At 60.3% G+C, this 47,329-nt stretch carries 40 protein-coding genes and 2 rRNA genes (1 of these 42 running past the window's edge); 27 read left to right on the top strand and 15 right to left on the bottom strand.

All coding sequences use genetic code 11. The annotated features are described in order from the left end of the window. The first annotated feature begins 269 nt into the window (after window positions 1-269). Both VGU25_14235 and rrf read left to right on the top strand, forming a co-directional pair. Window positions 270-3,216: ribosomal RNA gene (locus tag VGU25_14235) — 23S ribosomal RNA — on the top strand. A 140-nt stretch (window positions 3,217-3,356) separates the two neighbouring features. After that, a 5S ribosomal RNA gene (rrf, locus tag VGU25_14230) occupies window positions 3,357-3,473 on the top strand. Between the two features lie 245 nt (window positions 3,474-3,718). Here the strand turns inward: rrf and VGU25_14225 are convergent. From VGU25_14225 to VGU25_14205, 5 genes are all read right to left on the bottom strand, one after another. Continuing rightward, on the bottom strand, window positions 3,719-5,491 hold the full coding sequence (locus tag VGU25_14225; protein HEV2578361.1) for a DUF4097 family beta strand repeat-containing protein: 1,773 nt from the start codon (window positions 5,489-5,491) through the stop codon (window positions 3,719-3,721). Window positions 5,492-5,493: 2 nt separating this feature from the next. After that, window positions 5,494-6,873 carry a hypothetical protein gene (locus VGU25_14220; protein HEV2578360.1) on the bottom strand — a complete coding sequence of 460 codons (1,380 nt, stop codon included), beginning with the start codon at window positions 6,871-6,873 and terminating at the stop codon, window positions 5,494-5,496. A gap of 85 nt (window positions 6,874-6,958) precedes the next feature. After that, on the bottom strand, window positions 6,959-7,765 hold the full coding sequence (locus tag VGU25_14215; GenBank protein HEV2578359.1) for a zf-HC2 domain-containing protein: 807 nt from the start codon (window positions 7,763-7,765) through the stop codon (window positions 6,959-6,961). Window positions 7,766-7,767: 2 nt separating this feature from the next. Beyond that, the gene (locus VGU25_14210; protein ID HEV2578358.1) at window positions 7,768-8,433 is read right to left on the bottom strand and encodes a sigma-70 family RNA polymerase sigma factor; all 666 of its coding nucleotides are present in this window, start codon (window positions 8,431-8,433) and stop codon (window positions 7,768-7,770) included. Between the two features lie 306 nt (window positions 8,434-8,739). Beyond that, the gene (locus VGU25_14205; protein ID HEV2578357.1) at window positions 8,740-9,291 is read right to left on the bottom strand and encodes a superoxide dismutase family protein; all 552 of its coding nucleotides are present in this window, start codon (window positions 9,289-9,291) and stop codon (window positions 8,740-8,742) included. A 143-nt stretch (window positions 9,292-9,434) separates the two neighbouring features. Here VGU25_14205 and VGU25_14200 point away from each other — a divergent pair, with 143 nt between their 5' ends. The 8 genes from VGU25_14200 (at window position 9,435) to VGU25_14165 (ending at window position 18,694) form a co-directional block, all read left to right on the top strand. Next, entirely contained in the window at window positions 9,435-10,061 is a 627-nt protein-coding gene (locus tag VGU25_14200) for a thymidine kinase (GenBank protein ID HEV2578356.1), read from the top strand. Between the two features lie 209 nt (window positions 10,062-10,270). Further along, window positions 10,271-11,773 carry a DUF1570 domain-containing protein gene (locus VGU25_14195; protein ID HEV2578355.1) on the top strand — a complete coding sequence of 501 codons (1,503 nt, stop codon included), beginning with the start codon at window positions 10,271-10,273 and terminating at the stop codon, window positions 11,771-11,773. Between the two features lie 61 nt (window positions 11,774-11,834). Then, entirely contained in the window at window positions 11,835-13,700 is a 1,866-nt protein-coding gene (locus VGU25_14190) for a tetratricopeptide repeat protein (GenBank protein ID HEV2578354.1), read from the top strand. Between the two features lie 309 nt (window positions 13,701-14,009). Continuing rightward, the gene (locus VGU25_14185; GenBank protein HEV2578353.1) at window positions 14,010-14,288 is read left to right on the top strand and encodes a hypothetical protein; all 279 of its coding nucleotides are present in this window, start codon (window positions 14,010-14,012) and stop codon (window positions 14,286-14,288) included. A gap of 393 nt (window positions 14,289-14,681) precedes the next feature. Further along, complete coding sequence (gene trpD, locus VGU25_14180; protein ID HEV2578352.1) at window positions 14,682-15,695, top strand: anthranilate phosphoribosyltransferase; 1,014 nt, start codon at window positions 14,682-14,684, stop codon at window positions 15,693-15,695. 195 nt (window positions 15,696-15,890) lie between these two features. Further along, on the top strand, window positions 15,891-17,069 hold the full coding sequence (gene sucC, locus VGU25_14175) for an ADP-forming succinate--CoA ligase subunit beta (protein HEV2578351.1): 1,179 nt from the start codon (window positions 15,891-15,893) through the stop codon (window positions 17,067-17,069). Next, window positions 17,069-17,959 (top strand): succinate--CoA ligase subunit alpha, encoded by an 891-nt coding sequence (gene sucD / locus VGU25_14170; GenBank protein ID HEV2578350.1) that lies wholly within the window; start codon window positions 17,069-17,071, stop codon window positions 17,957-17,959. Before sucC ends, sucD begins: the two co-directional genes overlap by 1 nt. 129 nt (window positions 17,960-18,088) lie before the next feature. Further along, window positions 18,089-18,694 carry a YceI family protein gene (locus VGU25_14165; GenBank protein ID HEV2578349.1) on the top strand — a complete coding sequence of 202 codons (606 nt, stop codon included), beginning with the start codon at window positions 18,089-18,091 and terminating at the stop codon, window positions 18,692-18,694. Window positions 18,695-18,743: 49 nt separating this feature from the next. Here the strand turns inward: VGU25_14165 and VGU25_14160 are convergent, their stop codons facing one another. Further along, the gene (locus VGU25_14160) at window positions 18,744-18,911 is read right to left on the bottom strand and encodes a hypothetical protein (protein ID HEV2578348.1); all 168 of its coding nucleotides are present in this window, start codon (window positions 18,909-18,911) and stop codon (window positions 18,744-18,746) included. Between the two features lie 56 nt (window positions 18,912-18,967). On the opposite strand from VGU25_14160, the gene VGU25_14155 reads away from it, so the two are divergent. Together VGU25_14155 and ndk are read left to right on the top strand one after the other, a co-directional pair. After that, entirely contained in the window at window positions 18,968-20,725 is a 1,758-nt protein-coding gene (locus VGU25_14155; GenBank protein ID HEV2578347.1) for a hypothetical protein, read from the top strand. A 79-nt stretch (window positions 20,726-20,804) separates the two neighbouring features. After that, window positions 20,805-21,221 carry a nucleoside-diphosphate kinase gene (gene ndk, locus VGU25_14150; GenBank protein HEV2578346.1) on the top strand — a complete coding sequence of 139 codons (417 nt, stop codon included), beginning with the start codon at window positions 20,805-20,807 and terminating at the stop codon, window positions 21,219-21,221. Window positions 21,222-21,289: 68 nt separating this feature from the next. On the opposite strand, the gene VGU25_14145 is transcribed toward ndk, so the two are convergent. Then, window positions 21,290-22,510, bottom strand: a complete 1,221-nt coding sequence (locus VGU25_14145) for an SGNH/GDSL hydrolase family protein (GenBank protein HEV2578345.1) — start codon at window positions 22,508-22,510, stop codon at window positions 21,290-21,292. Between the two features lie 67 nt (window positions 22,511-22,577). Between VGU25_14145 and VGU25_14140 the strand changes: the two genes are divergently transcribed. Next, window positions 22,578-23,687, top strand: a complete 1,110-nt coding sequence (locus VGU25_14140) for an aldose epimerase family protein (protein HEV2578344.1) — start codon at window positions 22,578-22,580, stop codon at window positions 23,685-23,687. Window positions 23,688-23,738: 51 nt separating this feature from the next. Here the strand turns inward: VGU25_14140 and VGU25_14135 are convergent, their stop codons facing one another. From VGU25_14135 to VGU25_14115, 5 genes are all read right to left on the bottom strand, one after another. After that, window positions 23,739-24,848, bottom strand: a complete 1,110-nt coding sequence (locus VGU25_14135) for an AI-2E family transporter (protein ID HEV2578343.1) — start codon at window positions 24,846-24,848, stop codon at window positions 23,739-23,741. Between the two features lie 79 nt (window positions 24,849-24,927). Then, the gene (locus tag VGU25_14130; GenBank protein HEV2578342.1) at window positions 24,928-25,524 is read right to left on the bottom strand and encodes a shikimate kinase; all 597 of its coding nucleotides are present in this window, start codon (window positions 25,522-25,524) and stop codon (window positions 24,928-24,930) included. A 35-nt stretch (window positions 25,525-25,559) separates the two neighbouring features. After that, window positions 25,560-25,862 (bottom strand): hypothetical protein, encoded by a 303-nt coding sequence (locus VGU25_14125; protein HEV2578341.1) that lies wholly within the window; start codon window positions 25,860-25,862, stop codon window positions 25,560-25,562. Beyond that, on the bottom strand, window positions 25,859-26,521 hold the full coding sequence (locus VGU25_14120) for an RNA polymerase sigma factor (GenBank protein ID HEV2578340.1): 663 nt from the start codon (window positions 26,519-26,521) through the stop codon (window positions 25,859-25,861). The genes VGU25_14125 and VGU25_14120 overlap by 4 nt, the downstream gene beginning before the upstream one ends. 141 nt (window positions 26,522-26,662) lie before the next feature. Then, window positions 26,663-27,781 (bottom strand): ThiF family adenylyltransferase, encoded by a 1,119-nt coding sequence (locus VGU25_14115; GenBank protein ID HEV2578339.1) that lies wholly within the window; start codon window positions 27,779-27,781, stop codon window positions 26,663-26,665. Between the two features lie 307 nt (window positions 27,782-28,088). Between VGU25_14115 and VGU25_14110 the strand changes: the two genes are divergently transcribed. The 5 genes from VGU25_14110 to VGU25_14090 all read left to right on the top strand — a co-directional run bounded on the left by VGU25_14110 (window position 28,089) and on the right by VGU25_14090 (window position 38,341). Then, window positions 28,089-31,379, top strand: coding sequence for a POTRA domain-containing protein (locus tag VGU25_14110; GenBank protein ID HEV2578338.1), 3,291 nt, complete (start codon window positions 28,089-28,091; stop codon window positions 31,377-31,379). Window positions 31,380-31,385: 6 nt separating this feature from the next. Continuing rightward, the gene (locus tag VGU25_14105) at window positions 31,386-32,219 is read left to right on the top strand and encodes a peptidylprolyl isomerase (GenBank protein HEV2578337.1); all 834 of its coding nucleotides are present in this window, start codon (window positions 31,386-31,388) and stop codon (window positions 32,217-32,219) included. Continuing rightward, window positions 32,216-36,571 carry a translocation/assembly module TamB domain-containing protein gene (locus VGU25_14100; GenBank protein ID HEV2578336.1) on the top strand — a complete coding sequence of 1,452 codons (4,356 nt, stop codon included), beginning with the start codon at window positions 32,216-32,218 and terminating at the stop codon, window positions 36,569-36,571. The genes VGU25_14105 and VGU25_14100 overlap by 4 nt, the downstream gene beginning before the upstream one ends. An 83-nt stretch (window positions 36,572-36,654) precedes the next feature. Then, on the top strand, window positions 36,655-37,416 hold the full coding sequence (locus tag VGU25_14095) for a BON domain-containing protein (GenBank protein HEV2578335.1): 762 nt from the start codon (window positions 36,655-36,657) through the stop codon (window positions 37,414-37,416). A 58-nt stretch (window positions 37,417-37,474) separates the two neighbouring features. Further along, entirely contained in the window at window positions 37,475-38,341 is an 867-nt protein-coding gene (locus VGU25_14090; GenBank protein HEV2578334.1) for a UbiA-like polyprenyltransferase, read from the top strand. Window positions 38,342-38,421: 80 nt separating this feature from the next. Here VGU25_14090 and VGU25_14085 read toward each other — a convergent pair whose 3' ends face one another. After that, window positions 38,422-38,727 carry a CsbD family protein gene (locus tag VGU25_14085; protein ID HEV2578333.1) on the bottom strand — a complete coding sequence of 102 codons (306 nt, stop codon included), beginning with the start codon at window positions 38,725-38,727 and terminating at the stop codon, window positions 38,422-38,424. 54 nt (window positions 38,728-38,781) lie between these two features. Then, window positions 38,782-38,931, bottom strand: a complete 150-nt coding sequence (locus tag VGU25_14080) for a lmo0937 family membrane protein (protein ID HEV2578332.1) — start codon at window positions 38,929-38,931, stop codon at window positions 38,782-38,784. Window positions 38,932-39,075: 144 nt separating this feature from the next. Between VGU25_14080 and VGU25_14075 the strand changes: the two genes are divergently transcribed. Further along, on the top strand, window positions 39,076-39,969 hold the full coding sequence (locus tag VGU25_14075) for a prephenate dehydratase domain-containing protein (protein HEV2578331.1): 894 nt from the start codon (window positions 39,076-39,078) through the stop codon (window positions 39,967-39,969). Between the two features lie 69 nt (window positions 39,970-40,038). Here the strand turns inward: VGU25_14075 and VGU25_14070 are convergent, their stop codons facing one another. After that, window positions 40,039-40,443 carry a hypothetical protein gene (locus tag VGU25_14070; protein HEV2578330.1) on the bottom strand — a complete coding sequence of 135 codons (405 nt, stop codon included), beginning with the start codon at window positions 40,441-40,443 and terminating at the stop codon, window positions 40,039-40,041. A 217-nt stretch (window positions 40,444-40,660) separates the two neighbouring features. Here VGU25_14070 and VGU25_14065 point away from each other — a divergent pair, with 217 nt between their 5' ends. The 8 genes from VGU25_14065 to VGU25_14030 form a co-directional block, all read left to right on the top strand. Further along, complete coding sequence (locus VGU25_14065; protein HEV2578329.1) at window positions 40,661-41,050, top strand: iron-sulfur cluster assembly accessory protein; 390 nt, start codon at window positions 40,661-40,663, stop codon at window positions 41,048-41,050. 160 nt (window positions 41,051-41,210) lie between these two features. Beyond that, a complete protein-coding gene (locus VGU25_14060) occupies window positions 41,211-42,404 on the top strand; it encodes a type II secretion system F family protein (GenBank protein ID HEV2578328.1) in 1,194 nt (397 codons plus the stop codon). Between the two features lie 33 nt (window positions 42,405-42,437). Continuing rightward, a complete protein-coding gene (locus VGU25_14055) occupies window positions 42,438-44,072 on the top strand; it encodes a GspE/PulE family protein (protein ID HEV2578327.1) in 1,635 nt (544 codons plus the stop codon). Between the two features lie 99 nt (window positions 44,073-44,171). Next, window positions 44,172-45,155, top strand: a complete 984-nt coding sequence (locus VGU25_14050; GenBank protein ID HEV2578326.1) for a hypothetical protein — start codon at window positions 44,172-44,174, stop codon at window positions 45,153-45,155. Between the two features lie 2 nt (window positions 45,156-45,157). Beyond that, entirely contained in the window at window positions 45,158-45,853 is a 696-nt protein-coding gene (locus VGU25_14045; protein ID HEV2578325.1) for a PilN domain-containing protein, read from the top strand. Continuing rightward, complete coding sequence (locus tag VGU25_14040) at window positions 45,850-46,530, top strand: hypothetical protein (protein HEV2578324.1); 681 nt, start codon at window positions 45,850-45,852, stop codon at window positions 46,528-46,530. The genes VGU25_14045 and VGU25_14040 overlap by 4 nt, the downstream gene beginning before the upstream one ends. Next, window positions 46,527-47,180: a hypothetical protein gene (locus tag VGU25_14035; protein HEV2578323.1), complete on the top strand. Its 654-nt coding sequence runs from the start codon at window positions 46,527-46,529 to the stop codon at window positions 47,178-47,180. The genes VGU25_14040 and VGU25_14035 overlap by 4 nt, the downstream gene beginning before the upstream one ends. Window positions 47,181-47,183: 3 nt before the next feature. Then, on the top strand, window positions 47,184-47,329 hold the 5' portion of the coding sequence (locus VGU25_14030; GenBank protein ID HEV2578322.1) for a type II secretion system protein. Its footprint extends 718 nt past the window's final position; only the first 146 of its 864 coding nucleotides appear in the window; the start codon lies at window positions 47,184-47,186; its stop codon lies off the right edge, out of view.

The following is a 47,329-nucleotide window of genomic DNA, read 5'->3' as shown; positions in this document are numbered from 1 at the left end:
CGCGGACGATTTTTGACAACTGAATAGATTGGGTAAGCAGTATTCCTCGCAAGGGAATGCTGTTAAATAACTACAAGGCTGAGCAGCATAGCTCACGGGTTGTTTCCGTGAAACGAGCATGCTGTCAATCAGTGTTGAGTGTCTTTAGATAATTTCGGGCAACCGCTAACTCCCTAATCCAGAGTTAGAAAAGGTGCCGAAGGCGGACTAATAAACGTAGATTGCTCTACGGTCGGGGTTTTCTCCCGATGCGTGCGAGTAAATTCTATGGTCAAGCTACTAAGGGCGCACGGTGGATGCCTTGGCAGAAACAGGCGATGAAGGACGTGGCAAGCTGCGATAAGCTTCGGGGAGCCGCACACAGGCTTTGATCCGGAGATTTCCGAATGGGGAAACCCACATACGCAAACCGTATGTATGTCTCACTGAATTCATAGGTGAGAACAAGCGAACGGAGGGAAGTGAACCATCTCAGTACCTCCAGGAAAATAAAGAAACCTCGATTCCGATAGTAGTGGCGAGCGAACTCGGAACAGCCCAAACCCGTAGCATCTAGGTGTTTCGGGGGTTGTAGGGCCTGCAACAGTAGAGTTACCAATCCGGTCTTTAGCCGAAGCCAGTGGAAACTGGCCCCACAGAGCGTGACAGGCGCGTAGACGAAAAAGATCCGGACTCGAAGCAGGTACCTGAGTAAGGCGGGGCACGAGAAACCCTGCTTGAATCCACGGGGACCATCCCGTAAGGCTAAATACTCGTTTCTGACCGATAGTGAACCAGTACCGTGAGGGAAAGGCGAAAAGAACCCCGAGAGGGGAGTGAAATAGTACCTGAAACCGTGTGCCTACAAGCAGTGGGAGGACTATGCCCGTAAGGGAATGTCTGACCGCGTGCCTATTGCATAATGAGCCGGCTAGTTATTCTTGTCAGCAAGGTTAAGCGTGAGCGAGCCGCAGCGAAAGCGAGTCTGAATAGGGCGTTCAGTTGGCAGGAATAGACGCGAAGCGGGATGATCTACCCTTGGCCAGGTTGAAGGTGAGGTAACACTCACTGGAGGACCGAACCGGTGTTTGTTGAAAAAAGCTCGGATGAGCTGAGGGTAGGGGTGAAAGGCTAATCAAATTCCGTGATAGCTCGTTCTCTCCGAAATAGCTTTAGGGCTAGCGTCGGGTGATTTGGATCGGTGGTAGAGACATGGATGGACTAGGGGGCTTTCCGGCTTACTGAATCCAACCAAACTTCGAATGCCGATCACAACCAGCCCGGCAGTCAGACTGTGGGGGCTAAGCTTCACAGTCGAGAGGAAAACAGTCCAGACCGCCTGCTAAGGTCCCCAAATTACAGTTAAGTGGGAAAGGAAGTCGGAACGCTCAGACAGCCAGGAGGTTGGCTTAGAAGCAGCCATCCTTTAAAGAAAGCGTAATAGCTCACTGGTCAAGCGGTCCGGTGCCGACAATACAACGGGGCTAAAACTGTATACCGAAGCAGCGGATGCACACATTAGTGTGCGTGGTAGGAGAGCATTCTCTAGTCATCGAAGCGTAACTGAGAAGATACGTGGAGGTTAGAGAAGAGACCCTGCCGGCATAAGTAGCGATAAGGAAGGTGCGAACCCTTCCCGCCGAAAGTCTAAGGTTTCCTGAGTAAAGTTAATCTGCTCAGGGTTAGGCGGTCCCTAAGCTGAGGCCGAAAGGCGTAAGCGATGGACATCCGGTTAATATTCCGGACCTCCCAGTATTTCGTTATTACGATGGGGTGACGCATAAGGATAGGCTGGTCGTCATATGGCTATGGCGGTCGATGCGCGTGAAGCTGGTTTCTCTAGGCAAATCCGGAGAGACTTAACAGTGAGGCGCAAAGCAAACCCGTATGGGTGTAAGCAGCTGATTTCATGGTGCCAAGAAAAACCTCTAAGGAGAAAGATTGGGAACCGTACCACAAACCGACACAGGTAGACGAGGACAATATCCAAAGGCGCTCGAGTGAAGGCTTGTTAAGGAACTCGGCAAATTAGACCCGTAACTTCGGGAGAAGGGTCGCCCTCCAGTGTTCATAGCACAGGAGGGCCGCAGTGAAACGCGTACGGCGACTGTTTAACAAAAACACAGGTCTCTGCAAAGTCGAAAACGACGTATAGGGGCTGACTCCTGCCCGGTGCCGGAAGGTTAAAGAGAGAGGTTAGCCGCAAGGCGAAGCTTTGAACTGAAGCCCCGGTGAACGGCGGCCGTAACTATAACGGTCCTAAGGTAGCGAAATTCCTTGTCGGGTAAGTTCCGACCTGCACGAATGGAGTAACGATCGTACGACTGTCTTAACGAGTTGCTCGGCGAACTTGTAGTACCGGTGAAGATGCCGGTTACCCGCAGCTAGACGAAAAGACCCCGTGCACCTTTACTATACTTTTACAGTGGGTTACGGCAATTGCTGCGCAGGATAGGTGGGAGGCTTTGAGGCCAGGTTCTCGGACTTGGCGGAGCCAACGGTGAGATACCACCCTGCGATTGTTGTGATCCTAACCTCCACCCATTATCTGGGTGAGGGACACTGTAAGACGGGTAGTTTGACTGGGGCGGTCGCCTCCTAAATTGTAACGGAGGCGCGCGAAGCTACACTCAGGTCGTTTGGAAATCGACCGTCGAGTGCAAAGGCATAAGTGTGGTTAACTGCAAGACCTACAAGTCGAGCAGATGCGAAAGCAGGCCTTAGTGATCCGGTGGTTCTGTATGGAAGGGCCATCGCTCAACGGATAAAAGGTACGCCGGGGATAACAGGCTGATCATTGCCAAGAGTTCATATCGACGCAATGGTTTGGCACCTCGATGTCGGCTCATCGCATCCTGGAGCTGTAGAAGGTTCCAAGGGTTAGGCTGTTCGCCTATTAAAGCGGTACGTGAGCTGGGTTCAGAACGTCGCGAGACAGTTCGGTCTCTATCTGCTGTGGGCGTAGGAGATTTGAAGAGGGCTGTCCTTAGTACGAGAGGACCGGGATGGACGAACCTCTTGTGTTCCAGTTGTCCTGCCAAGGGCACGGCTGGGTAGCGAAGTTCGGTTGTGATAACCGCTGAATGCATATAAGCGGGAAGCACGCTCTGAGATGAGATCTCCCAACCCGTAAGGGTAATGAAGGGCCCAGGAAGACCACCTGGTTGATAGGCTGGATGTTGAAGCGCAGTAATGCGTGTAGCTTACCAGTACTAATCGCCCGTTCGGCTTGTCCATAGAATTTACTCTGCGCAAAATTAGTCCAATTTTCGCTGGAGACATTCAACACAAGCCTCGTAGTTATAGGTTTCTACTAATTAGAAAAACCTCCCAATCTATTCAGTTGTGAACGATCGCGCCGCGATCTTCGACAATTTGCCGGTGAGTTTACCGCGAGGGTCCCACCCGTTCCCATCCCGAACACGGAAGTTAAGCCTCGTTGGGCCGATGGTACTGCACGCGCAAGTGTGTGGGAGATTAGGTGATCGCCGGCATTAATTACGAAAAGCCCACCCTCTAGGTGGGCTTTTCTGTTTTTGAAATTCATCCGCAGGCTCGCAGCGTTCGGCACTTCTGCCAGACCTTAATCGTCGCCATCGATCCCGGCGCACCACCACCAGCTGGCAGCCAGGCAAGGCAGCTTCGCGCACAATATTCCTAATCCCTGAAATCTTCCGCAATTGCCCCCGCGGGTGATACAGGTGTCCAGACCCCACGGACCTCCTGCCTGCGCAGCTTCTTAAAGCAGATCCGCAGTCCGGCGATGCGAACGCCGTGCAGCCGACGTTGTCTTCGGCACCGCCGGTGGAGCGGGAGTTGCCACCGGCGTTTGGTCCGTCTGCGGAGCCGCCTTTGCATGCCGCTTCGGAATCTCCTGAACCTTCGGCGCTGGCGGGACCGCCGGCGTCTCCGGCGCAGTGCTCAGCTTTGGCGGAGCAGGCGGTGTCGGCGGCAATGGCGCGGCAACAGCCTTGCGAATCGTCACGTCTCCGTCGGTCGTCTCGACCCGGATCTGCGGTCCGCCGCTGCCTACCTTCCCATTGAGGCGATGCATATCGCCTTCACCCTGCGAGTCCAGCCCGAAGTCGTTCTCCAGATCGCCGTTTCGTGTCTGCGCATTCAGCACGAACCCGGCGTGCTCCGGCAGGCCTAGGTCCACTGACCCGTGCTCGTTTGTGATCGTGACCGGTGCCACGGGAGCCGCATTTGTCACCGCGACCGCGCCATTCCGGTTCGACACCGTCACCGGCCCCGACACATCATCCAGCTCAATCGTGCGATTCCGCGTCGTCAGCGTCACCGGCCCGAGCAGCTTATTTCCCTGCAGGTTCCCGCTCTCAATCTCCAGCTCGCCGTCCACCCGAGCCGTCGCGAACTTCGTCCTGCTCGTCTCGAACCGCAGCGGCCCATTGATCTGCTCCGCGTGCGTCGTGCCAAAAAAATCGCCCTGCAGCATCACCGCGCCGTCGATATTCGACAGCGAGATGTCGCCGGCGCGGCCCTGCACCGTAAACGCCCCAGTCACACTCTTTGCGCTCACGCTCGAGTCATCATCGTTCACCTGCGCCAGCACGGTGCCGTCGATCCCCGTCAGGTCAACATCGCCCTTACGAGCCGTAATCGTCACGCCGCCGCGCAACTCGCTCACCCGCACGTCGCCGTGGTCTGAACTGACCGAGACACCCGCGCCATGCGGCATTTCGATCGTAAGATCCGCCTGCCCCTGGTCCACATGCGGCACATCGACCACCAGGTTGTTTCCCTGTGTCGAGAACGTCGGCTGCATCTGGCGCGCCCGCTCATCGGCATCGCTGTCGCGCCATGCGTACACCTGTTTGTGCACACTCACATGCACCTGGCCGTCCTCGCTGGACCCGGTCACGGCAATATCGCCCCACGGGTTATGCACCACCAGCATGCCGCCCTGCGGCATCGCCTGGCTTAGCGAGTCATCCGACTCATGCGCCTCGCCGAACACCCGATCCAGGCCGCCAAAATCATGTCCCAGCCAATAGTGCTCATGCCACGCCGTACTGTTCTCGGCCCAGCGCGCCCATATCCCGCAACATGCCAGGACGATGAGCAGAAAAACCGCGCCCCCGCTCAGCACATGACTCGGCACCTGCTGGCCGCTGTCCTCCATGCGCTGCAGGTCGAAGAACCATTCGACCAGCAAAATCAGGCCTGCCACAATCAGCACAGCCGGCCACCAGCGCGCATACCAGTCAAAACTGTGCGCCCATGAGAGCCGCCCTGTCTGTTCCAGTAGAAAGATGATTCCCAGCGTCACCAGCACCAGCGGGCCGACGATCGATCTCCGCCTCAGATACCGCTGCTGCATCCTATATTGGTCACGCATCCAGCGCGCCTGTAGCTTGGCTGCTCGCCGCTGCGCCTTCCACGCTCGCCGGTCGTAGGCTGACCCTGCTCCGTAGTTGCCTCCGGATCCGTAGCCCGGTCCCGAGCCATAGCCCTGCGGTGGCGGGGGCGGTGGCGGTGGATAGCTTGCCATCTCTACTGCCCGCCCTTTCGCGTGTCAGCGGCGGGCGTGTGCGGAGGCAGTGGCCCACCCAATCCATACGACGAACCCATCGTGCGCTCCAGGATCAGCAGCGCCCCGAATGCGATTAGCAGCACGCCCCAGGTCTGGCCCAGCGTTCGGATCCCTGCCGCCTGCAGCGCAAACAGCAGCGCAAGCACAAGAAGCATCACCGGTCCCCGAATCTGGCACATCAGCCTCGGTCCCACCCCCGCGGCCAGCGGATCCGTCTCGCCCACCATCTTGCTCCATCCGTGCACCATCTCGATCCGCCGGAACAGCAGATACGTCCCCAGCGCCGCCAGGCAGATCGCCGCAATCCACGATCCGCCCAGCCGCCACGAAGCATTCAGGTTCGCGAGCAGGAAGATCAATCCCAACGCAATCAGCCACGCCGCGCCAACAGGGAAGCGTCGAGAAGGTGGCATGGGCGGCATCGGTGGAATCGGTCCCACCGGCCCACCGGCAGAACTATGCCACGGCTCACCAGCGTACGTGCTCGTATACGGAGGCTGCGTCCAGGTGCCTGAGCTCCCACTCGCCGGCCCGGCGTACGCAGTTGGCTGCACCGGAGGCGGCGGTGGTGGCGCCGTCGTTGCCGTGGCAAAGTTCGTCGGCGGCACATAGCCTGCCCAGTTCGGTCCGCCTGCTGGTCCCTGGCTCGCGCTCGCGGTTCCCGCCGGCGCTGTTGTTGCACTCGCCCATCCCGCCGTCGTCGAGCTCGTCACCGGCCGCGCTGCACTCCCTGGCCAGTTCCGCCCAAATCCAAGGCGATCGCCGATTTCGTTCAACGCAAACGCATTCGGCAGCGGTGTGCCGTCTTTGCGGGCCTTCGCCGTCTGGTACGCATCCACCGCTTGGTACACAATCCAGGCGAGTACCAGCAGGCTGAAAACGCCGTTGACATTGTTCGACAGCGAGTCCAGGACCACGAAGATCACCAGATGAGCGAGCCCCTTCGCATACTGTCCGTTGTACGCCGCGCCCACACCCGGAATCAGGCCTAGAAGCGCAGCCAGCCACGGGCTCGGCTCATTGCCCGTTGGCGCTCCCGGCGGCACCCCAGCGGGGCCATTCACCGGCGTCCAGCCAGTAGCGCTCGCGCCGCTGCCCGGAATTCCCGCTGATCCGCCCGCCGGTGCTCCGGAACCCGCAACAGGACTTGCTCCTTCCAGTCGTGCCACAAGGCAGGGTTCGCAATAGACCGCCGAGCCCGCTCGCCGAACCGTCTCGTTCGTCAATCCTTTGCCGCACTGCTGGCAGAACGCTACGCGCTCGCCCGCCTCTGCCGCCTGTCCTTCAGGCGCGGCGTTCCGTTCGCCTGGTCCTGATGTTTCAAAAATCCCGTCGCTCATTTCGCTCACCCTCCCTTCTCGGTCCTCTGTTCTGCGGGGACCGGTAACTTGCACTGCTGGATCCCATCAACTTCCGAAGCCCTTCTTACAAGCCCTTCTTGTGCGGAGCCGGCGCGGCCTGCTGCTCGGGCTGTTGCTGCGTCGTGCTGCCCGGCTGCGTTGTGGTGCTCGGCTGTACCGTAAAATTCGTATCCTCGCGTTCGGCCAGCGGACCTTCGCCGCGCAGCTCGCTCACGCGCGACTCCACCTGGTACACCACCCGCATGTTCTGGAAGTTCCTCGCCGCCGTCGCGCTCGCCTCGGCCACATTGCGCCGAATCCCGGAAGGCGTAAAGTCTGACGCCCGCAGGTTCTTCAGCCGCACGCCCGTCAGGTTCAGCGTCAGCGCAATCGAAACAAACGCCATCGCTGCCGTCATTGCAATCCGCGGCTGGAAGGTCGCCCGCCTGGTCTCGATCCGGAAGACATCAACTACCTTCCGCATCACCGAGCTCAGCGCCCACGCCGGTGCAGGCTCGCGCACCGGCACAACGGGCAGGGAAGCAACGTCGGGATCAACGACACCCTGGGTGCCCCATTCATGCGCATCGCGCATGGGTGGGGTTGCAAACGCCTGGTTCTCTTCGGCTCCCGTCGTCTCCGCCAGAATCTTCGCCAGCAACGCCGCCGGAGGCTCCGGTGTATGGCCCTTCAGCATGCCCAGCCACGCCGCTCCGCGCTGTGCCTCTTCGTACTCCTTCGCGCACGACGCGCAGTGCTTCACATGCAGATCAAACACCCGGCGGTCGGCCTCAGTAAGCGTGCCGTCCACCGCATCCGGGCACATCGCCTCGCATACCACGCATTCCGTCGGCTTCTCATTCATCTCATCGAATTTGCGCCAATCTGTCACGCCTACATCACCTTCCCTTCCATGCCCTTCAACAGCCGCGCCAGCTCACTGCGGCCGCGGCTGATCCTGCTCTTTACCGTTCCCTGCGGAATTCCCAAAATTTCCGCTATCTCCTTGTAATCCATATCTTCCAGATCGCGAAGGATAACAGCCTCGCGCAGCTCCGGCGAAACCTTTGCCAGTGCATGCTGAATCTGCGCTTTCAGCTCGAGCCCGGCCACGTGGTGATCCTGGCCGGGTCTCGAGTCCGCCAGTCGTTCCAGCTTGCTCGGGCCATCGTCCTCCCCGTCCAGCGACTCATCCAGCGAATCGCTCGCCCGGTCCATTCTGCTGCGACGGTAGTTGTCCACCAGCAGATTACGGGTCAGCGTCGTCAGCCACGTCCCAAAGCTTCCGCGCGCCGGATCGAAGTTCCCAAGGTTGCGGAACATCTTCAGGAAAACCTCTTGCGTCAGGTCCTCCGCCTCGGTCGCCGACCCGGTAAACCGGTAGCAGAGCCCATACACCTTCCGATGCTGTGTCCGGGCCAACTGCTCCCACGCGGCCGCGTCGCCCGCCAGGCACCGAGCCGCCAGCTCTGCCAGCGCAGCCTGTTCGGCGGTCACGGCCGCCCGTTCCAACCCAGCCTGAGAATCCGGCTCTTCTGGCGCGAGCCGCGTCTCTCTCACAGCCCTCTCCTCGCTCGACCGTCCCCGCGCATCCCCCATCGGGGCCTCGCGTCGGATCGGCCTTCCCGCTGGCTCGCGCCTGGCCAGCCTGGTTCCCCATCCCGCAGTTCCACTGCGATCAATCAATGCCGGGATTGTTGCCGCCGTCATGGTCTCTCTTACGCAACCCCGGCCTGGAAAGTTCCCTTATCCTTCGCCGTCCGACGAACCTAAATCCTGTCCCGGACGGCTTTTCCGCCGCTCCCGCCCCGGACCCGCACGCCGCGCTTTATTCACTACTCACTATTCACTATTCACTTGCTTCCCTCACTCCTTCACCACCCCGCAAGCAATCCTGTTCCCCGAGTTCCCACTCGGGTCCGTCTTCTGATCGTCGCCATGCTCATGCACCACAACGCTCGTCCCGCCATTCGCAAAGATCGAGTTCGGCAGATTCGGGTCCATCGACACATCCTTCAGCACAAAACTCGCCTCGCCCCGATGATTCTCGCCAACCGACACATTCGCCGGCAGATCCCCGGCGTGATGCCCCTCCGGGTTCTCAAACCCATGATGCTTCCCCAGCGGGTTGAAGTGCCCGCCCGCGGCATGAAAATCCGGCGCGTCACACACCGCATGCTCATGAATATGCACCGCATGCTCCCCAAACGGCACATTCTCCAGCTTCACCGTCATCTTCACGCCCTGCTTCACCTGCCTGAACGTCACCGTCCCCGCGGGCTGCCCCTGCGAGCCGATCAGCTTCACCTTCACCTCATTCGTTGTCCTCTTCGCCGTCTGGTCGGTCTGCGCTCCGGCCGCACCGACCCCCATCGCCAACCCCACGCCGCACGCCAAAATCAGCATTCCTCGCCGCATACCTTCACCTCACAAAAACCGCTGAGAAAGGAACACCGCCAGCATACTCGCCTTCGCCCTTCACTAACCACTAACGACTAACCACTAACCACTCATTCCCGCACCACATATCCACCGCGCCTCCCGATACCCTATCCCCAACCATGTCCACCGCTCCCGGCGTGCTCGAAGTCATCACCGGCCCCATGTTCTCCGGCAAATCCGAGGAACTCATCCGCCGCCTCAAGCGCGCCCGCATCGCCCGCCAACGCGTCGCCTGCTACAAGCCCGACATCGATCTCCGCTATCACCGCACCTCCATCGCCTCGCACTCCTCGCAAACCCACGACGCCGTCCCCATCGCCTCCGTCGAAGAGCTCCGCTCCATCCTCCACCCGCAGCTCGACTCCATCGAAGTCGTCGGCATCGACGAAGTCCAGTTCCTCTCGCCCGAAATCATCCCCTTCGCCCTCGAGCTCATCGCCCTCGGCAAGCGCGTCATCTTCGCCGGCCTCGACACCACCTTCGCCAACGAGCCCTTCGGGCCCGTCCCCAACCTCATGGCGCTCGCCGACAAGGTCACCAAGCTCTCCGCCGTCTGCATGGTCTGCGGCCAGCCCGCCATCCACACCCAGCGCCTCGGCCAGTCTCAGGAGCTCGTCGTCGTCGGCGCCACCGGCCTCTACGAAGCCCGCTGCCGCGCCCACTTCACCCCGCACCTCGACGCCGCCGGCTCCGAACAACTCGAACTCCCCGCGCAGCCCGAACTCCCCGCCACCGTCACCACCTGAGCCTCTCGCCGAGCTCGACGTTAAGCAACATTCCCGTCATCCTGAGCGAAGTTTGACGCGCAGCGTCGAACGGAGTCGAAGGACCCCGAGGACGTTCGCCCCACCGATACCCCCGAACCTTTTCTACCGACGACCCCATCCTTCACGAGCCTTCCCCCCAAAATCGCATAGCCATCGCCACCCATTTGCGCTACGCTTTCCCCGAAACCATGCGCATCCGTCTGCTCGCGATCCTTGCCTTCGGGCTCCTCTGTCTTCCCGCGTCTGCCGCCTCCCATTGGGTCGAAATCCGCAGCCCTCACTTCGTCGTCCTCACCGACGCCGACGAGGCCACCGGTCGCCGCACCGCCGGTCAGCTCGAACGCATGCGTGCCTTCTTTCAAAGCGTGCTGCCCAACGCCTCCAACGACGCCGACCTGCCCATCACCGTCCTCGCGCTCCAGGACGAAAACAGTTTCAAGTCCGTCATCCCAGCCGCATATCTCGCCAAGGGTCAGGCACGTCTCGCCGGCTTCTTCTCCCCCATGGGCGACCGCAACTACATCACCCTCGAGACCGACCTTCCCCTTGCCCATCCCTACTCCGTCATCTACCACGAGTACACCCACTTCATCCTGCGCAAGGACTACTGGCTTCCGCTCTGGCTGAACGAAGGCATGGCGCAGTACTTCGAGAACACCGACATCAACAACTCGCAAATCTCCTTCGGTCAGCCTGACTTCAATCAGGTCCGCTATCTCAATCAGCGCATGCAACTGCTCCCGCTGCCCGTTCTCTTCAAGGTCGACCACCGCTCGCCCTACTATCATGAAGAGGACAAGATCTCCGTCTTCTACATCGAGTCCTGGGCGCTCACCCACATGCTTGAGACCGAAGACTTTCAGAACAAAACTCAAAGGATTCCCGAATACAACCGCCGCATCGCCGGTGGCGAAGATCCGGTCAGCGCTGCTCAGCACGCCTTCGGCGATCTGGACGCGCTTCAGAAGCAGCTCACCGCCTACGTCGCTCAGATCGGCTTTCAGGGCATTCGTCTCCGCATGAACTTCAACATCGACGACAGCACGTTCAAGGCGTCGCCAATCTCCACCGATCAGGCCGATGTCGTTCGTGCCGACGTCCTCATCCACGACGGCCGCGCCGCGGAAGCCAAAGCGCTCGTCCAGCCCATCCTCCAGCGTGACCCGAACAACGAGCTTGCCCTCCGCGACATGGCATTCATCACCGCCGCCGAGCACGATCAGAAGGGCGCGCGCAAATGGCTCGAGCAGGCCGCCGACCTCGACCCGCAGGACTGCACCGCAAACTATTACGCGGCAGCCTTCGAGTACGGCGATTCGGCCGCATCGGCCACCAGAGAAACTCACCTCCGCCGCTGCGTCAAGTTCGCGCCCAGCTTTGCACCCGCCTACAACGACCTCGCCGACCTCCTCATCACTCAGAACCGCAATCTCGACGAAGCGCACATGCTCTCGATTCAGGCTGTCCAGCTGGACCCCTCGAGCCTCACCTTCCGCTACGCCGCGGCCGAGGCCCTTGAGGCCCAGCACAACCCCGATTCCGCCCTTATGGTGCTCACAGAAGCCAAGGCCCGCGTCGCCAGGACACCCGCCCAGCTCGCCGAGATCGACAAGCGCATCGCCCGCCTCCAGCAAGCCCAGCCAGCCGCGCCCAATCCACAACCCTCTGCCAGCGTCGCGGCTTCTCATTGAACCGCCACGCATGAAATTTTCTGGCGTTCTCCCGAGGCCTGCGTTACGCTTGCGCCCAACCATGCGCATACGTCTTGTTGCGATCTCTATCATTGCGCTGCTCTGCGTCCAGGCGCACGCCGAATCTACTCCCACTTGGCTCCAGGTCAGCACGCCGCACTTCACCGTCATCAGCGATGCCAACGAGAAACAGGCCCGCCACGTCGCCGATCAGTTCGAGCGCATGCAGGCCGTCTTTCACAGAATCCTGCCGGGTGCAAAGTCGGATCTAGCCTCTCCAATCTTCGTCCTTGCGGCTAAGAATCGGCGTGACTTCCAGGCGCTCCTTCCTGCCGATCGAATCGGCAAGGGAAGCCTCGACCTCGCCGGCTTGTTCATGCAGGGCTCTGACCGCAATTACATACTGCTCCGGCTCGATGCTGAAGGCGAGCATCCGTTCTCCACCGTCTACCACGAGTACACGCACTACATCACCCGTGAAGCCAGGCTGCCCGTCTGGCTCAACGAAGGCATCGCCGAGTTCTACCAGAACACTGATATCGACGCCCACGAGATTCGTTTCGGCCAACCCAGCGCAGCTGACCTTGAACTGCTGCGCTCGAAGACTTTGGTTCCTCTCCCCACGATCTTCGACGTGGGCTACGACTCTCCTTACTACCACGATGAGGAGAAGGGCTCGATGTTCTACTCCGAGTCGTGGGCGCTCACCTACATGCTGTACTTAAGCGACTTCACTAAAAAGACCACCTTTGTCTCGAATTATCTGAAGGCCCTCGACGCCGGCCAGACGTCGCTTACCGCGGCAGTCTCGGCCTTCGGCGATCTCGGTAAGCTCCAGAACGCGCTTAAGGACGAACTCAATCAGAGCAGCTTTAAATATCTGAGTCTGAAAATGGACACGCCCAACAACGAGGCGTCGTACAAGGTCGAAGCGCTCACTCCCGCTGACGCGAACGCTTACCGGGCGGACATTCTCGTCTGTAACAACCGCATGGACGACGCGCAGAAGGTCATCGACTCCGTTCTCGCCGCCAATCCCAACAGCGCTCTGGCCTACGAAAGCGAAGGCCTGCTGCATCTTCGCCAGAACGATATTGAAGGCGCGCGCAAAGCCTACGCCCAGTCCGCGGCCCTGCACTCCACCAGCTTCCTCGCCTGGTATTACGCAGGTGTTCTCAACATGCGTCACAGCATCAACGAAAACCCGGAGATCGAGGCCGACCTCCAGCAGTCGTTGAAGTTGAACCCGAACTTCGCCCCAGCCAACGACGCGCTTGCCGGCTACTACACCGCCACGCACAAGAATCTCGACGACGCACTCCGCCTCAGCCTCACCGCCGTCAGCGCTGAGCCGGACAACTTCCATTACCGGCTCAATAACGCGAACCTTCACATGGTCCGCAACGAAATCCCCTCGGCTCTCTCCGTCCTTGAGGCCGCCCGCCCTCTGGCCCACAACCCCGCCGAGATCGCAGAGCTCAACGCCCGCATCGAGGACATTCATCGCTTTGAAGACCGAGCCTCTGCCGCATCCGCCGTCCCGTCCGGCTCCGTCTCGACCGTTTCGTTCTCCACCCACAACGCTGATGGCAAACCCTCAGCCGTCCTTCCCGTGAACGCCGCCACCGATGACCCGCATTACCCAGACGGCCCACCCTCCGGCGCTCACCACACCGCCAGGGGCGTTCTCCACAACGTCCAGTGTTCCTATCCCACCGTCCTCACCCTGACCGTGGACGGCGGCAAACACCCAGTCGCGCTCTACACCAACAATATGTACAAGATCAGCTACACGGCGGGGAACTTCGTCCCGAAGGACGCCCTGAACCCCTGCAAACTGGACGGAATGAAGGCCGCCGTGAGCTACACCGAAGTAACCGATCCGCGGGTTGCGGGCCAGATCGTCGCGATTGAAGTAGACAAATAACGCCGCAATTTATCGCTTTTAAGAGATAAAAGTGGCTCTTTCGAAACCATCGTCTTGCGATAATCTTTCGTAACACCTCGCCCCGGCAACCTCACCCGACCGGCGTGCTATCGTACCACCAAGGTTGCAATTGAATGCACACGGTGGAAAGAGTTTTCCCTTTCCTTGGGCATGAGGGCAAACCGCAAAAGGGCACCTCACATCCAAGCCCTTTATATTGCCAACTTAGCTTCTCCATTGATTGGCATGGCAGTTGCTTCTTAGGTAAGCGAACGACAACTGCGATCAGCAGTGAGGAGACTGACACACATGGCAGCCACGCCTTTATTCACCTGCACCTGCGGAGTCCAGAAGAAGACGAGCAACCATTGGATCCTCGCCATAACCTCGGCCCACGACGTACGCTTCATGCCTTGGGACGCGAACCTCGCCCTTGAAGACAACGTCATCGTCCTCTGCGGTGAGCGCTGCGCCGCCGCTTTGCTCAGCCGTTGCCTGGGCGATTGGAAGGCCTCGGAATACACCGTAGCGGCTCCGGCAGCTGTAGTCCGCGCCGCGGCAACTCCGGCCGCTTCCGCCGCCGCGTAGCCGCGACGTCCTGCTCAGCGGCCCCGTAAAGCCGCTGAGCCCGTGCAATCCCGGCGAGACACGCCGGTGCTCGATAACCCAGGTTTCGGCCGGGGTAGACAGAGCCCGTCACACGATCCGCGCGCCGGCAGCTGGCCCGTTAGGCTCTCAAGTTCCTGTAAGCATTGACAATAATCCTTGCTACGCGCAGCTCGCCGCGACCAGTACCCCTGTTAGAATCAAGGCCCTTTAGAATCAAGACTTTGCAAATTAAAGTACAAGCCTAAGTCTTGTGTTCTGAAGACTTTGCGCAAAAGCAGGGGGGAGGGGGGTACCCACCCGTTGCCTCCCCGATTCCTCCGCCCAATTTTTCCTTCTTGCCCATCGGCTAAGTCCTGATAGCCTTGATTTTTGATGTCAATCCGAACGGAGTTGCGCCGAATTGTCGAGGATCGCGCGACGTTGAGCCGAGGTGAGGCGACAACGCTCATGCAGCGTATCCTCGCGAGCGACGTTCCCGAGATGGAACTCGCCGCGCTCCTCGGTGCAATGGCTGGGCGCGGCGAAACCGCCGCCGAGATCGCCGGCTTCGCCCAGACCCTCCGCGCACTCGCCACACCACTTCCCCTCACCGACGAAGAGCGAACCCAGATCGTCGACACCTGCGGCACTGGTGGCGACGGCAGCGGCACCTTCAACATCTCCACCGCGGCGGCGCTGGTGGCGGCCGCCGCGGGCGCCAAGGTCGCCAAGCACGGCAACCGTGCGATCACCTCACGCTGTGGCTCCGCGGACGTCCTGGACGCCCTCGGTATCCCGACAGAACACTCTCCGGACGCAGCGGCGGAGGCCCTGCGGAAGACCGGATTCTGCTTCCTGCTGGCGCCAGCGCACCATCCGGCCATGAAGGCCCTGATGCCGATCCGGCGCGCACTCGGGGTGCGCACCATCCTGCACGTGCTGGGTCCGCTGCTGAACCCCGCCGGCGCGAAGCGACAGGTGATGGGCGTCTACGCCGGCCGCCTGGTGGCCCCCGTCGCGCAAGCCATGGTGCTGCTGGGCACCACACACGGAATTGTGGTGCATGGTCATCAGGGACTCGATGAATTGTCGCTGAGCGGGCCGAGCGACGTGGCAGTCGTTCACGACGAATCGGTGCGCCTGGATACGGTTGCACCGGACGCGCTTCAACTGGGAAGAGCGCCGATCGCGGCGCTTGCCGGCGGAGATGCGCAGGCGAATGCCGCGATTCTTCGCGCGGTCTTTACCGGAGAGCGTGGACCGCGCCGCGACGTTGTTCTGCTGAACGCCGCTGCAGTTCTGGTTGTTGCGGGGCTGGCGAAGAACCTGCCGGACGGCATAGCCCGCGCAGCGGAGACAATTGACTCCGGCTCGGTCGTGCGGTTGATCGTGCGCCTGCAGCGATAGAACGAAAGACCGAAACCTCGAAAAATCCCAACATCGAAATACCGGTCAAGCGAAGAGCGGATTACCGAGATATCGAACATCGGTGCCGATAATCGCCTGACGTACTTGCTCCTCGTTTCTGCGGGTCGCTACCATGACTGGGTCACGTCACGGCACCTCTTCGGTGACATCTCAGTTAGCAATCCTGGAGCGCGCATGAAGATTCACGAGTATCAGGCCAAGGAGATTCTGCGGAAGTACGGCGTTGCCGTTCCCGCAGGTGAGATGGCCACCACGCAGGAAGAGGCTGACGCTGCGGCCAAGCAGCTCTTCTCGGCCGGCAACGCGGTTGTCGTCGTCAAGGCGCAGATCCATGCAGGTGGGCGCGGCAAAGGCGGCGGCGTCAAGCTGGCGAAGTCCATCGAGCAGGCCGACGAGTACTCGAAGGCGATCCTCGGCATGCAGCTTGTGACCCACCAGACCGGGGCGCAGGGCCAGAAGGTGCAGCGGTTGCTGATCGAGGCCGGCTCTGCCATTGCACGCGAGCTTTACCTCGGCATCGTGCTCGACCGCGCGAGCTCGCAGGTAGTCTTCATGGCGTCGCAGGCCGGCGGCATGGAGATCGAGGAGGTCGCGCACGACACGCCCGAAGCGATCTACAAGGAGTACATCGATCCGGCGATCGGATTTCAGCCGTACCAGGCCCGGCGTCTCGCATTCAAGTTGGGCCTGGAGGCCGCGCAGGTTGGTGAGGCCGTGAAGTTCATGATGGGCCTCTACCGCGCGTTCATCGAGACTGACAGCTCGCTGATGGAGATCAACCCGTTCATCACGACGAAGGACGGCAAGCTGATGGCGCTCGACTGCAAGATCAACTTCGACGACAACGCGCTCTTCCGGCATAAGGACCTGAAGGAGCTGCGTGATCTAAGCGAGGAAGATCCGCTCGAGGTCGAGGCTTCGAAGTTTGCGCTGAACTACATCAAGCTCGACGGCAACATTGCGTGCATGGTGAACGGCGCAGGGCTTGCGATGGCGACGATGGACATCATCCAATACGCCGGCGGATCGCCTGCAAACTTCCTCGACGTTGGTGGTGGAGCGAACCAGGAGCAGATTGAGAATGCGTTCGGGATTCTGCTTTCGGACAAGAACGTGAAGGCAATCTTCATCAATATTTTCGGCGGAATTCTGCGGGTTGATGTGCTGGCAACTGCCGTTGTGGCAGCAGCCAAGAAGCTGAATGTCAAACTTCCGATAGTTCTTCGTCTCGAAGGCACAAATGTCGAAGAAGGAAGAAAGATTATTGAGGAGTCGGGCTTGAAGTTCCAAGTTGGGGCCACGATGAAGGAAGCAGCAGATTTGGTGGTTGCAGCCGCGAAGGGAGTGAAGTAATGAGCGTTCTCGTAGACAAGAACACGCGGCTGATTGTGCAGGGAATCACCGGGCGCGAAGGCACGTTTCATGCGAAGGGTTGCTCGGAGTATTCGAAGCAGTTCGGCGTGGACATCGTTGTAGGCGGAGTGACGCCGGGCAAGGGTGGAACGACGCATGAGGGTTGGCCGGTCTTCAACACCGTCGAAGAGGCGGTGAAGGCGACCGGGGCGAACGCGACCATGATCTTCGTTCCGCCACCGGCCGCGGCGGACGGCATCCTCGAAGCGGCCGATGCCGGGCTGCCGCTGGTGGTGTGCATTACCGAGGGCATTCCGGTGCTGGACATGGTGAAGGTCTGGGAGGTGGTGAAGCATTCGAAGTCGCGCCTCATCGGACCGAACTGCCCGGGTGTGATTTCGCCGGGCAAGGCGAAGATCGGCATCATGCCAGGGCGCATTCACAAAGAGGGAAGCGTCGGGATCGTTTCGCGCTCCGGCACGCTGACGTATGAGGCTGTGTATCAGCTGACGACGCGTGGCATCGGGCAGTCGACAGCGATTGGGATTGGCGGCGATCCGATCGTCGGGACGACGCACATCGATGCGCTGAAGCTGCTGAACGACGATCCGGGAACGGAAGCGATCATCATGATCGGGGAGATCGGCGGAACGAACGAGGAGAAGGCTGCGGAGTTCATCAAGGCCAACGTTAAAAAGCCTGTGGTGGGATTCATTGCCGGGCAGACGGCGCCTCCGGGCCGGCGCATGGGCCATGCGGGCGCGATTATCTCGGGCGGTGAGGGGACGGCCGAGAGCAAGATGGAAGCCATGGCGAATGCGGGCATTCATGTTGTGAAGTCGCCGGCGGAGATTGGCGAGACGATGGCGAAGGTGCTGGGCAAGGCATAGCCTCCAAGCTTAGGATTCGCGAGGAACGCTTTTGCATCCAGAGGGGTGTGCCGCACTCCTGGTTGCACGTACAGTTTTCAAGGTAGGTGGATTCGCGCCGTTGGCAAGGCGACGAAAGGACACTTCGATATGCGTCTAAGCAATTCCAGCTTGTTCTCCACAGTAATTCTGGCCGGTGCGCTTGTGAGCGGTGTGAGCGCGCTCGCCCAGAAGACCACCTACGAGATCGATCCGGCGCATTCCGCGATCACATTCGGGATCAAACACATGGCTATCTCGACCGTGCATGGCCGATTTGCGATCAAGGATGGCGTGATCGAGATGGACCCGAAGAACCTGGCCGACTCGTCTGTACAGGCGACGATTGACGTAGCGAGTGTGGACACAGGGGTTTCCGCAAGGGACACGGACCTGAAGAGCCCGCACTTTTTCGATGCGGAGAAGTATCCCACGGCGACCTTCAGGAGCACGAAGGTGGTCGCTGCAGGCGACGGATATGACGTCATCGGCGACCTGAACCTGCATGGTGTGACAAAGACGGTCACGCTGCATCTCGATCCGCCGAGCAAGGAACAGATGGGACCGGGCAAAAAGCCGCGGCGCGGATTCACGGCGACGACCACGATACGCCGGCAGGATTTCGGGCTCAACTGGAATGGAACACTTCCGTCCGGCGATGCGATGCTCGGCGACGACGTGAAGATGGAGTTCGATATCGAAGCGGCGCAGAAGTAGGTCCGCTGACACTGTGAGGGCCCGGCGAGCGTGCCGGGCCTTTGTTATCTCAACGCGGCTGACTGCGATAGAAGAGCCACGCAATTCCGAAGACGATCGCAAGAAGGAACGCTAGTTCGGCGTGCGTGGTGGCGTGCAGAGCGAGGCTGACGGCTGCATCGAAAGTCCACGCGATGCAGCCGGCGAGCCAGATCCACGCAGTTTTGCGCATGAGCATTGGACGGAACAGATCATACGCCGGATGCGGCGGACGCGTGGATTACACTTTCTGGCATGCGAAAAGTGAGTGGATTGGCAGCGGCACTGCTGTGCCTGGTGAGCATCGGTGTTTCGGCGCAGGTATTTATCGTGAGTTTTCCGGCCGATCGCTCGTCGAAACAGCTGGATGGGCGCGTGCTCCTGTTGCTGTCGAATGATCCGAGTGAAGAGCCGCGGATGCAGATCGATATCTCGCCGAAGTCGCAGCAGGTATTTGGCGTGACGGTGGATGGGCTAAGGCCGGGCGAGGCTGTCGCGTTTGGCGGACAGACGACGAATGGGCCGAGGGTGGTTTCAGCGATTGCGGGTTACCCGCACCGGTCGATTGCAGAGATGCCGGCGGGCGACTACACGGTGCAGGCCGTGCTGAACGTGTATGAGACGTTTCATCGGAGCGACGGCAAGACGGTGAAGCTGCCGCCGGACATGGGCGAGGGCCAGCACTGGAACATCAAGCCGGGGAATCTGTATTCGAAGCCGATAAAGGTGCATTTTGTGCCCGGCTCCAGCCAGAGTGTGCACCTTGAGCTGTCGGAGGTGATTCCTCCGATCAAGCCGGAGGCGGACACGAAGTACATTCGCCATCTGCGGATTCAGTCGAAGCTGCTGAGCGATTTCTGGGGAACGCCGATGTACCTGAGTGCGGTGGTGATGGTGCCGCAGGGGTTCGACGAGCACCCGAACGTACACTATCCGCTGATCGTGTTTGAGGATCATTTTGAGGCGGAGTTCATGGACTTTCGCGAGACGCCGCCGGATCCGAATCTGAAGCCGGATTATTCAGAGCGGTTTCATCTGAAGGGCTACAACCGCATCGTGCAGGAGGAGGGTTACAAGAATTATCAGGACTGGATCAAGCCAAATCAGCCGCGGTTTGTGATCGTGAAGATCAATCATGCGAATCCGTACTACGACGACAGCTATGCGGTGAATTCGGCGAACCTGGGACCGTATGGCGACGCGATTGAGACGGAGTTGATTCCAGCGATCGAGAAGCAGTTTCGCGGCATCGGGCAGGGTTGGGCGCGATTTGTTTATGGCGGGTCGACGGGCGGATGGGAGTCGCTGGCCGTGCAGATGTTTTATCCGGAGCATTACAACGGGGCGTTTGTCGCGTGCCCGGACCCCGTGGATTTTCACGCATACATGACGGCCGATTTGTACGACCAGAAGAACGTTTTCTGGACGGAGGGTGCGCAGAGAAATATCGTGCAGCCGGCGATGAGGAATTACCTGGGGCAGACGTTGATCTCGATGCCGGACAACGTGGCGTATGAGGCGGCGTTGGGAGACCGCGGGCGGTCAGGGGAGCAGTTCGATATCTGGCAGGCGGTGTTTTCGCCGGTGGCAAGCGACGGATATCCGCAGCCGATTTTCGATAAGCAGACGGGCGTGATCGACCACAAAACCGCGGCGTACTGGCACGATCACTACGATCTGGATGCCATGCTGCAGCGCGATTGGGGGACGCTGGGGCCGAAGCTGCAGGGCAAGCTGCACATTTATGTCGGCTATGACGATTCGTATTTCCTGAACAATGCGGTGTACCTGATGGAGAATTTTCTGAAGCAGACGGGAACGCCGGGGCATGGCGTGCCGTATGAGGGTGAGGTGAAGTACGGGCCGAAGGCGGAGCACTGCTGGAATGGCGACTTCGATCATCCGAACTGGTACAGCCGACTGCATTACAACCAGATGTATGTGCCGCAGATTCTGGAGCGGATTCAGAAGACCGCGCCGCCGGGAGCGGACCTGACGAGCTGGCGCTACTAAGTCCTTAGAAGCTGAGCGAACAGGTACACTGGAAGAGCCAACATTTACGAGGCAAATAGAGCAGCAACAGGAGATTTCTGTGTCACAGCGCACCTTCAGCATCATCAAGCCGGACGCGGTCCGCAAGGGCTACACGGCGGCCATTCTCGCGGAGATTGAGAAGGCAGGATTCAAGATTGTCGGCATCAAGAAGATTGGACTTACCAAGGAGCAGGCAGAGGGCTTCTACTACGTGCATGCAGCGCGGCCGTTCTTCGGTGAGCTGACCACGTTCATGAGCTCGGGCACGATTGTGCCGATGGTGCTCGAGAAGGAGAATGCGATTGCCGACCTGCGCACGCTGATGGGTGCGACGGACCCGGCGAAGGCGGACGCGGGGACGATTCGCAAGAAGTATGCGTCGTCGATCGGCGAGAATGCGATCCATGGTTCGGACGCAGAGGATACGGCTGCGTTCGAGATCGGCTACTTCTTTGCGGGTTATGAACTGAAGTAGTTCTGGTTCGCTAGCGAAAGCAAACGCCCTGCTCTATGCGAGCGGGGCGTTTTCTTTGGGTGTAGTGCTTATCTGAAAAGCTTGAGGTCGATTGAGTCGCCCATTGTTTGATAGCCGGAATCGCCGGGATGCAGGTTGTCGGTGCTGCCCGCGCTGGCGGCGAAGTGTGTGGGGTCGGCTGAGTCGGCGGTGGCTTTGGCGAAGTCGATGACGCCGTCGAACTTGCCGCTGTGCAGGATGAAGTCGTTCTCGGCTTCGCGGACCTTCTCGCCTTGTGGAGACTGATACTTCGCACCGACGTAGGGTGTCAGTGTGGCGCCGATGACCTTGATGCCGTGCGCGTGAGCGCGGTCGACGAGTTGCGAGAGGGCCATCTGAAGCTGTTCGGCGGTGACGACGTCGTACGGCTTTTCCGGGTCGTATGCGTGGCCGATATCGTTGATGCCTTCGAGGATGATCAGGTACTTCACGCCGCTCTGGTCGAGGACGTCGCGGTCGAATCGCTCGAGTGCATTGGGCCCTGTGACATCGTGCAGCAGGCGATTGCCGCCGATGCCTTCGTTGAGCACGCCGAGGCGGGCGGTCTTCTTGTCGGCCTGCAGGCGACGTGCGAGCACGTCGGGCCAGCGCATGTTTTTATCAGGCGTGCTGTGAGCGCCGTCGGTGATGCTGTCGCCGAAGCAGACGATCGCGCCGGCATCGCGCGGAGCGAGGACCTCGACGGCCTTGAGGAAGGGCCAGGAGCGCACGGTTGTGGCGCCGGAGAAGTCCGCTGAAGTGAGCTGGTTGCCGGCGAGCTCGTAGTTGGTGTCGTCGGCGAAGCTGTGCTGGGTGATGGTGCTCACGGTCTGGCCGGGGACGAAGATCGTGATGGCGAGATCGCCGAGCGGAGGCAGATTGAGCGCAATGGGATCGCTGACGACCTCAGCGCCAGCGGGGATGTCGACGGCGGGCTGCCCGTGGAAGAGGGCGGGAACAGAGGCGCCCTTGACGGTGTTGCCGGGGCCGGTGAGCGCGACGGCGGCGCCACCGATCTTCAGGGTGTCGGTACCGAACGCGTTGCTGAGCACGATACGCACGGACGACCCTCCTATTGACACGTGCACGATCTCGCGCAGCGTCGTGTCGTCGGAGAAGCGGCTGTTGCTGTTACTCGAGGAAACGGGGGCGGTCGACCAGGTACCGACCCAGTGATCCTGCGCGCCGGCGCTCGCAGTGATCGCGAATGAGGCAATTAGCAGTAGGGAAGCGAGGAATTGCGATGGCGAGCGGCGAATCGTCAGAGTCATCTCGGGTCAAGTATATTGGCGGTGGTTGTTTGCCGCATCCTCACAACAACATCTGGAGCATTCCGCTTTGAACAAGCTGCTTCGCGTTATTCTGCTGACCATGACCTCGTTTACTGCCGCATCAGCCGCCACTACAGTTCAGCACAGCGTTTTCGGCCACATGCCTGATGGCCAGCCGGTGGAGATTTACACACTGAAGAGCCCGGCCGTGCAGTTGCAGGTGATCACGTACGGCGCGCGCGTCGTGAATCTGGAAACGAAGGACCGCAACGGCAAGATGGAAAACATCGTGCTCGGTTATGGAGTCTTCGATAAATACCTGCAGGGCAAGAACGGGTATATGGGCTCCGTGCCCGGGCGCTATGCAAACCGGATTGCGAACGGCCGGTTCACGCTCCAAGGCAAGCCGTATCAGATCACGACCAACGAGGGTACAACCGCGCTGCACGGTGGCAAGGAGGGCTTCGATTCCCGGAACTGGACATCGAAGGAAATTCCTTCGGGTGTCGAGTTCACTCTTGTGAGCCCGGACGGCGATCAGGGATTTCCTGGCACGCTGACGGCGCATGTGCGCTATACGCTGCACGATAACAAGGTGGCTATCGATTACAGCGCGACGACTGATAAGCCGACTGTGCTGAATCTCACCAATCACACGTATTTCAACCTGAGTGGTGATGGCAGCGGGTCGATTCTGAACGAGGTAATGAAGATCGATGCCGACAAGTTCACGCCGATCAATTCGACGTTTATCCCGACGGGACAGCTGGCGCCTGTGGCCGGAACTCCGCTCGACTTCACGAATCCGCACGTGATCGGGGAGCGCATCAACACGGATAACGAGCAGTTGAAGCTCGCGCATGGATACGATCACAACTTTGTGCTGCGTGGAAAAATGGGCGAGCTGCATCCGGCGGCGCAGGTCTACGACCCGGCGAGCGGACGCGTGCTGACGGTGGATACGACGCAGCCAGGCGTGCAGTTCTACTCCGGAAATATGCTCAATGGCAGCTTAACCAGCCGTACCGGTGCGAAGTACGAGAGCCGCACGGGCTTTTGCCTGGAGACGCAGCACTTCCCGGACTCGCCGAACCATCCGGACTTTCCGAGCACGGAGCTGAAGCCGGGGCAGACGTTCCACAGCGAAACGACGTGGACGTTTACGACGAAGAGTTAAGAGCATTTCTCCTGATGGACTCCGCCTTGACGACACCTTCAGGAGAATGCTCTAGGCGGAGCTGGCGTCTGCAGCGGCGACCTTCGCGTTGGCGTCCGCATCCTTCTGCACGAAGTATTCGTCCATGAGCACGGCGACAAGTGCCGCAGACGGAACAGCAACCAGTGCCCCGACGACCCCCGCGAGTTCTGAGCCGGCGAGCAATGCAATCAAAACGGAAAGGCCCATCAGGTTCACGCTGGTGCGCATGATGCGCGGCGTCAGGAAGGCGTTCTCTATCTGCAGATAGATGACGTAGAAGATAAAGACGCCTGCCATCTTGGACCATGAATCCATCGCCGCAACCGCTGCGGCGAGCAGGATCGTGATGAGTCCGCCGATGACCGGGACGATGTTGAATAGCCCCATCAGCACGCCCAGCAGGACGGAGTAGCGGACGTGCAGGCCATGGAAGACGGCCGTGCTCGTCACACCGAGAATCAACATCAGCGCAAATTGTCCGATGAGCCATTTGCTCATACGTCCTTCGGCTGCCGTCAATGTCCGTGCAAGACGCTCGCGTGATTCAAGCGGGATGAGCGCGAGAAAGTAGAAATAGGCAAACTCGCCCTCGAGCATGAAGTAGACGCACAGGATTCCCGTTGTGATGACGTCCAGTACGCGGACGATCCACTTGGGCGCGGACGCGACCACATACGATGCGGCGGTCGTGGCGAGATGCTGGGCCTTTGCACTCAGACTGTCCAGCCCAAGATGATCCGCGAAAGGAAGACTGCGCAACCTGGCCGCCATTGCAGGGAGGCGTTCCGGGAGATCACTAGTGAAGTGTTGGACATCATGAATGACGGGTGGAAACGCGAAGACGGCGAAGGTAATGAGAAGCAGGAATACCAGGATGACAAGGCCGAGCACAGCTACGGTTCTGGAGGGCTGCTTGCCGAAGATGCGCAGCTTCATGACCTGTTGCACGATCGGGGACAGCACCACGGCGAAGAGCGCGCTGACGTAGACGATCTCGAGTACGCTGCGAAGTTTCCAGAGCACGGCGAGCAGCACCGCCATGGCGAAAAAGAAGAGGATGTAACCCCGGATAGTGCGCTGCTGGTGCTCCTGCGGCGTGAGTGGAACGGGCGGGCTGGAAGGATGCAGGATAAGTGGCACGGTTCCTCAAGATAACAGCAAACGAGGTTCTCGTCGGTGTGATGCGCCTACGGGCGGTGACGTCGATGTTGGGTGAACTCTAGAGGATACTCGCGAGGATTGTGAGCAACGCTTCGACGCTCTGCTCAGGCAGTTGGCCTGTGGTGTCGAGGATGACGTCGGCCGCCTCGCGATAGATCGGCTCGCGCCGGGCGAGACGCGCTGCGGCGGCTTCGCGATCACCAAGCAGCGGGCGAATGGGCAGGGCAGCGGTAGCGGCGCTGGTGATCTGTTGCTGACAACGGTCAAATAGCGTGTCGAATTCGGCACTGAGGAGGACGACGCACGTCCTCGACGCAGTGGAGAGTGCGTGGCGATTGGCAGGCGTTTCCAGCGCGCCTCCGCCAAGCGCCACTATGATGCGTGACTCATGAAGAGATGTGGCGAGTGCTTCGGTCTCTTTGGCGCGAAAAGCCGGTTCGCCACTCTCGGCAAAGATGCGAGCCACGGTGCGGCCGTCGCGCTCTTCGATGAGGTGGTCGAGATCGACGAAGCGCCAGCCGAGGCGCTCGGCCAGGTGCCGGCCGATGGTGCTCTTGCCGGAGCCCATGAATCCGGTGAGCACGAGGCGCTCGATCGATGACGCGCGCGCGTGTGCGTCGTCGGAGTGGTGGCTCTTTGGGACGATTGGAGGCATGAGGGTCTGAGATGTCTCAGACCCCATGGTAGCCGTTACTCGGAGAGATCGACCGGCTCGTCGCCGTCGCCTTCCTGCTGCTGGAGCTTGCTGGCGATGTTCGACCAGACGGAATCGCTGGGTTCCTGCTCGGAGACGAGGAGATTCTTGGCAGTGTCGGCGATGGTTTCGAGGTCGCGAACAAGCGCAGCGCAATCGGGGTTGGCCGAGAGAAAAGTTTCGAGACGAGGGTCTTCGCTGAGCTTGCCGCCTTCTCCGCTGGCAAAGAGCTCCGGCAGATACTGTTCAAACTCGGCCGGGGTCATCGAATCGAAGTCGAGGTTAGAGATATCACTCACTGCACGACCTCCCGCGAGCTCTCCAGTTCGGGTAACTGATCTGGGTGACGAAGAAGTTCGCGGAGCTTCAGGCGCGCTTTGTGGAGTTGTGATTTGCTGTTGCCGGTGGAGCACTCCAGCATCGTAGCAATCTCATTGTGCTCGAACCCCTCAACATCGTGGAGGACGAACACCATTCGATACCCCGGAGGCAAGGAAGCGACGGCGCGCTCCAAGGTGACGCGATCGACCGATCCGGCGAGCTGCGTGTCACGCGAGCCGAAATCGCGCTTCGGTGCGTCCTCTTCGGATGGGTTGATGGTCTCTTCCAAAGAGACAAGCTGAAGGCCCTTCTTGCGCAAATGCATCAGGACCAGGTTCACGGTCAGCCGGTGCAGCCAGGTCGAGAAGGCGCTCTCTCCGCGGAAGCTGCCGAGCTTGCGGAAGAGGTGAAGGAAGGCCTCCTGGGTCATGTCCTCGGCTTCAGACACATTGCCGAGCATGCGAAGGCACAGTGTATAGACGCGCCGCTTATGCAGCGAGTACAGCTTGGAGAAAGCGTCAGGATCGCCGTTTTTGGCCCGCTCGATCGCCTCGGCCTCACCGGCTATCGGAGGGTTCCGCTTAAACAAGCCGGCGTTTGGTTTTGTCTGCATCGTTTGCAAGCCTTGAAGTCCCATAAGCGAGGTCTCCGGTCAGTACGTTCGTTCATGCCGGCTCTTCGCCTGCTTTCAGCGTAACGCACCTGTTCTCGGAAAGGTATCAATGGCTTGGATAGAAACTCCGGTGCCGGGGTTGTCCCGGCGCGGGAGATGTCGTGTCTAAGCTCCGACGTATCTGGCGTATAAGGACCTGGCTCGACCGACGTCCGTCGTTCCCTGGATCAAGGCGCGGCCGTCCGCGAACACCGTAATTGTGTGTGTAGACGCACGGAAACGCAGCAGCATGCCATTCGCACGGACTTCGCCAAGCGGTTCCAGCCTGCGCGCCAGCGCGGCCAAATCAACCGGGCGGGCATGTTCATGGATCTGGACTGCATTGCGGCCGCAGAGAGTAATCGGAGCGCGACCCTGGCCATCCAGAGCCGCGAACGTTCGCTGGCCGCATACCTCGCAGTCCGGACGCGGCTTGCCGGCGGAGACTTCGGAGCGCTCGCCCGTCCAGAGATCGTAGGCCAGAAGCGTACGGCGCATGCGGTCAGGTTGTCCGGTGAGCAGCTTCAAGGTCTCGGTGACCTGGAGCGAGGCTGCGAAGTTGACTGCGGTCGAGAGAATACCCGCCGTGTCGCAGGTCTCGACATTTCCGGTCGGGCTCGACGGGAAGATGCAGGCGAGGCAGGCGGTCGGATCGAAGCCGGGATCGCGCTCGCCGGCCGCGCGGGGCAGGATATTCATGGTCGCGGCGTAGGATCCGACCCCAGCGGCATATATCCACGGCCGGGCATCTCGCACACAGAGGTCGTTGATGAGGTAGCGCGTCTCGAAGTTATCGGTGCAATCGAGGATGATGTCCGCGTTGCCGGCCAATGTCTCGGCATTGCTTGGTGTGAAATCCGCGATGTGGGCGGTGATTTCTACAGCAGAGTTGACGCGCGCCAGGTGCCGCCGAGCGGCCTCGGCTTTGGGCAGGCAGTGACGGGCGTCGTCCTCTTCGAAGAGCATCTGGCGCTGCAGATTGGAGGGCTCGACGAAATCGCGATCGACGAGCGTAAGGCGACCCACACCAGCGCGGGCGAGCAGGCCGGCCGTTGCGGCTCCCGTGGCTCCCACGCCTACGATGACAGCGTGCGCGGTCCTGAGACGCTGCTGACCCTGATGCCCGATGGGCGCAAAGAGAATCTGGCGGGAGTAGCGTTCGCGCTCGTCTATCGGGTCCTGAGAATGGCTGCGAGTGGGGCTCTCACTCGGCTGCTCATGCTCGCTTTTGACCGCGAAAGACATTGAGGGTCAGTATACGAGCGCGTCCGAACCTCTTTGGCGGTGAACCCCGCGTTCGAAATAAGCATCTCTACGAGAAATAACCGTGTGCTGCAGCGGGTCCGGAGGATTGGTCCTGATAATCCGAGTGCTAAGGATCTGAGGACACAACGGTTACAGCTCGCATTATGCGCGAGAATAGAGCGTGGAGGGTCCTGAGGTGTCTGGCCGGAGCAGGCTATCGAACTCAGTCGAGAGCCGGCTCGCGAAACCTGCCTCAGGAGCGCGAGCGCGTCACTTGCGATACGCACAGCGTTTCATCGGAAGGGTATTGCTGGCTGGCACGCTCCTCGCATCGGGGTGGGTGGTGGCGCCCGCGCAAAGCCCCGCCACGATCAACTCTCAAGCCGCAGGACAGGCGCCGCAGCCGCAGACCACGAATCCCAGCGCCCCGGAGGGAACCCCGCAGGCCAGCAAGATGCCTTCCGCGCAATCGTCCACCGGCTCTGAGGCCGCCTCGGCTACGGTGACCAACCCGCTTGCGCCGCTGCCTACCAGCATCTGGACGAAAGCCGGAGTACCGGTTACCGCGGTTCGTTTTGAGGGCGTGACCTTTGGTCCGCATGACGCGATCGTGACCGAGTTGGAGCAGACGGCCGGCGAGAGGCTCGATCCGCAGAAGGTAAGAGCGGACATTCGCCGGCTGTACGCGAGTGGTCTCTATCGCGACATCAGCGTCTCAGGCGAGACGAACGCCAACGGCCTGACTCTCATTTACGGCGGCGTGCCTCGCTACTACGTCGGTCGCGTAGAGATCAACGGCATCGTGCAGGAGAGGCTTGCATCGCTGCTGCAGTTTGCGACGAAGCTCGATCCGGGTACCCCGTTCAGTGAGCCGGAGATTCCCGCCGCTCTTGCAAGCGTGCGCCAGTCGCTCGAGCAGAATGGCTATTTCGAGGCGAACATTCAGATCGCAACCACGCATGACGATGTAAATCACCAGGTGAACGTAACCTTCACCATCAAGCAAGGGCCGCAGGCGCGCGTCGGAAACGTGGCGCTTCAGGGCAAGGATCCTGGCATCGATGTTGACGACTTTCGCAAGAAGGGCAAGCTCGATTGCGGGTGGCTCGCGACCGCGTTTGACAGGATGATCCTGCGGAAATGCCAGGTGAAGGTGACTCGCGACACCACCAGCAACGCACTGAACGGCGTGCGCAAGTACTACCAGAAGCAGGACCGACTAGAAGGCACGATCAGTCAGCAGAGCGATACGTACGCACCGCCGCGCAAGCAGCTCGACTATCAGTTCCAGGCGAACCAGGGGCCGCTCGTTCACATCACGATCGACGGAACGAAGATCTCGAAATCACGCAAGAAACTGCTGGTTCCAATCTACGAAGAGTCAGCAGTGGACCGGGACCTCGTGAACGAAGGCGGCTTCAACATTCGCGATTTTATGCAGCGCAAGGGCTACTTCGACGCAGAAGACTCTGTGAAGCTGCTGGGGCGCGGAACGAATACAGTCACGGTGCAGTACACGGTTACTCCGGGTAAGCGGCACAAGGTTCGCTCCGTGAAGCTCGAGGGGAACAAGTACTTCAGCGACGCGCTCATCAAACAGCAGTTGCGTGTAAAGCCCGCGGATCTGTACGTGCGCAGCGGCACCTACAGCGCACAGCTTGTTGAAGATGACCGCAGCTCGATCGAGGCGCTGTATCGGGCGAGCGGATTCACGCACGTCAAGGTAAAGTCCAGCGTGAAGGACACAGACAAGACCGCCTCCGGAGAGGGGCTGAAGGTCGCCTACATCGATGTGACCTACATCATCGAGGAGGGAACGCAGCAGAAGTTCGGCGAGGTGGATCTCTCCGGAGTCGGAGCATCGAGACAGAATGCGATCAAAGCTCTGCTCAGTGCCGAGACAGGTCAGCCGTTTTCGCTGATCACACTCTCCAATGACCGCGACGCGGTGTTGAGCTACTACCTTGCGCACGGGTTCGATCTGGCGGAGGTTGAGATTCAGCAGCAGCCCGACCCGGAAAATAAGGATCTGATCAACGTAACGCTCGCGGTATCCGAAGGGCACCAGGTCACGATTGATCACGTGCTGCTCTCAGGACTCGCACACACCAAGCCGGCGGTGGTCCAGCAGCAGATTCTCGTGCACCCAGAAGATCCGCTGGATCAGGCGGCGCTCCTGCAAACGCAGCGCAACCTATACAACCTGGCGCTGTTTAACGAAGTAAATACGGCGGTTCAGAATCCCAGGGGAGATGCTCCGCAGAAGAACGTTCTCGTGCAGCTCACCGAGGCGAAACGTTGGGACGTAACTTATGGCTTCGGCTTCGAAGCACAGACGGGGACGCCGTCTCTCGGGCCTGGATTGGTGCAAGGGCAGACCGCGGCGCAGAACGGAAAGGCCGGCGTGAGCCCGCGCGTGGCGCTCGATGTTTCGCGGATCAACTTCCGCGGGACGCAGCAGTCCCTCACGCTCCACACAACCTTTGGCCTGCTCGAGCGCGTGGCTACACTTACGTTCAACAATCCTCAATTTTTGGGCAAGCCCTTCCTCACGGCGGCCGTTTCGGGCGGCTACTCGAACGTACAGAACATCACAACGTTTCAGGCCTCTACGCTGCAGGGAGATTTTCGAGTCTCGCAGAAGTACAAAAAGGCGGACACGTTTATCTATGACTTCCTCTACCGTCGCGTCTCGGTGAATCCTGCCAGCCTCGAGATCACGCCGAACCTGGTCAGCCAGTTGTCGCAACCTGTGACCGTCGGCGGTCCCGGCGTGACCTACTTCCATGACACGCGCGACCCCAGTCCCATCGATGCCCAGCGTGGCCTCTACTACTCGGTCCAGGAGTTCGTCTCATCGTCCCACTTCGGGGCGGAGACCTCGTTCAATCGGTTGGACGCATCGTTCTCCTCGTACTACACATTCGGAACCAAGAAGTACGTTTTTGCGCGCAACACGCGGGTTGGGTTCGAGAACACGTTCGGGCAGACAACCGCGAACTCCAACTCGCTAGGCGTTTCGAACTGCGCCGGCGAGCTGCTGATGACGAATGCCACGTGCAATCCAATTCCTCTGCCAGAGCGGATGTATGCCGGCGGCGCTACGTCACATCGCGGCTTCGGCATCAACGACGCCGGGCCCCGCGATCTGACCACCGGATATCCGGTCGGCGGCTCGGGTGTGGTGGTCAATAGTTTCGAGTTGCGGCTTCCACCGCCGACGCTTCCGCTAGTCGGCAACAATGTATCGTTCGTCATCTTTCACGACATGGGGAACGTCTTCCGGTATCCCAGCGACATGTTCACAAGCATCAAGAACTTTCACCAGCCGAACCAGTCCACCTGCCGCGATCTGACGGTTCCACCAGGCACAACGGACAACTCTACGGTGAGCGGAACGTGCAATTTCAACTACTACTCGCACGCAGTCGGAATCGGCGCGCGCTACAAGACTCCTGTTGGTCCTATCCGTGTTGATTTCAGCTGGAACCTCAATCCGCCGGTCTATCCAGTCTTTTATGACTACACCGGCAAGCCCCCGTACGTAGGACAGGCGCCGCACTTCAACTTCTTCTTCAGCATCGGACAGGCGTTCTAGGCTGCAATGAACAGAGCGATCAAACTCGGGAAGGCGCGAATGGATGGCTGGCTCATCCTCGCGGCGGCGCTCTGCATCTTCGCGCCATCGGCGTTTGCGCAGGTGCCGAACGCATCGAGCACCAAGCCGCCCGGATTGACCGACCAACCGCAGGTTCCACCGCCTGCAAGTGCACCGATTCCCGCTCCGCCGGCGACGCCTTCGATGATGCCGAGTGTTCCAGGAACGGAGCTCGACCGAGTCGTTGCAGTCGTCAACGACGACCTTATCCTCGACAGCGATGTGAACGAGGAACTTCGGCTGCAGGCATTCGATCCCTACCACACGTCGTCGGAGAAGCTGTCCAGCGACCGTGCTCTCGAGCGGCTCATCAACCGTGCGCTCATCGTTCAGCAACTCAAACTGCAGCCTGAAGACGAGCCCAGCGATGCTGATGTGAATAAGCAGATCGATCAGTTGCGCAGGGACATACCTGCCTGCGCGCAGTATCACTGCCAGACCAAAGAAGGGTGGGACCGGTTCCTCGCAGATAACGGCTTCACGGAAGCTTCGTTCTTCAGCCGCTGGAAGGAGCGCGTGGCCGTGCTCTCCTTTATCGAAGATCGCTTTCAGATGGGTATCAACATCACGGCGCAGCAGATTCAGGACTACTATGACAAAACTCTGCTGCCGGAGTACGCGCGCCAGCATGCGGCCGCGCCCAAGCTGAACACGATCACGAATCAGATCCGCGAGGTGCTGTTGCAGCAGCAGATCAGCAACTTGCTGCAGGATTGGCTGAAGAGTTTGCGTGCGCAGGGAAGCGTTGTCGTGCTGCATCCCGGGGAGGAGGCGCCATGAGTCTCACCTCCAAGGGCGCGCCTGCCTCTCCGCCGAAACCCGCGCGGCGCTATCGCGTGGGGCGAATTCTCGGCTGGATTGGCACATCGATTCTGATTCTGCTCACAGTGCTAATCGTCGGCCTGTCCTGGTACACCACGACTGCGGATTTTCAGCGCCGTGTAAAGGACCAGGTCGTCAATGTGCTCGAAAGTTCGACCGGCGGACGTGTGGAGCTCGGCCACATCTCGTTCAATCTGTGGCACCTAGCAATCGAAGCCGACAATCTCGTCATTCACGGCACAGAAGGTCCAGGCGAAATGCCTTACCTTTCGGCTGCAAAGATCTTCCTTCACTTGCGTCTCAACACGTTTATCTCGCACACGGTTGGCAAAGGCGCGCAGTCGCACATTGGGCTCAACTATCTGCGCGTTGAGCAGCCGCACCTTCATCTGATCATCGACAAGAACGGCAACACTAACCAGCCTGTGCCCAAGCATCCCACGACGAGCACAGAGCCGGTACAGGATACGCTGCTTGATCTCCAGGCCAAGGATGTTGAGCTCGCGAATGGGCTCGCCGTGATTAATGATCGCGCGATTCCGTTCGATGCCGCAGCCAACAATCTCAATGCCAACGTGCATTACATCAGTTCGACCGACCGTTATGGCATCTCCATCGATCTCGCCGATCTGCGCACGCGAATGGCGAAAGAGCCGGAGATGCAGTCGAAGCTGCACATGGACCTTCAGATCGGCCGCGATATGGCGCAGCTCACCAGCTTCGATTTCGAAACCGGCATGAACTCGCACCTTAGCGCGACGGCGCTGATCGAGCACTTCGCTCATCCGGAGTGGCAGGCGACGGTCAACGGTGAGCTTGCACTGAAGCAGATCAGCTATCTAGCCGGAGTGGACGGGCTCGAGAACGGAACACTCGCGCTCGACATTAATGGGCGCAACTGCACAGTGAGTCCGCAGGTCGCGCAGAAGAATCCGCACTTTTGGCAGCGCCACACGCACCCGCACGTCCCTCCTGCAGCCAAAATGCTGCCGCCCAGTCCCGACTGCAGTGCAGGGTATCTGCTGGTCGGCGACATCAAATTGCGCAACGCGGCGTATCGTGACGAATCCGTCCGCGTCGCCGGTGTTGATGCGAATGCGCAGTTACATGTCACACCTACTGAGCTCCTTTTTTCGGCACTCACAGGAACGCTGCCTGGTGGCGGCCACATCGACGGCGAGCTGAAGATCGAGAACTGGCTCGGAGAGGTTCCAGCGAGCGCACCCGCGGCTTCCGCCACAACGGTTGCGGCGGCGAAGACCGCAAACGCTGCCGCGAAAGGTGTGAATGCAAAGCCACCGGTGCAGTCGATGACGCTCACTCCCGTGCAGCGGGCGCATGCGTATCTGACCGTGATCGTGAAGGGCATCACGCTGCGTACGATCATGGATGCCACCGCACCGGAACACTACGGCGATCTTGGTCTGGACACCGCGATCAATGGCCCGGTCAAGGTGGAGTGGGGCGGTCCGGCGAAGGATATCCCCAGCTCTGTGCAAGTTGACGCGGACCTCAAGCTCTCGCCGACGGGCGTCGCTCGCAGGGGAGCGAAGGCGAATATTCCTGTCTCGGGTGTCGTGAACGCACATTACGACGGACGATCTCAAGTTGTGAACATCAAGACCGTCAACGTTCAGACACCGGGAACCACGCTTCTCGTCAGCGGCGTGCTTGGCGTGAATAACGGCGATCCGCTTACCAATCTGCAGGTGAACCTGCAGGCCCGCAATCTTGCGGAGTTTGACCAGACCCTGCAGACACTGGGGTTTGAGGCCAACGGAAAACGCGGCAGCGCAGCCATTCCGGTTGATCTGCACGGCACAATGAGCTTCGTAGGAACTGCAAAGGGCGCGGTTCGCACGCTTGACGTTAAAGGGCACCTCGAAGCCGATAACCTCGTCGTGCATCTCGGCAGCGAGGCAGATATCCACGTCGACTCTGTCGTTGCGGACGCCGAGTACGCACCCAATACTGGTCTGGCCATCGCGTCTTCCACCATTAGGCGCAATACGGCTGTGTTGAACGTCGCGGGCAGCTTCCGTCCGCACCGTGTCGTCTCGCGCCATGGTGTCGTCTCCTATGTATGGGACAACGACATGGCTCTCGATGTGACGGCGAAGCTTGCGAATGCGCAGGTCGCCGATCTCTTGCAGATTGCCGGCCAGCAGGAAAAGGTAAAGCTCACCGGCGCGGCCAACATTAATGCGCATGCGACAGGCACTCTGCGCAGCCTCGCGGGTTCCGGCAACGTTACTCTCACGAACGGCCAGGCATACGGTGAGCCGTATCAGACAATTGCCGTTGACATCAGCGCCCACGGAACGCAGATCAACGCGACGCGTCTTCTCGTCCAGGCGCACAACATGGCTATCCACGGTAGCGGAAGCTACGATATCGCCAACAAGCATATCGCTGCGCACATCACCGGCGACAATCTGCGGCTCTCGAAGTTTCAGCTTGTGCAGAATGCCAATCCGGATGCTGATGCTGTGGTCTCTCTGAATGTGGACGCGAACGGTACCGTGCAGGAACCGAATCTTCGCGCACAGGTACAGCTTGCGGATATCACCTACCAGAGCAACAAGCTTGGCGCGCTGACGTTGAACGCAAACAGCGTCGGCTCGCTCGTGAACTATCAGATACAGTCGACACTCATCGGCGCGCAAATCGCAGCCACCGGACAGACGTCCCTGCAGGGCCAGTATGTTACGCACGCACAGATGACGCTCACGGGCGTTAATGTGGCGAATATTCTTGATATCGTTTCGCCGGATACCATCCAGGCGAGCTCACAAATAAACGGCACCGTCACTATCAATGGGCCCGCCGCCAATCCGCAACAACTCACGGCGACCGCCGAGCTTACGAACTTCGCCATCACACTCCAGAATCTGAAGCTCGCATCCGAGGGTCCCATCCGCGCCAGCTTGCGTGATGGAGTCGCATCGCTGGATCAGTTCCACATTAGCGGTCTGGGAACCGATCTGCAGGCGAGCGGAACCGCGAAACTCCTGGGCGACTCCAATTCGGAGGGCGGTGCGCTCAACATCAAGGCAAAGGGTGGCATCAATCTTCATCTCATTCACACGCTCGACCCGGACTGGATCACCTCCGGCAACATCACACTTGACCTCGGTGTGCAGGGCCGAGTGAAGGATCCGTCGCTCAGCGGGACGGTTAAGTTGGACAACGCGAACTTTGCGATGGACGGAATTCCGAACGGCCTCAGCGCACTCTCTGGAACGATGGTGTTCAACCAGAACCGCCTCGAGGTGCGCGATGTTAGCGGAACCTCGGGCGGCGGCAAGGTGACGCTTGGCGGATTTATCGCCTATCAACGAGGGCTGTTTGCGGATCTTACAGCGAATATCGATACGGTTCGCGTTCGCCTCTACGGGTTGAGCTCCACCTCAAACGCTACGCTCCGTCTGCAGGGTGGACCGCAAAGTCTGCTGCTCTCGGGAAATGTGCTGGTGACACGGTTCGGCGTCGGCCCCGACGTTGACTTCGCGGCCTTCGCGGGAGCCGGCGGAATCCCCACGCCGCCCGATCCAAGCGCTTTCAGTAACAAGATTAGGATGGATGTTCACATCACGAGCTCTCCGCAGCTTGATTTCCAGAACTCCTATGCCAAGCTTGCCGGAACCGTCGATCTGACCGTGCGCGGCACGATCGCGCAACCCTCGCTTCTCGGGTCGATCAGGATCACAGATGGCAGCGCGACCTTCGCCGGGACGAAGTACGAACTCGAGCGCGGCATCATCTACTTCAGCAATCCCGTTCGCATCGATCCGTCCATCGATCTCGATGTATCCACACGCGTCGAGAACTACGACATTACGATCGGCATTCACGGTGACATGACAAACCTGAAGCCGACCTATCGCTCGTCGCCGCCACTCACTGAGGCCGATATCTTCAATCTGCTGGCGCTTGGCCGAACCCAGGAAGAGGCGCAGATCAACACGCAGCAGCAGCAGCAGGCAGGCGAGGATCCAACCACCAGTGCGATATTGGGCGGAGCTCTGAACGCAACAGTATCGAGCCGCGTCAGCAAGCTTTTCGGCGCGGGCTCAATCAAGATCGATCCCGCGTTTGTCGGCACGCTGGGCAACTCCACGGCGCGCATTACGATCGTCGAGCCGCTGTCCAAACAGATCACACTCACTTACGCGACCAACGTCAACCAGTCGGCGCAGCAGCTGATTCAGATTCAGTATCAGTTGAACGAGAGCGCGTCGATTGTCATGACACGCGACGAGTCCGGCGTCTTCTCGATCGTTTACAAGATTCGGAAACGCTATCGCTAGGGCTAAAACTGCTGAGGCTGCGCGGGTTGCGGGCCAAGCATCCAATTTTCCAGATATAGTTCTCTCTGGTTGGAGGAAGCTCCATGAGAATTTACAGTCGCATTTTGATTACACTCGCCTGCGCTCTCTGCCTGGCCGCAATCGTGCCCGCTGCCACAGCCCAGAAGGGTGACGCACAAATACAGGCAGACGCTCAAAAACAGCTTAGCGGGAAGAGGTTCAGCGGCGTTCAAGTACAGGTGCAGGGCGGCGTAGTTCACCTGACCGGCCAGGTCGATCGCTATGCCGACAAGGCTGATGCCCAGAAGCGTGTCGATAAGATGCATGAGGCCGCTTCCATCCGCAACGACATCAATGTCACTGGCGGAGGCACTGTCTCGGACGAGGAACTCTTTCAGAAGCTCGCCAAGGCCCTGGTCTATGTGCGCCAGGGATACGAGTCTTATCCGTTCGACAGCTTCATCCTGCAGGTGCATAACGGAGTTGTGACCATCGGCGGGCTCGCGGTCGAACCCGTAGACAAGGACGATGCGCTCTCGGTGGTCGAGAACGCGCCCGGTGTTCGCGACGTTGTCGATAAGATCCAGGTCGCGCCGGTATCGCCCAACGACTGGCGCATCCGCCGCGACTTGTATCGCGCCATCTACGGCTATTCGCAGTTCACCAAATACGCGATCAATCCCTCTAAACCCATCCGCATCGTGGTCGTGAACGGTCACGCCGTGCTGACCGGTGTCGTTGACAGCCAGACTGACAAGGAGATGGCCGGAATGCGCGCCAACCAGGTGCCCGGCGTTTTCTCGGTGGAGAACGACCTTCAGGTTGCGGGCCAGAACGAACATTGATCTCTTTGGCTGGCCGCAGAGCAGCTCTTATCTCCTTCGCGTAGCATTGTTCTTAGGAATGAGATCTGCTTTACATAGCACACGCGTCACGCTCGAGATGATCAAGTGGGAGCACTCGATCTTTGCTCTCCCGTTTGCTCTCACAGGCGCCGTGCTCGCCGCCGGAGGCTGGCCTCCGTTGCGCGTGCTCGGATGGATTATTGTCTGTATGGTTGGTGCGCGTTCGGCAGCCATGGCCTTCAATCGCCTGGTCGATGCAGAGATCGACGCAGTGAACCCTCGCACAGCAGCGCGCGCGCTCCCCGCGGGCCAGGTTTCGCGCGGCTTTGTCATCACATTCACGATCATCTCCTGCGCCGTCTTTCTGCTCGGCGCCGCGATGCTCAACAGGCTCACCCTGGAGCTCGCCCCGCTGGCACTCGCCGTCGTGTTCGCCTACAGCTACATGAAGCGAATGACCCGCTGGTCACACCTGGTGTTGGGCCTTGCGTTGGGCATTGCGCCGGCTGCGGCATGGATAGCCGTCCGCGGATCCCTTTCCGCGCGCGCTGCATTGCTCACGGCAATCGTGCTGCTGTGGGTCGGCGGCTTCGATGTGCTTTACGCCTGCCAGGACTTCGAGCACGACCGCCGCGTCGGCCTGCACAGTGTTCCGCAGGCCTTCGGTCTGCGCGGGGCGTTCTGGATAGCCCGCTTAATGCACGCCGGGATGGCGGTGCTGCTCTTCCTCATGCTCCACGCATTCGGCTTGGGGATCGTTGCGCTATTCGGCGTGCTGCTCTGCGTCGCTCTTCTCGCTTACGAGCACGCAATCGTCTCGCCCGGCGATCTCCGCCGGATGAACGCGGCCTTCTTCACGCTTAACGGCGTAATCTCCGTTGTCTTCTTCATCTTCATTGCGGCCGACGTTCTGCACCGTCGCTGAGCAAAGCGTCAAGCCTGATCGGAAAGAAAAGGGCTCGCCACAATCGGCGAGCCCTCGTTGTCTTCAAGCGCTTCTTGGCACTACGTTCTGTTCTTATGGCGATCTACGCTGTCCTCGATGCGCTCTTTTACATTCCTTGCTGTTGACGTGACCCGCTCGCGAACGTCGTGAGCCTCGGCTTGAGCCTCATGAGATCTGCGCGCGTGTACGTCCGCGGCAGCATTCTGCACCGATCCAAGCGCCTGCTCGCCTTGTCCCTTCACCTGCTGGGCCGCGCCGCGGTTCGCCATGGACTGGTTGTTCATTGCTTCACCAGCTGACTGCTTGATCTTTCCGGCAACCTCATCCAGCTTGCCCTTGGCCTTGTTTTCCATTCCACTCTTCATACCGCTCTCCTTGTGGTTCACACAATCCGCGTGGCGCCACTGCGTGCTCGAAAGTTAGATGCCTCGGCGACCAGAGAGAAGATTGAAGATGAGAACGATGATTGCGAGAACCAGTAGCAGATGAATCCATCCGCCCAACGTGTAGCTGCTTACCATACCCACAATCCAAAGAATGACAAGAATGATGGTGATCGTCCAAAGCATAGATCGGCTCCTTATGATGGGTGACCCGGGGGTGCGGTCACTATGATCGGCGCCGTCTCGGCGGCGTTCGCTAAGGTAAGGTGCGTCGGATTATGCTGAGGTTGTCCCAAAAGACACATATATCTGCGATTAAGGAACCCACGCCTGAGTAACCAGACGACACGTCGTGCCGAGACAACTCCGCAGCAGCAAGCACAGGCGCGCTCCGATTACCGCGTCGCCATCCAGGGAGAACGCGGGTCGAACAGCCACATGGCTGCTCTGGAACTCGCTCCCGACTGCGAGGTCCTGCCGTGCACCGCTTCGTCCGATACATTTGCCGCGTTGCTCGACCGCCGCGCGGATTGCATCGTGCTCCCGATCGAAAACAGCCTGCATGGCTCCGTCGCCGAGCACTACGATCTGCTGCTCACCAACCCTGTCCGCATCCACGCCGAAGGCCTGCTCCAGATTCGCCACAACCTTATCGCCGCCCCGGGCGTGGAGCTCTCCGCGATCCGCACGGTTCTGTCGCATCCCGTCGCACTGAATCAGTGCCGCAAATTTCTCGCTGGCTTCACACAAGCCCGCGCGCTTCCGTTCTATGACACTGCCGGAAGCGTCAAGCACATCATCGAGAACTCACTGCGCGACACAGCCGGGCTCGCCCCCGAACTGGCGGCACAGGAGTACGGCGGAAACGTGCTCGTGCGCGGCGTCGAAGACCACGCGCAAAACTTCACCCGATTCCATGTCATTCGCCGTTCGGACGATGCTGCACCGCCTGCAGCCGAACTGGACAAGCTCAGCGTCGCCTTCGCGCTGGAGCATCGTCCCGGAACACTTGTCAAAGCCCTGCAGGCTCTCGCCGCGGCCGGCGTCAATCTCACCCGCATCGAATCCCGCCCGGTGCCCGGCCAGCCATGGGAGTACGTCTTCTTCGTCGAGTTCCGCTTCACCAGCGCCGGAATGGCCGAAGCCGCATTGAACGCGCTGCGCCCTGAAGCGCGAATGGTCCGCGAGCTTGGCAGATACAAGGCAGCCGCTTCCGCAGCCTGAAAGCTTCCCTTAAAACGCACAAGGATCCGCAACCGGATCCCTGGCGTGATTCCGCTGGTTATCTGCCGCTTAGAAATGCATCTCTTGCACCATTTGGAAGATGTAAACGCCGACGACCAGAACCGTCATCAGCACGGCGGCACCGCCGAGACCCTGGTAATAGGGCCGCAGCTTGTCGACGCGCGCGACGATCTCATCGTGTTCCCTGTGTTCCATCGACACATGTGTGCTGTCGTCACTGAGGAACAACTGGTCGGTTTCATGTTGGGTGAGCGTGGCGCGGTAAATCATCACTGCGATAAAGCCGATGACGGAGGCGCCCCATAGAGCGATAAGGATCGGGAGCACGTGCATGGCGGTGAGTCCCCCAGAGTCAATAAGAGTCTGGTCCGGGATACCGGGCGGGTCCGATTCTTGAGCCTCGGGCTCGTAGGTAGGCTGGGCCACAAAAATCATACGCTCCGCGATGTTCATTGGAAAGGGGGCAGTTTCCGGTCATTCGCCTTGGTTCCCTCCGGCCTCTTTCGCCATAACAGCCCCATTCGCAGAAACCTTGAGGTCGCAAGGGCATCCAATCAGGGAGTGCTTATGTCGCCGTCGATTCCGGCGGCTTGCCCAGCCAGCAAGCTCTGGCTACACTAAGAGTTGTGCTCCCGGACTACATTGGTCCGCGAGCCGAGGAGAGGTTTCCATGTCCACCGCCGCGAACCCTGTTGCCGAGGTCGTCACCGGCGCCCCTGAGGCGCCCCGCAGCAATCCAGTCAACTTGACCCCATCTGCTATCGCCAAGGTCAGGGAGATTATGGCGACCCAGGATCCAATTCCGGCCGGTCTGCGCATCGGCGTGGTCGGCGGCGGATGCTCCGGCTTCCAGTACTCCATGAGCTTCGAAAACCAGGCCGGCATGATGGACAAGATCGTTAAGTTCGACGACCTCAAGGTCTTCGTCGACGCCACCAGCGCCATGTACCTCAACGGCTGCACGGTCGACTACGTCGAGACCTTGGAAGCGGCGGGATTCAAGTTCGAAAATCCCCAGGTGAAGTCCACCTGCGGCTGTGGCTCCAGCTTCAGCGTCTAAACTCGCCCGCCACGCGCGCCCCGAAAAGTTGCAGCAAGGCCTCACCCTTCCGGTGGGGCCTTCGCATTTGAACGAACGAGCTCCTCGTCCGTCTATATAAAATAAGCAGCAAAGCACTGAATTTATTTAGCTAGCAATTCAGCAGAGCCTTTCCAGCCTCATGACAGAGTTCACAATCCGCCTTGCCGACGAACGCGGCCGAATCCAGGAGCAGACCCACGCCGCCGCAACCGCGGAAGAGCTCCGCTCGCGCTTCACGCAGGCGGGCTATCTGGTCTACTCCGTCAAGCCGCGCTCCGGTTTTGCCGGTAGCGGTCAGCGCAAGGTCAAACTCGAACCCTTCCTCATCTACAACCAGCAGTTCCTTACGCTTATCCGGGCCGGCCTGCCCATCCTCAGCTCGCTGGAGCTGCTGGCGAAGCGCCAGAAGAACCCTGTCTTCCGCGCCCAGCTCGAGGACGTGGCCGCGCGCGTCAAGACCGGCGAATCCATCTCCACCGCGTTCGAAGCGCAAGGCGGTTTCCCGCTCGTCTACACGGTCACGCTGCTCGCCGGCGAGCGCTCCGGAAACCTCGAAGAGGTCCTGCAGCGTTATCTCGATTTCCAGCGCGTGTCACTCACCTTCCGCAAGAAGCTGAAATCATCACTCATCTACCCGAGCTTCCTTGTCATCATGGTGATCAGCCTCTTCATCTTCCTGATCACCTTCGTTGTCCCACGCTTCGCGCAGCTCTACGATCAGCTCGGAACAAAGCTTCCCAGCCTCACGCTCTTCCTGCTGACCCTGGGCAAGAACGCGCAGCATTACGGCATTTACTTCGGTCTTCTGCTCGCGCTCATCATTTATCTCGTCGTCCGCTGGACCAAAACCGACTCCGGCGCGAACTTTGTCGACCGCGTGCGCATTGGCACCCCGGGGCTGGGCAACGTCTGGCTCAAGTACCAGGTCGGCCTCTTCTCGCGCACGTTAGCGACGCTGCTCACCGGCGGTCTCCCATTGGTTCCCAGCCTCGAAACGGCTGCCCGCTCCATCGAATCCCGCCAGATCTCGAAGGCCGTCTACACGTCGGTGGAAACCGTTCGCGAAGGCCAGGGCCTCGCCACCAGCCTCGAAGAGACCGGCGTGTTCCCTGAACTCTCCGTCGAGATGATCGAGGTCGGCGAGTCCACCGGCGCGCTGCCCGCGATGCTCAACTCCGTCGCGGAGTTCTTCGAAGAGGACGTGCAGACGCAGCTCAACGCCATCATGAGCCTTATCGAACCCCTGATCCTCATCGTCATGGGCGTCGTCGTCGTCATCATTTTGATCGCGCTCTACATGCCGATCTTCAGTCTGGGCAATATCGGCGGCTAGCTGTACGCTTGCCACGCAAGGAGCTTCACCCTCATGGCCACCCCCGTAGCAACCCCACTCCCCAACGACTCGCTCACAGAAGCCGAGCGCGCCGAACGTCTCGCGCGCCGCTATCACGCCGAGTTCGTCGATCTGAAGAACTTCAAGATCCAGCACGAGCTCTTCAAGTCCGTGCCCGTGGACATGATGTTCCGCTACAACTTCGTTCCGCTCGAGCAGTCCACCGACGGCCGCCTCGCCATTGCCGTCGCCGACCCCTCGCGCCTCATGGTGCTGGACGAGATCGCCGGCCTGCTCGGCACGCGCATCGTCACGCGCGTCGCCACGCTGTCCCAGATCACCGACCTCCTCAAGAAGACCGAGCAGTCGCAGCGCGTGCTCGACGAAGCCACCGAAGGCCTCGCCTTTGACGTCCTCACAGGAGAGGACACCACCGACGAGAACATCTCCATTGAAAAGCTTGCGGGCGACGACGACATCTCGCCGATCATCCGCCTCGTCGACACCACCATCTTCACCGCGCTCGAGCGCCGCGCCTCCGACATCCATCTCGAAACCTACGACGACTCGCTGCTCGTCAAGTACCGCATCGACGGCGTGCTCCAACAGGCCATGGCGCCCATCGCGCGCGAGCATCACCAGACCATCCTCTCGCGCATCAAGGTCATGTCCGAGCTGGACATCGCCGAGCGCCGCGTGCCACAGGACGGCCGCTTCCGCGTGCGCTACAAGGGCCGCCTCATCGACTTCCGCGTCTCCATCATGCCGACCGTGCACGGCGAAAACGCCGTGCTCCGCGTGCTCGATAAGGAGTCGATGTCCGAGAAGTTCCACAACCTCTCGCTCGACGTCGTCGGCTTTGCGGACGAAGACCTCCGCCGCTTCCGCCGCTACATCAAGGAACCCTACGGCATGGTGCTCGTCACCGGCCCCACCGGCTCCGGCAAAACCACCACGCTCTACGCCGCGCTGAACGAGATCAAATCCGAAGAAGACAAGATCATCACCATCGAAGATCCCGTCGAGTACCAGATTCGCGGCATCACCCAGATCCCCGTCAACGAGAAGAAGGGCCTGACCTTCGCGCGCGGCCTGCGCAGCATCCTCCGCCACGACCCCGATAAGATCCTCGTCGGCGAGATCCGCGACGCCGAAACCGCGCAGATCGCCATCAACTCCGCGCTCACCGGCCACCTTGTCTTCACCACCGTCCACGCCAACAACGTCGTTGACGTCCTCGGCCGCTTCCTGAACATGGGCGTCGAACCCTACAACTTCGTCTCCGCGCTCAACTGCATCCTCGCTCAGCGCCTTGTCCGCACCATCTGCGACTTCTGCCGCCGCGAAGTCACCTACTCCGACGCCGAGCTCGAGCTCAACGGCCTCGACCCCGCCGAGTGGCGCGGCTTCCGCTTCCAGGAAGGCTCCGGCTGCATCGAGTGCGGCGGCACCGGCTACCGCGGCCGCTCCGCCATCCACGAACTCCTCGAGCTCGACGACGAGATACGCGAGATGCTCCTCGAAAAGCGCCCAGGCTCCGAAATCCGCAAAAAGGCCCGCGAAAAGGGCATGAACTTCCTGCGCGACTCCGCCCTCGAGCGCGTCCGCGCCGGCATTACCACCCTGCGCGAGATCAACAAGGTAACCTTCATTGAAACAGGACGTTAGCCCCGCAAACGGCTCCCGCTCCCGTTCGTCCAATGAATTGAACCACCGCAGCCAAGCTCGCAACGCAGCACCGCGCGATAGTCTAGTAAAAGTGTCTCGATGAATCTTCTTCCCAAAGCCGCCGGCAGCCGCCCGCGCCTCGCCTGCGAGATCGCCCCTGACGGCGTAACGGCCGCGCGCGCCGCAACGCCCGAAGGCCCGCTCGACTCCGTCGCGAGCGTCCCGCTGCCTTCCGGAGCGATCCTTCCCGGCCTCAAGCCCGGCAACCTGCCCGAACGCGTCGCCGTGATCGCCGCCATCCGCCGCGCTTTGGAATCGATTGATGTCCGTCCCAACAGCCGCGGCGCCGACCTCACCATCATCATCCCCGACTCCGCCGTCCGCGTTCTGCTGCTCGACTTCGACGCACTCCCTACCAAGCTCACCGAAGCTCTGCCCATCGTGCGTTTTCGCCTCAAGAAGCTCGTCCCGTTCGAAGTCGACGACGCCGTCGTCAGCTTCCAGGTGATGAGCTCCACGCGCAACAACGTGCACGTTCTCGCCGTCGCCATCCCGCGCGACATCCTTCGCGAGTACGAGACCGCCGTGCGCGAAGCAGGCTTCGAACCCGGCGCCGTGCTCCCCAGCACTCTCGCCGCACTCGCCGGCCTCACTGCCGCCGAGCCGTCGCTCGTCGTCAACGCCACGTACGCCGGTATCACCACCGCCATCACGCGGGACGGCGTGCTCCTGCTGCACCGCAGCGTCGACCTCCAGGCACAGCCCACCGGCATCGACCCGACCATCCCCGCGCAGCTCCAGCAGCTCTCGCCCGACGAACTCGCTCGCGAGATCGCACAGGCCGTGAGCGTCGCCGTTGCCTACTTCGAGGACACGCTGTCACGTCCTCCGTCGACCATCCTCAGCGCCGGCGCACTCAGCGCGGATGTGCTGCATCGCGTGGTCAACGGAAACGGCTACAACGACGCCGAAGCGATCCGCATTCGCGAGCTCATCGATGCCTCTGCCTTCTCCGCCGGCGTCGTCACCGGCAACATCCCGCGCGGCTCGCTCGCCGGCGTTCGAGGAGCACTGCGAGGCTGACCATGCGCATCTCCATCAATCTCGCCACACGCCCCTTCGTCGAGCTCCGCCCGCTCTTTCTGCGGCTCCGCATTCTCATGGCGCTGCTCGCAATCATTGCCATTGGGCTCGGCTTCTGGGCGCACACACTGCAGAAGCGGCTCGATCGCGCCAGCGCGCAGATGGACAATCTGCGCAACCAGACGATCGGCGCGCAGCAGGAACGCCTGCAGAATGAACGACGCATGCGTGAGCCCGCGAACGCCGCTGTGCTCGATCGCGCACACTTCCTCAACTCGCTCTTCCTTGCGAAAAGCTTTTCCTGGACCGCCGTGATGATGGACCTCGAGAATGTGCTGCCGACAGGCGTGCAGGTCACTTCGATCGAGCCGCAGGTCACGCAGACCGGCGACGTCATCATTCGCCTGCGCGTGTCCGGCGAGCGCGACCGCGCCGTGCAGCTTGTGCGCAACCTCGAGCACTCACGCCGCTTCCTCCAGCCGCGTCTCAGCGGTGAAGCGTCCCAGGCCAAGAGCACAACCGCCCAGCGCCCCGGAACCTTCCAGCCGCAGACGAACCTGCCGGGCGCGGCTCCCGGCGTCGAGTTTGACATCCTCGCCAACTACAATCCGTTGCCCGAGGGCGAGCCGTACACCAAGCCAACATCCGCGAAGCAGGAAAACGCTGCGCAGTCATTCGCACGAGGAGGTACACGATGAGCGCCACCGCCACCGTCCCTCCGCCGAGCAGCTCCTCGATGCTGCGCCGCGTTCCGCGTCTCACCGCGCGCGCCCGTGCGTTGCTCACCGCAGTCAACCTGCACTACGCCGGTGTCGCCGCGCTGCTCGTCATCGTGCTTTACATAGCCGCGCATCTGCTCTTCCTCTCGCAGTCGCTCAAGGACCGTAACGCAGACGCACTCAACCAGCAACGCACGCTGCTCACCACCGCGCGTCTGCAGGCACAGCCCTTGCGCGGTCTGGACGGAAAGATTGCAGCTTCCACGCAGGACGCAGATCTTTTTTACGCTGACCGTCTTCCGTACGCCTATTCACAGGTGCTCTCTGAACTCGGCCGCCTGACGCAAAAGACCAACGTCCGCCTGGCAAACGTGCAGTACTCGCAGGCTCCCGTACTCACCGGCGCGTATGAGCTTACTGAGCTCCACATGGACGCCAGCGTCTCCGGCGACTACCGTCCCATCGTCGAATTCATCAACAATCTTGAGCGCGACAAGATGTTCTTCGTCATCAACGGAATCAACCTCTCCGGCCAGCAGACCGGCATGGTGAACCTCCGCATCCGTATCACCACCTACCTGCGCACGCCGAACGACAAGGAAGCTTCAACACAGTCCGCGCCTGTGCCTGCAGCTCCTACCGGAGGCACACAATGAGGGCCGGCGCAGAGAACCGTAAGAAGACCATTATGGCCGGCGCACTCGGTGCGGTCGCGCTGTGCTGCATCTTCTACGCCTACAACGCGCTCTTCAGCGGAACTTCGGCTGCGCCTCCGCCGACCGTTGCTCCCATTACTGCTCCCACTCACACCACATCCGCTGCTCCCGCGCAGACTGCAGCAAACCGCGGGCGCAACACGAGCATTGCGGGCGTCGATGCGGTGAAACTGGCAAACACCTCAGCGAGCCTTGATCCCACGCTCGATGAAACCGCGATGCATCGCGCGGAGAGCCTCGTCTACTCTGGCTCTGGTCGCAACATCTTCTCTCTCATCTCCGCACCCCAGCCAGTGATTCTTCCGTCGCACGTTCCTCCTCCGCGGCCGAAGACTCCGGTGTACACACCTCCGCCTCCACCGCCCGGCCCTCCGCCACCGCCGCCGATCAATCTCAAGTTCTTCGGCACGGCGAGACGCTCGAACGGGCTTGTGCAGGCGTTTCTGCTGCAGGGTGACAACGTCTATCTGGCTTCGGCGGGCGAGATCGTCGCGCACAAGTACAAGATTGTTGCGATAAACCTGAACAGCATTCAGGTCGAAGACCTGCAGAACAACAACACGCAGACACTGCCGCTGCAGATGCAGTAGTTCATGACCACCCGCACCCATCTCGATCTGCGACACCAGAAAGACTCCAACTCGGAAGCCGGTTTCATGCTGGTCTTCGCGATCTTTCTCGTCGCGCTCGTGTTCATCGCGCTTGCTGTCGCTGCGCCCGTAGTTGCGAAAGACCTCCA

It is taken from the genome of Acidobacteriaceae bacterium (assembly GCA_035944135.1).
Classification (GTDB): Bacteria; Acidobacteriota; Terriglobia; order Terriglobales; family Acidobacteriaceae; genus Granulicella.
This window is presented reverse-complemented; position numbering and strand designations above follow the sequence as displayed.

Bases quoted from the DNA above. Each gene is read 5' to 3' on its own strand.
- VGU25_14035 (HEV2578323.1), top strand. From the start codon at position 46,527: ATGAGGGCCGGCGCAGAGAACCGTAAGAAGACCATTATGGCCGGCGCA.
- VGU25_14160 (HEV2578348.1), bottom strand. From the start codon at position 18,911: ATGCTCATGCGCAAAACTGCGTGGATCTGGCTCGCCGGCTGCATCGCG.
- VGU25_14155 (HEV2578347.1), top strand. From the start codon at position 18,968: ATGCGAAAAGTGAGTGGATTGGCAGCGGCACTGCTGTGCCTGGTGAGC.
- VGU25_14100 (HEV2578336.1), top strand. From the start codon at position 32,216: ATGAGTCTCACCTCCAAGGGCGCGCCTGCCTCTCCGCCGAAACCCGCG.
- VGU25_14070 (HEV2578330.1), bottom strand. From the start codon at position 40,443: ATGAACATCGCGGAGCGTATGATTTTTGTGGCCCAGCCTACCTACGAG.
- VGU25_14065 (HEV2578329.1), top strand. From the start codon at position 40,661: ATGTCCACCGCCGCGAACCCTGTTGCCGAGGTCGTCACCGGCGCCCCT.
- VGU25_14185 (HEV2578353.1), top strand. From the start codon at position 14,010: ATGGCAGCCACGCCTTTATTCACCTGCACCTGCGGAGTCCAGAAGAAG.
- VGU25_14190 (HEV2578354.1), top strand. From the start codon at position 11,835: ATGCGCATACGTCTTGTTGCGATCTCTATCATTGCGCTGCTCTGCGTC.
- VGU25_14055 (HEV2578327.1), top strand. From the start codon at position 42,438: ATGGCCACCCCCGTAGCAACCCCACTCCCCAACGACTCGCTCACAGAA.
- VGU25_14105 (HEV2578337.1), top strand. From the start codon at position 31,386: ATGAACAGAGCGATCAAACTCGGGAAGGCGCGAATGGATGGCTGGCTC.
- VGU25_14045 (HEV2578325.1), top strand. From the start codon at position 45,158: ATGCGCATCTCCATCAATCTCGCCACACGCCCCTTCGTCGAGCTCCGC.
- VGU25_14205 (HEV2578357.1), bottom strand. From the start codon at position 9,291: ATGCGGCGAGGAATGCTGATTTTGGCGTGCGGCGTGGGGTTGGCGATG.
- VGU25_14040 (HEV2578324.1), top strand. From the start codon at position 45,850: ATGAGCGCCACCGCCACCGTCCCTCCGCCGAGCAGCTCCTCGATGCTG.
- VGU25_14130 (HEV2578342.1), bottom strand. From the start codon at position 25,524: ATGCCTCCAATCGTCCCAAAGAGCCACCACTCCGACGACGCACACGCG.
- trpD (HEV2578352.1), top strand. From the start codon at position 14,682: ATGTCAATCCGAACGGAGTTGCGCCGAATTGTCGAGGATCGCGCGACG.
- VGU25_14115 (HEV2578339.1), bottom strand. From the start codon at position 27,781: ATGTCTTTCGCGGTCAAAAGCGAGCATGAGCAGCCGAGTGAGAGCCCC.
- VGU25_14145 (HEV2578345.1), bottom strand. From the start codon at position 22,510: ATGACTCTGACGATTCGCCGCTCGCCATCGCAATTCCTCGCTTCCCTA.
- VGU25_14200 (HEV2578356.1), top strand. From the start codon at position 9,435: ATGTCCACCGCTCCCGGCGTGCTCGAAGTCATCACCGGCCCCATGTTC.
- sucD (HEV2578350.1), top strand. From the start codon at position 17,069: ATGAGCGTTCTCGTAGACAAGAACACGCGGCTGATTGTGCAGGGAATC.
- sucC (HEV2578351.1), top strand. From the start codon at position 15,891: ATGAAGATTCACGAGTATCAGGCCAAGGAGATTCTGCGGAAGTACGGC.
- VGU25_14195 (HEV2578355.1), top strand. From the start codon at position 10,271: ATGCGCATCCGTCTGCTCGCGATCCTTGCCTTCGGGCTCCTCTGTCTT.
- VGU25_14090 (HEV2578334.1), top strand. From the start codon at position 37,475: ATGAGATCTGCTTTACATAGCACACGCGTCACGCTCGAGATGATCAAG.
- VGU25_14095 (HEV2578335.1), top strand. From the start codon at position 36,655: ATGAGAATTTACAGTCGCATTTTGATTACACTCGCCTGCGCTCTCTGC.
- VGU25_14225 (HEV2578361.1), bottom strand. From the start codon at position 5,491: ATGGCAAGCTATCCACCGCCACCGCCCCCGCCACCGCAGGGCTATGGC.
- VGU25_14120 (HEV2578340.1), bottom strand. From the start codon at position 26,521: ATGGGACTTCAAGGCTTGCAAACGATGCAGACAAAACCAAACGCCGGC.
- VGU25_14050 (HEV2578326.1), top strand. From the start codon at position 44,172: ATGAATCTTCTTCCCAAAGCCGCCGGCAGCCGCCCGCGCCTCGCCTGC.
- VGU25_14085 (HEV2578333.1), bottom strand. From the start codon at position 38,727: ATGAAGAGTGGAATGGAAAACAAGGCCAAGGGCAAGCTGGATGAGGTT.
- VGU25_14080 (HEV2578332.1), bottom strand. From the start codon at position 38,931: ATGCTTTGGACGATCACCATCATTCTTGTCATTCTTTGGATTGTGGGT.
- VGU25_14220 (HEV2578360.1), bottom strand. From the start codon at position 6,873: ATGAGCGACGGGATTTTTGAAACATCAGGACCAGGCGAACGGAACGCC.
- VGU25_14165 (HEV2578349.1), top strand. From the start codon at position 18,089: ATGCGTCTAAGCAATTCCAGCTTGTTCTCCACAGTAATTCTGGCCGGT.
- VGU25_14060 (HEV2578328.1), top strand. From the start codon at position 41,211: ATGACAGAGTTCACAATCCGCCTTGCCGACGAACGCGGCCGAATCCAG.